Source organism: Burkholderia sp. BCC1047 (genome assembly GCF_902833155.1).
Taxonomy (GTDB): domain Bacteria; phylum Pseudomonadota; class Gammaproteobacteria; order Burkholderiales; family Burkholderiaceae; genus Burkholderia; species Burkholderia sola.
In genome coordinates this window covers 1-56,968 of sequence record NZ_CADFEH010000040.1, presented here as the reverse complement: position 1 = coordinate 56,968, position 56,968 = coordinate 1, and the positions used below count along the sequence as shown (strand labels likewise).

Below are 56,968 nucleotides of genomic sequence, written 5' to 3'. Positions count from 1 at the left end.
CGAGGATGCTTTCGTCGACGCCGGCCGTCTTCACCACGCAGCCGTCGAGCGCGATGTTGCCCGTCAGCACCGCGAGGCCGCCTTCCTTCGAGAACGCATGCTCGTACGAGCGGATGCAGCCTTCGGCGCGGTCGAGGTCGAGGCTCGGCCAGCGCGTGTTCTGGCTGAACGCGACTTGCGTCGGAATCCCGGCCGGGCCGGCCTGGTAGAACGTGCGGACCGCTTCGTCCTGCGTGCGGACGATGTCCCACTGGTCGAGCGCATCCTTCAGCGTCGGCGCGTGCACGGTCGGCACGTCGGTGTGCAGCTTGCCGGCACGGTCGAGCTCACCGAGGATCGCCATGATGCCGCCCGCGCGGTGCACGTCCTCGATGTGGTACTTGTTCGTGTTCGGCGCGACCTTGCACAGCTGCGGCACGATGCGCGACAGGCGGTCGATGTCCTTCATCGTGAAGTCGATGCCGGCTTCACGCGCGATCGCGAGCAGGTGCAGGATCGTGTTGGTCGAGCCGCCCATCGCGATGTCGAGCGTCATCGCGTTCTCGAATGCCTTGAAGCCGACCGAGCGCGGCAGCACGCGTTCGTCGTCCTGCTCGTAGTGCTGGCGCGTCAGTTCGACGATGCGGCGGCCGGCGCGCTTGAACAGTTGTTCGCGGTCGGCGTGCGTGGCGACCACCGTGCCGTTGCCGGGCAGCGACAGGCCGAGCGCTTCGGTCAGGCAGTTCATCGAGTTCGCGGTGAACATGCCCGAGCACGAACCGCAGGTCGGGCACGCCGAGCGTTCGACTTCGGCGACGTCCGCATCCGAATACGACTGGTCGGCCGCGATCACCATCGCGTCGACGAGGTCGAGCTTCTTCAGTTCGATGGCCTTGGTGACCGGGTTCGCGAGGCGCGTCTTGCCGGCTTCCATCGGGCCGCCCGACACGAAGATCACCGGAATGTTCAGGCGCATCGCGGCCATCAGCATCCCCGGCGTGATCTTGTCGCAGTTCGAGATGCACACCATCGCGTCCGCGCAGTGCGCGTTCACCATGTATTCGACCGAGTCGGCGATGATGTCGCGGCTCGGCAGCGAATAGAGCATGCCGTCGTGGCCCATCGCGATGCCGTCGTCGACCGCGATCGTGTTGAATTCCTTCGCGACGCCGCCCGCGGCTTCGATCTCGCGCGCGACGAGTTGGCCGAGATCCTTCAGATGCACGTGCCCGGGCACGAATTGCGTGAACGAGTTGACGACCGCGACGATCGGTTTCGAGAAATCGTCGTCTTTCATGCCGGTGGCGCGCCACAGCGAGCGCGCACCTGCCATGTTGCGGCCGGCGGTGGAGGTTTTGGAACGGTAAGTGGGCATGGTGATGGCTGAAGAAATATCGCGGGAAAAGGGTGGAGGCTCGGGGAATAATGGCCTCTCTCGCGCCCGTGCGAACAACCTCTTGAGCTGCGCCCTGGGCAAACTCCGCGATTATCCCACAGCCGCCGGGCGGGCGGCGCCGGCGGGCAAGGCCAGCCGGCGCGGGTGGGGCGCGGCGGGCAGCGCGTAGGCAAACGAAGCGCGGCGCGAAGGCGCGAAGACGGATTGGCGGGAACGCGCGAAGTCGGAAGCCGGCCATCGCCAGCGGAGCCCGGCAGCGGCTTCATCGCCCGTCTTGCCGACGATGAAGCCGTGCCATGCCGTCCGCAATCGCGCATCAATCGAGCAACGTCAGGATCTCGTCGTACAGCGCCTTCGGAATCCGCACCCCATTCGCGATGCTGCGCGCGCGGGCGTCGAAGCGCCGTTGCGACGGCAGCCGCGCGCCCTGCGCGACGATCGATTCGAACATCCGCTCGCCGCGCGCGAGCCCCGCGTCGAGATCGTCGCCGAGAAACACCTTCGGATCGAACGCGATCACGAGTTCGCCGTGGCACGGCGTCGCGCCGACGCCTTCGTCGAAGTCCATCGATTCCCGGCTCGTCATGTCGCCGATCAGCGCGCCGCCGAGCAGCTCGACCATCGCCGCGAGCGCCGACCCCTTGTGGCCGCCGAACGTGCGCATCGCACCTTGCAGCGCGGCCTTCGGATCGGTGGTCGGCTGGCCGTCCGCGTCGATCGCCCAGTGCGGCGGAATCGCCTTGCCCTGTTTTGCGTGCAGCTCGATGTCGCCGCGCGCGATCGCGCTCGTCGCGAAATCGAACACGAACGGCTCGCCGCCCGGGCGCGGCCACGCGAACGCGATCGGGTTGGTGCCGAACACGGGCTCGCGGCCGCCTTCCGGCGCGACCCAGCTATGGCTCGGGTTCATCGCGATGCCGACCAGCCCTTCGGCCGCGATCGCCTCGACCTCGGGCCACAGCGCGGAGAAGTGATAGCAGTGGTTGATCGCCATCGCGGCGATGCCGTGCTGCTTCGCCATCTCGACCAGCACGGGCAGCCCGGTTTCGAAGCTCAGCAGCGAGAAGCCGCGATGCGCGTCGACCGCGACGATCGACGACGACAGCCGGCGCAACGTCGGCACGGCCTGCGGATCGACCTTGCCTTTCTTCAGCGAGCGCACGCAGACGAGCAGCCGGTACACGCCGTGCGAATGGCATTCGTCGCGCTGGCCCTGCGTGATCACGTTGGCGATGGCGCGCGCATGCGCGTCGGACATCCCGTGGTGCGTCAGCACGCGCAGCGCGAGCGCGCGGACTTCGTCGAGCGACAGCACGACTTCGGCGGTGCGCTCAGACATGGCTCACCTCGCGCGGAGCCGGCACGCCGTCGATGCGTTGCGGTACGTGCAGCGGATTGCTGCTGCGGAGCGCGTCCGGCAGCAGCGCGTCCGGCACGTCCTGGTACGACACGGGGCGCAGGAAGCGCTCGATCGCGCGCGCACCGACCGACGTCGTACGCGTGTCGGACGTCGCCGGGAACGGGCCGCCGTGCACCATCGCGTGGCCGACTTCGACGCCCGTGCCGAAGCCGTTGACGAGAATGCGGCCGGCCTTGCGTTCGAGCGTCGGGCGCAGCGCGGCGAACAGTGCCGCGTCGCCGTCGGCGAGATGCGCGGCGATCGTCAACTGGCCTTCGAGCGATTTCAGCACGCGATGCAGCGTGTCGGCGTCCGCGCAGCGCACGATCAGCGACGCGGGGCCGAACACTTCGTCGCGCAGTTCGGGGTGCGCGATGAACGCGTCGGCGGAGGTCGCGAACAGCGCCGCGCGAGCCTGATGGCGACCGCCGTCGACGCCTTCGGCCAGCCGTTCGACGGCCGAGTGATCGCGCAGCGCCGCGACGCCTTGCGCATAGCTCGCGTGGATGGCCGGTGTCAGCATCGTCTGCGCGGCCACGGCGCGCACGGCATCGGCCGCCGCGGCTTCGAACGCGCGCAGCGCGGGGCCGTCGACCGCGAGCACGAGGCCCGGATTCGTGCAGAACTGGCCGGCGCCGAGCGTGAGCGACGCGACGAACTGCGATGCGATGGCGTCGTGACGCGCATCGAGCGCGGCGGGGCACAGCAGCACAGGATTGATCGAGCTCATTTCCGCATAGACCGGAATCGGTTCGGGGCGTGCGGCCGCGATATGCATCAGCGCCACGCCGCCGCGACGCGAGCCGGTGAAACCGACGGCCTTGATGCGTGGATCGGCGACGAGCGCCTGGCCGATCTCGCGCGATGCGTCGAACAGCAGCGAGAACACGCCGGCCGGCATCTCGCATTCGCGCGCGGCCTGCTGGATCGCGCGGCCGACGAGCTCCGACGTGCCCGGATGAGCGGAATGCGCCTTGACGATCACCGGGCAGCCAGCCGCCAGCGCCGACGCCGTGTCGCCGCCGGCCACCGAGAACGCGAGCGGGAAGTTCGACGCGCCGAACACGGCGACGGGCCCGAGCGCGACGTTGCGCAGCCGCAGGTCGACGCGCGGCAGCGGCTTGCGCTCGGGGCGTGCCGGGTCGATCCGCGCGTCGAGAAAGCCGCCGTCCCGCACGAGCGACGCGAACAGCGCGAGCTGGCCGACCGTGCGGCCGCGTTCGCCTTCGATGCGTGCACGCGGCAGCCCCGTTTCGACGACGCAGCGCTCGATCAGCTCGTCGCCGAGCGCGATGATGTGGCGGCCGACCGCGTCGAGGAACGCGGCGCGCGCTTCGAGCGACGTTTCGCGATAGGTATCGAACGCGTCGTCGGCGAGCGCGCACGCCGTTTCGAGGTCGTGCAGGCTCGCGCCGCCGAACGCCGGTTCGAGCGGTTCGCCGGTTGTGGCGGCGAGCGCATGGAGGGTGCCGTTCTGTCCGGCGACGGCCGACTGGCCGATCAGGAGCTGACCTGTGAGTTGCATGTTTTTCCTCGAAAAAAGCAGGGCCGGGCGTGGGGCGCCCGGCCGATGGAAGGGGAAAGGGTGCGGGCGCGTCAGTCCTCGTCGTCGTCGAGTCGCAGCTTGTCGGCGCGCACGCCGGTGTTCGCGCCCCAGTAGTAGATGACGAGCGCGACGGCCGCGACGACGACCGTGTCGTACGGATGCGCGAGCCGGCCCGTGCCGCCGAAGCCGCCGAGATACGACAGCACGATCATCGCCGCATAGAACGCGATCAGCCACGCGGACGAACGCACCTGCTCGGCGAGGCTCAGGTGCGCGGTCGGCACCCAGCGGCGGCACGCGAGATAGACGACGAACATCGCGATTTGCAGCCCGAGCAGCCAGGACACCGTGCTCCAGCCCGACCAGTAGACGATCAGCGCGGCGATCACGAACGACGCGGGGCCGGTGAGGCCGAACGCGCTGGCGCGGAACGGCCGCGGCAGGTCGGGCGCGGTGCGGCGCAGCGCGGCGACCGACACGGGCGCGACCGCATAGCTCAACACCAGCGCGGCCGACACGATGTTGATCAGCGCTTCCCACGACGGGAACGGCAGCGTCCAGAAGATCGCGAGGCCGAACGTGAGCCACAGGCCCGCGCGCGGGATGCCCGACGCTTCGTCGACGCGCGTGAACACCTTGAAGAACGTGCCCGTTTTCGCCCAGCCGTAGACCACGCGCGGCGTCGCGTTCATGTAGATGTTGCCGCAGCCGCTCGGCGAGATCATCGCGTCGGCGACGACCATCACCGCGAGCCAGCCGACGCCGAGCGCGAGCGCGAGCGCGATGTCGCGGTACGGCAGCGAGAACGCCTTGCTCACGTCGTGCCAGCCGGCGGCGAGCATGTCGGTGGGAATGCTGCCGATGAACGCGAGCTGCAGCAGCACGTAGATCAGCGTCGACAGCAGGATCGACAGGATCAGCGCGATCGGGATCGTGCGCTGCGGATTGCGCACCTCGCTCGCGACCGACACGATCGGCGTGAGCCCCAGATACGCGAAGATGATGCCGCCCGCGGACACGGCCATCTCGATGCCCGGCATGCCGAACGGCGCGAAGCCGTGCACGGTCAGGTTCGCAGGCTTGAAGAACGTGAACAGCACGCCGATCACTGCGAGCGGCACGATGAACTTGAAGATGCTGATGATGTTGTTCGCCTTCGCGAACGTCTTCACGCTCGAATAGTTCAGGTAAAAGAAGAAGCAGAGCAGGGCGGCCTGCACGAGCCAGCCGAGCGTGGTCGGGTCGCTCGATCCTTCGACCGTCAGGCCTGGAAACCACGCGGCCGCGTACTGGCGCGCGGCGACGACTTCGATTGCGATCAGGCTCGAGAACGCGATCAGCGTGATGAAGCCCATCAGGTAGCCGAGCAGCGGGCCGTGCGAGAACACCGGGTAGCGCACCACGCCGCCCGCGCGCGGCAGCGCGGCGCCGAGTTCGCAGTAGACGATGCCGAGCAGCAGCACGGCGAAGCCGCCGAGCAGCCACGAAAAGATGCCGGCCGGGCCCGCGATCGTCGACACGTGACTCGCGGCGAACAGCCACCCCGAACCGAAAATGGCGCCGAGACCGATGAACGTGAGATCGGTCAGCGACAGCTGTTTCTTGAACTTGCCGTGACCCGCGCCGGGGTGCGCGGAACGGGAAAGCGGGACAGACGGGTGTGCATTGCCTTGGCCTGGCATGGGCGTGTCTCCTGGGGGGAATATCGGCACAGGCTCGAGGTGCGCCGCGCTCCGACGGAGCAGCGGCGCCTGCCTGTCGGCCGGCAACGCCCGGTTCGAGCGACCGGGGCGGGCTGCGGGACATTCACGCGCGGCGCGGGCTGGCGCCGGGGGCGAACGGGCCCGCAGGCCATGCCGGACCGGAGACGGCGGCGCGCAGGCGAAATGCCCGCGCACCGCCGCCGCAGAGGCGTCGATCAGAGACCGACGTCGGGCAGCGCCGGGCGCGTGTCGAGCGCCTTCGCGACGATGGCCTTTACTTCCGCGAGCGTATCGCCTTGCAGCGCGAGGCGCGGCGGACGCGTGACCGCGCTACCGCGGCCGACGAGTTCTTCGCACAGCTTGATGCACTGCACGAGGTCCGGGCGTGCGTCGAGGTGCAGCAGCGGCATGAACCAGCGATACAGCGCGAGCGCTTCGTCGAAGCGTTTCTGCTTCGCGAGGCGGAACAGCGTCTCGCCTTCCTTCGGGAATGCGTTCGACATGCCCGATACCCAGCCTTCGGCGCCGACCGCGATGCTCTCGACCACGACGTCGTCGAGGCCCGCGAACAGCACGAAGCGATCGCCGACCGCATTGCGCAGGTCGATGAAGCGGCGCGTATCGCCCGACGAATCCTTGAAGCAGACGATGTTCTCGCAATCCTGCAGCGCGATCAGCACGTCGGGCGTCACGTCGTTCTTGTAGATCGGCGGGTTGTTGTAGACCATCACCGGCAGGTCGGTGCTCGTCGCGACCGCGCGAAAGTGCGCGGCGGTTTCGTGCGGCTTCGCCGAGTAGACGAGCGCGGGCATCACCATCACGCCGTCGACGCCGACGCGCTGCGCTTCGCGCACCGTGTTGCGCGCGAATTCGGTCGTGAATTCGGCGATGCCGGCGATCACCGGAATCTTGCCGCCGGCCGCGTCGCGTGCGGCTTCGATCACCTGGAGTTTCTCGCTCGTCGACAGCGACGTGTTTTCGCCGACCGTGCCGCAGACCACGAGGCCCGACACGCCGTCGTTCACCAGGTTCTTGACCACGCGGTGCGTGGCGTCGATGTCGAGGGAAAAGTCCGGCTTGAACTGGGTGCTGACGGCCGGGAAAACCCCGGTCCACTGAATGGCTTTGCGGCTCACTGAAATCTCCTACGTTCGTATCGGTCGGCCGACGGGTGTGTCGGTGTGGCAACCAGTATCGCCGCGCAAACGCCCATCACGCTTGAGTCGTATCGCGGAGCAAAATGACGAAATCGGCACAGCGGCCGGCAGGGGCGCGAAGGGCGCGTCGCACTATGCCGATTTCGTCGTCGTCCTCATCGAAAAGCCACAAGCGGACGGACGCGCGACGGAGGAAGCTATGCTCCTTTCCCCACTTCGGACAGCTCATGATGAAGCGCATCCAGATCATCGATTCGCACACGGGCGGCGAACCCACTCGGCTCGTCGTGTCCGGCTTTCCGTCGCTCGGCAACGGCACGATGGCCGAGCGCCGCGACGTGCTCGCGCGCGAGCACGACCGTTATCGCACCGCGTGCATCCTCGAGCCGCGCGGCAGCGACGTGCTGGTCGGCGCGCTGTTGTGCGACCCGGTGTCGGCGGACGCGGCGGCCGGCGTGATTTTCTTCAACAATAGCGGCTATCTCGGGATGTGCGGGCACGGCACGATCGGCGTCGTGCGCACGCTGCATCACATGGGACGCATCGCACCCGGCGTGCACCGGATCGAGACGCCGGTCGGCACCGTCGAGGCGACGCTGCACGACGACCTGTCGGTCAGCGTGCGCAACGTGCCCGCGTATCGCCATGCGCAGGGCGTCGCGCTCGACGTGCCGGGATACGGCCCCGTGAAGGGCGACGTCGCGTGGGGCGGCAACTGGTTCTTCCTGATCAGCGACCACGGGCAGCGCGTCGCCGGCGACAACGTCGCGGCGCTCACCGCGTATGCGTCGGCCGTGCGCGAAGGGCTCGAACGCGCGGGCATCACCGGCGCGAACGGCGGCGAGATCGATCACATCGAGCTGTTCGCCGACGATCCCGCGCACGACAGCCGCAGCTTCGTGCTGTGCCCGGGCCTGGCCTACGACCGTTCGCCGTGCGGCACCGGCACGAGCGCGAAGCTCGCGTGCCTCGCGGCCGACGGCAAGCTCGCGCCCGGCGTCGTGTGGCGGCAGGCGAGCGTGATCGGCAGTGTGTTCCACGCGAGCTACGAGCTGGCCGACGGCGGCATCGTGCCGACGATTCGCGGCAGCGCGCACCTGAGCGCGGAAGCGACGCTGCTGATCGACGAAGACGATCCGTTCGGCTGGGGCATCGGGTCGTGAGCGAAACGAAGACCGACGTCGTCGTGATCGGCGCCGGCATCGTCGGCGCGGCGTGCGCGCACGAACTCGCGCAGCGCGGGCTGCGCGTGCTAGTCGTCGACGACGCGAGCGGCGGCGCGACCGGCGCGGGCATGGGGCACCTCGTCGCGATGGACGACAACGCGGCCGAACTTGCGCTGAGCCATTACTCGATCGGACTGTGGCGCGCGTTGAGCGGCGAGATGCCCGACGGCTGCGCATACCGCAACTGCGGCACGCTGTGGCTCGCGGCCGATGCGCACGAAATGGATCTGGCGCGCGCGAAGCAGGCGACGCTCGCTGCCCACGGCGTGGCCGGCGAGCTGATCGACGCGGCGGCGCTCGCGCGACTGGAGCCGATGCTGCGCGCGGACCTCGGCGGCGCGCTGAAGATTCCGGGCGACGCGATCCTCTATGCGCCCGTCACCGCGAACTGGCTGCTGCAGCGCGCGCCGCGCATCACGTTGCGCCGCGAGCGGGCCGTCGCGATCGACGGCCCGAGCGTGACGCTCGCGAGCGGTGACGTGCTGCGCGCGGAGCGTGTGGTCGTCGCGAATGGCGTCGCGGCGCGTACGCTGCTGCCCGAACTGCCGCTGCGCCCGAAAAAGGGCCATCTGCTGATTACCGACCGTTATCCGGGCCACGTGTCGCACCAGCTCGTCGAGCTCGGCTATGCGGCGAGCGCGCACGCAAGCGACGGCACGTCCGTCGCGTTCAACGTGCAGCCGCGGCCGACCGGCCAGTTGCTGATCGGCTCGTCGCGCCAGTTCGACACCGAGGACGCGCAGGTGGAGCCGCCGGTGCTCGCGCGGATGCTGCGCCGCGCGGTCGGCTATCTGCCGGATCTGGCCGACCTGAACGGCATCCGCGCATGGACCGGCTTCCGCTCCGCGAGCCCCGACGGCCTGCCGCTGCTCGGCGAGCACCCGGCGCGGCCGGGCGTGTGGCTCGCGGTCGGGCATGAAGGCCTCGGCGTGACGACCGCGCCGGGCAGCGCGCGGCTCGTCGCCGCGCTGATGGCCGGCGAGCGGCCGCCCATCGATATCGAACCGTATTTGCCGGGACGCTTCCTGAGCGCGTCCCTCGTCACCGGAGCGCTGACATGAAACGACCCCTACGCTCACTTTGTTCGCTGTCGACCGGAGTTGGCGCTTCAGCACGTACTCCGGTCCCATGCAACGCTCCCCCCGAGGGGGCGGTCAGCCGCCCACGGCCGGCTTTGCAAAGCCGGCCGGCTACGCAGGCGCAGAGCGATGTTCTGCGAATTCCCTGCTACGCCCTTGGCGCGGCCCGGCGGCGGAGGCTGACATGATCATTCATCTGGACGGCCGCGCGCTGACGGTGGCCGACGGCGCGACCGTCGCGGCCGTCGTCGCGGCGAGCGGCGACGACACGACGCGCGTGTCGTGCACGGGCACGGCGCGCGCGCCGTTTTGCGGGATGGGCATCTGCCAGGAATGCCGGATGACGATCGACGGCCGCCGCCGGCTCGCGTGCCAGACGCTGTGCCGCGACGGCATGCAGGTGGAGCGCACGCGATGAAACAGGAACGACTGAGCGTCGACGTCGCGATCGTCGGCGCGGGTCCGGCCGGGCTGTCGGCCGCGCGGGCCGCCGCGCGAAGCGGCGCGACCGTTGCGATCGTCGACGACAACCCGCGTGCGGGCGGGCAGATCTGGCGGCAGCCGGCAGCGGCTGTACCGACGCCGGCCGCCGCCGAACGGCTCGCGGTGCTGCGACAGCCGAACGTCACGCACCTCGCGGCGACCCGAATCGTCGCCGAAACGCAGCCCGGCACGCTGCTGCTCGAAGACGACGAACGCGGGCTGCTGCTCGATTTCCGGACGCTGATTCTCTGCTGCGGCGCCCGCGAGCTGCTGCTGCCGTTTCCGGGCTGGACCCTGCCGGGCGTGACCGGCGCGGGCGGTTTGCAGGCGCTGATCAAATACGGGCTCGACGTGCGCGGGCAGCGCACCGTGATCGCGGGCAGCGGGCCCCTGTTGTTGGCCAGCGCGACGACGGCCCGGCAGGCCGGCGCGCGCGTGTCGCACGTGCTCGAACAGGCTGCATGGGGCGACGTGGCCGGCTTCGGCGCGGGGCTGTGGCGCTGGCCGTCGAAGCTCGCGCAGGCCGCGAAGCTCGTTACGACCGCGTATCGGCCCGCTGCGCACGTCGTCGAGGCATTCGGCGATAAGCGGCTCGAACGCGTGCGGATCCGTCACGGCGATCGCGAATTCGACGTCGACTGCGACCGGCTCGCGTGCGGCTTCGGCCTCGTGCCGAACACCGTGCTGCCGCGTCATCTCGGCTGCCGGATCGACAACGGCGCGGTGGCGGTCGATGCGCACCAGCGCACGAGCCGCGAAGGGTATTTCGCGGCGGGCGAGTGCACGGGCGTCGGCGGCAGCGAGCTGGCGATGGTCGAAGGCGAGATTGCCGGCTATGCGGCGACCGGGCAGACCGAACGACTGGCCGCGCTGGTTGCACGCCGCGCGCACTGGCAGGCGTTCGCGGACGCCGTACGCGAGCGCTTCGCGATCCGCGAACCGATTCGCCGGCTTGCCCGGCCCGACACGCTGCTGTGTCGTTGCGAAGACGTGCGGTTCGATGCGGTCGCACAGGAACCGGGCTGGACGGCCGCCAAGCTGCAGTCGCGTTGCGGGATGGGCGCGTGCCAGGGCCGCGTGTGCGGCGCGGCCGCGCAGGCGTTGTTCGGCTGGACGCCGCCGGCGCCGCGCATGCCGCTCGTGCCCGCGCGGGTCGGCACGCTGATGCTCGACGGCACGGAATCCTGCGACCGCGCGTGACGCGTGCAGCGTCGCGGTGAAGCGGCCCGGTTCAGGCCGGGCCGCGTCTTTTACTCTTCCTCCACTTCGGATCGGCGACGCGATGCTGTCGACCGCGTTCGCCGTTGTTACCGCACGATGCGTGATCGCGGCGGTCGCGATGCTGGCGCTCGGCGTGGTTCACGCCGGTGCGGTACGCGCGGCAGCCGGCGATAGGTTGGCGGGCAAGCGGGCCTGACAGAAGGAAGGGGCGGCCGGATTGCCGATCCGGCAAGTCAGCGGGATACAACAATATATAAAATTATATAATATTAGTTCTTTAATCGTATCCCGCCCCGATGAACGACGATCTTCCCGCCGGGTTGCCCGGCCTCGATCAGATGCGCGCCGCCGCCGAATCGGCGTGCGCGCTCCTCAAGGTGATGTCGAATCCCGACCGGCTGCTGCTGCTGTGCGAACTGTCGCAGGGCGAGCGCAGCGTGAGCGATCTCGAGGCGCGACTCGACATCCGTCAACCGACGCTGTCGCAGCAGCTCGGCGTGTTGCGGGACAACGCGCTGGTCCGTACGCGCCGCGAAGGCAAGTCCATCCGCTATTCGCTCGACAGTCCGGCCGTGATCGCGGTGATGGGCGTGCTGTACGAACAGTTTTGCGGGGCGACCGCGAAGGAGGCGCGCGATGCAGGTTGATGCGCTTCATTTCACGCCCTGGCTGTCGCTGGCCGGCGGCGTGCTGATCGGGCTCGCGGCAGCGTGGCTCGTCGCGTTCAACGGCCGGATTGCCGGTATCAGCGGGATCGTGGGCGGCTTGCCGACGGCGGGCGGCGCGGAGCGCGGCTGGCGCGCCGCGTTCGTCGCCGGGTTGATCGCAGCGCCCATCGCGATGCGTTTCGTCGCGAGCGATCTGACGCCGCAGGTCGACGCCAATTGGCCAGAATTGCTGGCGGCCGGGCTGCTGGTGGGAATCGGCACGCGGTACGCGGGCGGCTGCACGAGCGGTCACGGCGTATGCGGGATATCGCGCGGGGCGTTGCGTTCGGTGGTCGCCACGGCAACCTTCATGGTCGCGGGCTTCGCGATCGTCTTCGTGCGGCTGCACGTGCCGGGAGGCTGACATGCAGGCAGGATTCGCGTTTCTGGCGGGGCTGCTGTTCGGCGTCGGCCTCATCGTGTCGGGCATGGCCAATCCGCAGAAGGTGCTCGGTTTTCTCGACTTGGCGGGCCGCTGGGATCCGTCGCTCGCGTTCGTGATGGCGGGCGCGATCGGCGTCGCCGTGTTCGCGTTTGCGTGGGCGAAGCGCCGGACACGGTCGTGGCTCGGCCTGCCGATGCAGTTGCCGGCATCGCGGGCGATTACCGTGCGCCTCGTTGCAGGAAGTGCGGTATTCGGCATCGGCTGGGGAATTGCCGGGTTCTGCCCGGGGCCCGCGATCGTGTCGATCGGCTTCGGGTCGGCCAAGGGGATCGGGTTCGTCGTCGCGATGCTGGCCGGGATGGCGTTGTTCGAGTGGATCGAGCGTCGGCGAACCGGGCGGTGATGCAGGGGCGCGCGTGCTGGGGGCGCATTCGATCGACACCTGCACCGGTTTCGCGAATAGTTGCGCGTGCAGCGCGACGTGACGATCGACGCGATTGCGCGGCATTTCCCGGCCGGCACGCGGATGAATCAGCCGCCGGGCGGGATGTTGCTGTGGATCGCGTTGCCGGCAGGCGTGCGCTCCGATGCGCTGTTCGACGCCGCGCTGGCGCATGGCGTCAAGATCGCGCCCGGTTCGATCTTCTCCAATTCGGACCGTTTCGACGGCTATATCCGGCTTGCCTGTACGCGCGTATTCGATGCGGCGCACGAGGCGGCGTTCGACACACTCGGCTGCCTCGTACGGGAAGCCATGGCGGCCGCGTAAGCGCGACGGCGGCAGCGGGCCGGATTTCCGAATACGCGAGTGCTCCGGCCGGACGCGGTACCGAAGCGGCAAGCCGCCGCCACTTCATCGGCCGACCGAATGCGTGGCGAGGTGCTGGCGGATCAGCGACAGATAACGATCGCCGACCGAGAAATCGCGTGCCGCGCGCGGCCGGGCGGGGGCCGGGCGCAGCGTGGCCGGCGCGCTCATGCCCAGATACCGGCACACGGCGGACGGAAAGGGCTTGCGCGTATGCCCGAGCTGACGCGCCGCGCGCTCGACGCGGGCATCGCCGACCTGGGCACGCAGCCACGCCAGCACTTGACGATCGGTTTCGTTGACGATACGGACCAGATGTTCCATCGCGCACCTCACTGTTCATAAATACAGTACTGGAAATATAACCAGTGTTTGAGTGAACCGCAAGCGCGGGCGCGTCGGCTGGCCGTTCGGCCAGGGTCAGCGCACCGGCGCGGCGGTGCGCGCGACCCGGGCGGCGGGAAGCGCAGAGGCGGCAGGCGCGGCCCGGCCGGTATAGCGCGCGTCGGTCAGCGTGCCGAGGAACGCGACGATGTCGTCGATTTCCGCGTCGGTCAGCGCGGGCGGCGTGCCGGGCCGGCGGTTCATCGGCGTCGAATTCACGTTGATGTTGCCGCGATAGGCGGCCGGCACGTCGTCGAACGTCTGGGCGCCGTGATACCAGAAGCCGGGATCGGTCGAACGCGTGTTGTAGAACGCGACCGCGTCGCGCAGCGTCGTGAACACGCCGTTGTGCATGAACGTCTGCTTGAGCGCGACGTTGCGCAGCCCCGGCGTGCGCAGGTAGCCGCACCATTGCGTCGGCTCGGGCCAGCGCAGCCGGCGCGCGGTGTCGCACAGCCCATTGTCGAAATGGCGCGGATCGCGGTTGGCCGGCAGCGCGCGGTTGCGCGGCACGGCGATCGCGTCGTAGCCGAAATCGGTGAACAGCGAGCGTTCCGGACGGCTCGACGTGTCCGACAGCGTATGGCAGGTCATGCAATTGCCCTTGTCCGGATTCCGGAACAGCGCGAGGCCGCGCATCTCGGCCGGCGCGAGCGGCTTGCGCGTGCGCAGGAATGCGTCGAAGCGCGACGTGAACGGCGCCATCTCGTCGCTCTGCAGATAGGCTTCGACGGCCGCGCCCAGCGCGCGCACCAGTTGCTCGGGATCGCGCCGCACCGGCGCGCCGAAGCGCGCGGCGAGATCGGGCGCGAGTTCGGTCGCATCGACCTTGCGCAGCAGCGCGGCCGGCGACCGGTTGTTCATCTCGTTCGGATCGAACAGCGGTCCGCGGATCTGTTCGGCGAGCGTATCCGCGCGACCGTCGCTGAACAGGCCGCCGAACGGCGACGGCGCGGGCGCATCGTCGTCCTGGTAGAAGTGGCGGCGCGGCACGTAGCGCACATACAGCAGCGACGGCGCATTGCGCTGGCTGAAGCGTCCGGGCCGGCTGCCTTCCGGCACGCCGGGCCCCACGAGCGATGCGGCCGACAGTGTCGGCGCGAACGCGCGGCCCGGATCGTGGCAGCCCGCGCACGACATGCCGCGCGGCTCGGACAGCCGCGGGTCGAAGAAGATCCGGCGGCCGAGCGCGACGAGCGTCGGGTCCGGCGCGAAGCGCGCGGTGGCCGCATCGATCTTGCCCGTCACCTGCGGCGTGCCGTTGCCGATCGTGTCGACGACGCGCGACGGCGGCGCGCCGGGGAGCAGCACCGTTTCGGCCGGCGCGGCGTGAACCGCGAGCGTCAGGCCGGCGAGCACGGTGGCGGCAAGCGTGTGCAGCGTCTGCCGGCCACGCTTGCCGCGGCCGTCGCATCGAACTTCTTCCGTCACGGCGCGATGAACCCCGTCTTGTCGCAGGCGAGCGTCCGGCCCGACTGATTGCACGACGCCAGCCGCTTGCCGGCCGCCGAATACGCATGGAACGTCCAGCCCGTCGCCGGCGCGGCGTTGCGCTCCATGATCAGGAAGCCGAAGCTGTTGTTGTGCGACAGCCGTTCGATCACCGCGCCCGGCGCGGGCGTCAGGCCGGCCGGGAACGGGTCGGGCAGCGCGACGTCGAGGTTGTCGCCGCCGTTGCCGGACACGATCGTCGCCGGGTGCCCGGACGAGAAGTTGATCGCCTGGAAATCGTGCACGTGGCCGTGCAGCGCGACGTGCACGCCCGGCGGGTAGTACGCCTGTGCGTTGAGGCTCGACATCACCGACTGCAGCGCGAGGTTGCCCGGCGCGGGCGTACTGCCGGCGATCGGCGCGAACGCGAGGATCGGATGATGGTTCGTGAAGATCGTCGTCGTGATGCCGGCCTTCGACGCGAGCGCCGCGACCGTCTGGAACTGCTTCTGGTAGATGCCGAACTGCGCGTCGGTGGTCTTCAGCGGCGTGCGGCCGACCTTCGCGGTGTCGAACACGATCACCTGCGAGCCACTGCCGAGCGACACCGCATAGGGTTCCGAATAGTTCGCGTTGTTGTCGTTGGCCGGATCGTCGCACGAGCGTGCGGCCGAATACGGGCGCGGGTCGAGGAAGCGGAACCAGCCCTGGCCCGCACGTGCGCATTCCTCGTGATTGCCGCGCACGACGACCCATGGCGCCTTCGCGAGCAAGGGCGCGGCCGGGCGGAATAGGTCGGCCTGCCACGTATCCCAGCCGTAGCCCCACGGGCTGTCCTTGCAGCCGGCGATATCGGGCGGGCACGCGTTCTCGCGATAGTGGTAGTCGCCGACGTGCAGCACGAGATCGGGCGACAGCTTCGCGACGCTGGCCGCGATCGTGTCGAGCGGCCAAACCGCGGCATCGTTGCATGCCTGCCATGCGTTGTCGGCCTTCTTCATTCGGCAGCCGGTGTCGGCGATGATCGCGATGCGCTGCGGCTGCGCTTTGGGCAGCGGCAGCGTGCGGCCCGCGACGCTCGCCGCCTGCGCGCCGGCCGGCAGCGTGGTTTCGCAGACGGACACCGGGAAGCTCGACGGTTTCGAATCGGCGGGGTCGCTGGCGGTCGGCCGCTGGGCGACGGTCGCGGCGCCCACGCGCAGCGCCATGCGCGAGACCTTGCCGTCGACGGTCAGTTGCGGGCACAACGGATCGCCGGCCGACGCGGGCGTGTAGTTGGTGATCACGCGCGCGATCGCCTGGTTCGCATCGCCGATCTCGACCCAGGCGGCCCGGACGTTGGCCGACGCGCTGGCCGGATCGTCCGGCGTATCGATGTGATTCGAGCACGCGGACAGCGCGGCGAGGGCAGCAAGGGGAGCGCAGCGCACGAGCAGGCCGCGCGTGAGGAATCGTCGCATGGGAGGGGCAGGCACCGTAGGAAAGTCGTCAACGATACGCAGCGCGAATGTAAGAAATGTGAAAACGGGGCGTGACGGGGCGCATACCGGCAGTCCTTGACTTCAAGCCGGCTTGAAGCAGCACAGTCCGGTTCGTGATCAATGAAACGGAAGGGGATCGACGATGGAAGCCAACCGGCCCAATGAAGCGCAATCCGCGCTATGGAACGGTCCGTCGGGGCGCGCATGGGTCGATGCGCAGGCGCTGCTGGACCGGATGTTCGAGCCGTTCGAAACGCTGTTGGCGGATGGCGCGGCAGCGTCGTCTGCCAGCAGCGTGCTCGACGTCGGCTGCGGCACGGGTGCGGTCACGCTCGCGATCGCGCGGCGGCTCGGCGCGAACGCGCAGTGCACGGGCATCGACATTTCGGCTCGAATGATCGACGCCGCCCGGGCGCGTGCCGAACGCACCGGCCTGCGCGCCCGGTTCGTGTGCGCAGACGGGCAGACGCACGTGTTCGAGCCGGCGAGCGTCGACCTGATCGTGTCGCGCCTCGGCGTGATGTTCTTCGACGACCCGGTACGCGCGTTCGCGAACCTGCGGCAGGCGGCGCGGCCGGGCGCGCCGATGCGGTTCGTCGCGTGGCGCGGCGCGGCCGACAACCCGTTCATGACGACGGCCGAGCGGGCAGCCGCGCCGTTGCTGCCGAGCCTGCCCGCGCGGCAGTCGGGCGTGCCCGGACAGTTCGCGTTCGGCGACCGGCAGCGGATCGCGTCGGTGCTGTCGGACAGCGGCTGGGCCGACGTTGCGATCGAGCCGGTCGACCGGGCGTGCATGCTACCGACGTCCGAACTGGACGACTACCTCGCGCGGCTGGGCCCGGTGGGCCTTGCGTTGCTGGAGACGGACGAGGCGACGCGGCGGCGCTTGATCGACACGATGCGCGCGGCGTTCGAGCGGTACGTGCACGGCGCCGAGGTGCGCTTCGATGCGGCGTGCTGGCTGGTGACGGCGCGCGCGCCGTCCGCATGACATATAGCGTGGAAGCAGCGGATGAGGAACGGCATGGCCGCCCGTTCGCCCCGCACGCGACCGTGCCCGCGTGACGAAGCTGGGGCTGCGCGACCTGCGTGCGTCAGCGTTTGCGCGCGCGCAGCATCAACCACGCGCAGCCACCGGCGACCAGCGCCAGCCCGAGCAGAACGGCCTCGGCGCCGAGTGCGAAACCCGGCGGCATTTCGCCGCTGTTCGGCACCGGCGACAGGTTGCCGCCCATCGCGACCGCGCCGCCGGCAAGCAGTGCCGCGCAGACGATCCAGTAGACCTTGCCGAGCGGCGCCGCGGTGCGGATTCGCCACAGCGCGATGCCGGCGCCGCCGAGGTACAGCATGGCGAGCGTGCCGAGCGCGATGACGTCGACCGCGCGGCTTTGCAGCAGTCCGCTCATTCGGCCTCCGTCGCGTGCCCCGGCGCGCGGCTCAGCAGATGCGTGCGGGTGTCTGCCGCGAGCGATACGTAGCGTTCGTACTGGCGCAGCACGTCGGCGATCACTTCGTCGCCGCGCAGGTATTCGACGTCGTAGCCGAGCCGGCCATCCTCGAAGAACGTGACGATGCCATACACGTGCGCACGCGCCTCGTCCGGCTCGGCCGTCTCGCGCACCAGGAACGCGGCTGCGGATTTCGCGGTGACGCGCACGCCGTACACGAAATCGCGATGTTCGGCTGTCGGCACGGTCAACCGCACCGCATCGTCGCTGTCGTGCTGTACGTGCGCATCGACGCCGCTCGCGCGCAACTCGTCGGCGACCTTGCGCAGCGCCGGTTCGACCGTTTCCGCGATGAACTGGCGCGCTTCGGCCTCGGTCGTCTGCCGCAGGATGTGCGTCAGGCGATGGCGCCAGTGCTGACCGGTCCAGAAGCTCGTTGCAGGCGCAACGTCCTGCGAATAGTGCGCGCGATCGGCCGCGAGCCCGCGCCACAGCCCATAGCAGAGCGCGAGCATGATGATGGCGACCGGCAGTGCGGCGATCAGCGTCATCGCCTGCAGCGCGCCCAGCCCGCCCGCGACGAGCAGCACCGCGGCCGTCACGCCGAGCAGCGCAGCCCAGAACAGCCGCTGCCAGACCGGCGAATGCGCGCTGCCGCGCGTCGCGATCTGATCGATCACGAACGCGCCCGAATCGGCGGACGTGACGAAGAACACCGCGATCAGCACGATCGCGACGATCGACAGCAGTTGCGGCAACGGCAGGAAATCGAAGAAGCGGAACAGCAGCGCATCGACGTTGGTCGCCGTCTGCGCGAGCGCGCCGGCCGCGGCGTGCGTATCGAGCCAGATCGCGCTGTTGCCGAACACGGTCATCCAGACGAGATTGAATGCGGTCGGCACGAGCAGCACACCGATCACGAACTGGCGGATCGTGCGGCCGCGCGAGATGCGCGCGATGAACATGCCGACGAACGGCGACCACGACACCCACCACGCCCAGTAGAGGATCGTCCAGCCCCCGAACCAGCCTTCCTCGCGCGGCGGTGCGTACGCATAGGTGCGGAACGACAGGTCGACGAGGCTCGACAGGTACTGGCCGATGTTGTCGCCGAGCGCGCGCAACAGGAACGCGGTCGGGCCCGCGACCACGACGAAGGCGAGCAGCAGGAACGCGAGCAGCAGGTTCAGCTCGGACAACCGGCGCACGCCCTTGTCGAGACCGGTCGCGGCCGACACGCCCGCGAGGATCACGACCACCGCGACGAGCCCGACGCGGAACACGTTGCTGCCCGTGTCCCAGCCGGCGACCGTATGCAGGCCGGCGCTCAACTGCATCACGCCGTAGCCGAGCGTCGTCGCGATCCCGGCGACCGTGCCGACCAGCGCGAACGCATCGACGGTGTGGCCGATCCAGCCGTTGATGCGCTCGCGCAGCACCGGATACAGCCCCGAGCGCAGCGTCAGCGGCAGGTTGTAGCGAAAGCCGAAGTACGCGAGCACGAGCCCCATCAGCCCGTAGATTGCCCACGCATGGAAACCCCAGTGGAAGAAGGTCATCAGCATCGCCTCGCGCGCGGCGGCGGACGTGCCGGGGTCGACGGTCGGCGGCTTCAGGAAATGCTGCATCGGCTCGCCGACGCCGAAGTACATCAGGCCGATGCCCATGCCGGCCGCGAACAGCATCGCCGTCCACGACACGAAGCTGAATTCGGGTTCGGCATCGTCGGGGCCGAGCCGGATGTTGCCGAAATCGCTGGCGGCGATCAGCACGAGAAACACGAGGAAGCCGGTGACGGCGAGCACGTAGAACCAGTCGAACCGTGCGATGACCCATTGCTGGCCGGCGGAGAACAGCGCGCCGGCTTCGCTCGGGCGCAGTGCGCACACGACGAGCAGCGCGCCGATCACGACGAGCGCGGGCAGAACGACCTGCGGCTTGAATGTCGTGCGGGGCGAGGGACGGGAATCCGGCATGGCGGGTATCCAGTTGTGGGTGCAACGAGGCGCGACGCCGCCCGGCGCGTGGTGCGCGTCGGACCCTGATACGGCGTGCGTCGAGTGTACCGCGGTGTCAGGACTGCAAGAAGAGAGCATGCAGAAGGGTAAACCTGACGAATTGTAAGGTATCGGGGCGAGCGAGAAAACCCGCGCGGTGCGTGCGGCGGGCCGGCGAGGCCGGGAAAAACGCCGCGGCGAACGCATATCGGACACCCGGACGGCGCGCACGGCATGCGCAGCGTCCTGGCGTCCAGGTAGAAGACGGCGCGCGGAAGGCGCCGTCGGGCGGGTTCAAAACGTGACCGCGATCCCGGCCATGCCGACGAACTGGCCGTGCGTCGTCGACGGCGTGAGCTGCTGCGAATCGCCGACGATCGGCGCCGCGTCGACGATGTGGCCGGCGCCTTGCGCGCCGAGCGTCCGCCCGCTCGAATGCGTGTACGCCTGCAGCGCGTAGAGCGTCGTGCGTTTCGACAGGCTGTACGACTCCTTCAGCGAGTACTGCTGATAGCGGGCCGCGTTCGCGACGCCGTTCGCCTTCGATGCGAGCGTGTACGCGAATGCGCCGGCCACCGAGAACGTCGGCGTGAAGCGGTACGCGGCGAGTGCGCCGTAGGTATTGAACACGGCCGTATCGGTGAAGGCCGAGCCGTTGCCGGGCAGATACTTCACGTTCGAATAGTTGAGCCCCATCGTCAGGTCGCCGAGCGTGTAGTTGCCGGCCGCCGCGATCTGCTCGACGGCCTTCGCGGTCAGGTAGCCCTGGTTCAGCACGGACACCGCGAAGCTGCCCGACGACGCGGTGGCCGGATTCAGGAAGCCCACGGAAGAGCCCGAGCTGTTGATCCGCAGATAGCCGGCCGCGATCCCGATCGGCCCGTTCGCGTAGCGCAGCGCGGCGCTGAACGTGTTGCCCTTGCCGGTCGCACCGGCAATGCCGCCGAATGCGTACATCGCGCTCGCGGTCAGCCCGGCGAAGGTCGGCGACGTATAGGTAACCGAATTGTTCACGCGAATCGTCGTGTCGAGGCCGTCGATGTCGCCGGGATGCGCGCCGGTCGCGCCGGTCAGCCAGCTGCTCGATGCGTACGGGCCGACGAACAGGAAGTAGGGCGTGTACTGGCGGCCGGCCGTCACCGTGCCGTAGCTCGCGTTGCGCAGGCCGACGAAGGCCTGGCGATTGAACATCGTGCCGGCGGCGGCCTGCGCGCCCGTATTCAGGTTGAAGCCGGCCTGCAGGTCGAAGATCGCATGCGTGCCGCCGCCGAGATCCTCGTCGCCGCGCAACCCGAACTTCGACGCATACAGGTTGCCGTCGCGCAGGTAGATGTTCGAGTGCCCTTGCTGGTTGTTCACGTACGCGAGCGAATCGTCGACGACGCCGTACAGCGTGACGCTGCTCTGCGCATGGGCGGCGGTCACGCCGAGCGACGCGCCCGATAAAATCAGGATTGCATAACGGTTGACGGGTGCTTTCATTGTCGATCTCCGGGGTGCTTCATCTTTTCAACGGGGCGGGAGGTTGAATGCCTCCTCTGTGGCAGGCGGCGGGCCGCGCGAACGGCCCGCCTGATCGCGTTGGCTTCAGTGGTTCAGTGGTCGAACGCGACGACGAGGCGGCGCCACGCGCCGTCCCGTGCATCCTGCTCGACGCGCGCGCCGCGCACGGCGACCGGGCCTTGCAGCGACGCGGACAGCAGGATCTCGACGCGGTCGGCCGGGCGCGCCGGGCGGCCGTCCCAGCGGACCGACACGCCGAGCACGCCCGACGCCTCGCGGCCGGTCTCGATGCGCCATAGTCCGTATTCGCCGTCGCGCCACGCTTCCGTCTCGCCGTCGTCCTCCACGCATTCGCCGTACGCGACGCCGTCTTCGATGCGCGGTGCGACGAGGAAGCCGCGCGTGTCGGCACGCGCACCGAAATGCTGGTCGGCGACGTTCAACGGCAGCACGCGACCTTCGCGCAGCAGCATCACCGGCGTGTCGAGCGGCGCGGGCAGCGTCACGCTCGCGCCGCCGTCGAACGACTGCGCGCTCGCACAGCATGTCCAGCGGGCGCCCGACGGCAGGTACACCGTGCGTTCGGTCTGGCCGGGATCGACGACCGGCGCGACCAGCAGCGCGTCGCCGAGCATCATGTCGTCGCACGCGTCGTAGCAGCGGGCATCGCCGGGGAAATCGGCGAGGGTCGGCCGCAGCACGGGCTCGTAGCGCGTCGTCGATAGCCACAGCAGGTGATAGAGGTAGGGCAGCAGCCGGTAGCGCTGCTTGATCAGCGACGCGATCTGCGCGGTGATCTCCGGGTACATCCACGGTTCGTTGACGGTGCCGTCGTCGTTCCACGAATGAATGCTGAAGCGCGGCATGAAGATGCCGAACTGCACCCAGCGCAGCAGCAATTCGGGCGACGGCGCGGGGCCGGAGAAGCCGCCGATGTCGTGGCCGATGTTCGACACGCCCGACAGCGCGAGCCCGAGGCCCATCTTCAGGTTGTAGCGCAGCGTCTCCCACGACGTGTAGTTGTCGCCCGACCAGGTCTGCACGTAGCGCTGCATGCCGGCGCCGCCGGAGCGCGACACGAGGAACGGCCGCCGCGCCGGCGCATGCGTGCGCTGCGCGTCGCGCGACGCGCGCATCATCAGCATTGTCTGCAGCACCTTCGCTTCGCGCGCCGGAAACGGCTGGCCGAAGCCGTGCGCGATCGCGTCGGGCGACCAGATCTCGTATTCGTTGTTGTCGTTCCAGGTCGAATCGATTCCGTATTCCAGCAGCGCCGACGTGACCTGCTCCTGCCACCAGCGATACGCGTCCGGCTGCGTGAAGTCGATGTACGCGCCGACCTCGTCCCAGAACTGCACCCATGCGGGCTCGCCCGACGCGGAACGGATCAGCAGCCCGCGCTGCGCGGCGTCGTCGAAGGCGGGATGGTCGCGCAGCAGGCACGGCTTGATGTTCGCGCACAGGCGGATGCCGTGGTCGCGATAGTGCTGCACGAAGCCTTTCGCATCCGGAAACTTGTCGCGGTTCCAGTTGAACACGTAACGCTTCGCGCCGATCGACGTATAGCCCGACGACAGGTGGAACGAATCGCACAGGATGTCGTGCGCGTCGCACTGCTCGACGAACTGGTTCATCTGCTGCTGCGCGTCCGGCGCGTCGGTATAGCTCATCGTCGAGCCCGAATAGCCGAGCCCCCATTTCGGCGTGCGCGCGGGGCGCCCGGTCAGCCACGTGAAGCGTCGCGCGGCCGCGAGCGGCGTAGCGGGCGATGCGATGAAGTAGTAGTCGAGATCGCCGTGCTCGGCGACGAAATAGCGATAGAGCCCGTGGTAGTTGTCGAGCTCGCGGCCCATGTCGAACGAGCAGTCGGACAGCGTGTCGTAGAACAGCCCGAAGCCCTGGCACGCATCGGGCGACCACGTGATGTAGAACGGGATGTGCTTGTACAGCGGGTCCGTGCTTTTCGCGCTGTAGCCCATCGCGTCGATGTTGCGCATCTCGAAGCGGGCGCCCGTGCGGTCGAGTTCGCCCGCGCGTTCGCCGAGGCCGAACACCTTGTCGCCGCGCTCGCGGGCGACGTAGTGATACGCGCGATCGTCCCACCAGCCGAAGTTGTATGCCTGCGTCGCGCGGTCGGCGAGCGCGACGCGCCATGCGCTGTTCGCGTCGCGCATCGACCACGTGCAATGGCCGCCTTGTCGGCGCACCGTGAGCCGGACCTGCGCGGTTTCGATCCGCACGCCGTCGTCGTCTTCGACGAAGTCGTAGTGGGGCAGCGCGAAGCCGCTCAGGTCGAGGCGGTCGCGCCCGTCGAGCGGCACGTCGTCGAGACCGGGTGCGATCGTCCACGTGCGCGGGGTGCGCGCCGTCGCGTCGGGCAGCACGCGCACGCGCACGACGTCGTCCTCGAGCACGAAGATTTCGACGGTGGCGCCGGTATCGGACGCGAGCAGCACGCGGTTCGCATGGTGGCTGGCGACGCGGAACACGGGCGGATGAAGGAGCGAAGTCATAAATGCGATTCCTGGTGAAAACGGAGGTCAGGCGTGCTGCGCGAGCAGGCGTTCCTGCTTCGACTGCCCGCGGATCAGCAGCGCGAGCAGCGTGACGCCGATGATGTCGAACAGCCCGAGGCACGCGAACAGCGGCGCATAGCCGATCTTGTCGGCGAGCGCACCGACCAGCAGCGAGAAGCCGAGGCCGCCGATCCACGCGGCCATCCCGGCGAAGCCGCTCGCGGTGCCGACTTCCTCGGGATCGAACACGTCGGCCGACAGCGTGTTGACGAGCGCGGAGATCATCTGGTGCGCGAAGCCGCCGACGCAGAACAGCGCAATCGCCGTGTACGGCGACGACACGAGCCCGATCATCGCCGGCCCGAGCATCAGCACCGCGCCGAGCGCGACGCCGGCGACGCGCGACCACACGAGCGGCAGCTTGAAGCGATTCGCGAGGTACGGCGACAGGTAGCCGCCCGCGATGCCGCCCAGGTCGGCCGCGAGAAACGGCATCCACGCGAATACCGCGATCTGCGTGAGTGGCATGTGGCGCTCGGTCGCGAGGTACAGCGGAATCCAGAAGCTGAAGGTCTGCCATGCGGGTTCCGCGAAGAAGCGCGGCAGCGCGATCGCCCAGAAGCGCCGCGCGGTGACGACGTCGCGGATGCGGCGCTTCGACACCGGCGGCATCGTCGCCTGGCCGTCGCGGATCAGCGTGCGTTCCTGCGACGTGAGGCGCGGATGGTCGGCCGGGGACCGGTACTGCGTGTACCAGAGCGCGGCCCACAGGAAGCCGAGCGCGCCGGTGACCATGAACGCGGCCTGCCAGCCGAAGCGCATCGAGATGAATACGACGAGCGGCGGCGCGATCGCGGCACCGAGCGACGTGCCCGCGTTGAAGTAGCCGACCGCGACGGATTTCTCGCGATCGGGAAACCATTCGGCGACGGCCTTCATCCCCGACGGAATCGCGGCGGCCTCGAACAGGCCCAGAAAGCCGCGCAGGATGCCGAGCGACAGCCAGCCCGATGCGAAGCCGTGCGCGACGCCGACCACCGACCACAGCATCGCGAACAGCGCGAAGCCGAGCCGCAGCCCGATCAGGTCGACGATGAAGCCGCACACCGGCTGCATGATCGTGTAGCCGATCTGGAACGCGCCGACGATGTACGAGTACTGCTGCGTCGAGATCGCGAACACCTGCTTGAGTTCGGGCGCGAGCACCGCGAGGGAATTCCGTGCGAGGTAGTTGAGGATCGTGCCGAGACACACGAGCACGATGATCCACCAGCGCAACGCCTTGACTGTCTTCACTGCTGTCTCCTGTCAGGGAGGGCGGCGCGCGGCGCCTGCCCGGTCCATGAGGGCCATCCGTCGGAATGGCTCGTTTCGTTTTGGCTCGTACGATGTCCGATCTTGATGTGCGCCGGTTTTACCGATTCATATCGAAATCACGGTGTTCGAGCGAACATTTCGTCGTCACAGAGCTGCAATGTTATCTGACGACTGATCATTTTCGAACATCCTATGTTCGAATGCGAATCCGGTCAACGTGAATCTGCATTCGAACGAACGTACTCGGGGTTTTCCCGATGACCGGATGGCGACCGTGAGCGGCGACGCAGGGCGATCGCCCGTCAAAGGCCCGTGGGGCGGGGCCGAACGATCGTCCGCACGGTCGACGGACGCCGGTTGAGGCGCAACAAACCCTGATGAAAATTTATTTCTTTTCAGTCGGGAGATTGTGTAAATTCATTTTCATCGAACCTTGCAACAACCCTTCGCATGACGCCTCTCGTTCCGCCCGATGTCAGTCACGACGAACCCGCGATCGCCGAGCGGATCGCGTCGGCGATGCCGTTGATGACGCCGATTCACCGGCGCATGGGCGAATTCGTGCTCGCGAACCCGTTTCGCGCGGCGACGATGCGGATCGACGAGCTCGCGCAGGCCGTGAATGCGTCGATCGCGACCGCGAACCGCTTCGCGAAGGCGCTCGGTTTCGACGGCTATCCGGCGATGCGCGCGGCGCTCGTGCGCGGCTTCGAGGCCACGCTCGGGCCGGTCGAGCGGTTGCGTTCCGCGCAGGAGCAGGAATCCGGCGTACGCGGCGCAGTCTGGATCGATGCGGTATTCGACCAGGCTGTCGCCAACATCGAGAACACGCGCGCGCAACTGGACGCGGCCGATGTCGAGGCGGCGGTCGAGGCGATCGTCGGCGCGCGGCGCGTGTTGATTCTCGGCGCCGGGTCGAGCGCGTTCCTCGCCGGGCTGATCGAGCATGGCCTGTCCGTCTGCCATGACAGCGTGCAGTCGCTCGCGCTGCTCGGCGGGCCTTCGCATGCGGCGCGACGCCTGTACACGGCCGATTCGCGCGATCTCGTGATCGCGCTCGCGTTTCCGCGCTACGTGAAGGACACGATCGAGCTGGCGCGTCGTGCGGCGGCGCGCGGCGCGCGCGTGCTCGGCATCTCCGACGGCCCGCAATCGCCGCTCGCGCCGATCGCGTCGCTGAACCTGTACGTGAAGGCCGAGCGGCGTTTCGCGGCCACGTCGGAAGCGGCCGTGCTCACGATGATCGAGGCGCTGATCGATGCGGTCGCGCTGCGCACGCACCGGTCCGCGAAATCCGCCGCCGAGATGACTGAATTCCTGCTGCCGTGGCTCGTGCAGCCGCAAGCGGCGCTGCCGGCCGCCAACCCTTCTTCCCCACGTCCGAAAAAATCATGACTTCACCCGCGATCGTCGCGATTCACGGCGGCGCAGGCACGATCCTGCGCGAAGCAATGGATACCGACACCGAACGTCGGTACCGCGCCGAACTCACCGCGATCCTGCAGGCCGCGCAGCAAGTGCTGGCCGACGGCGGCAGCGCGCTCGACGCGGTGACCGTCGCGGTGCGCATGCTCGAAGACTGTCCGCTGTTCAACGCCGGGCGCGGCGCCGTTTATACGGCCGAAGGCAAGCACGAACTCGACGCGGCGGTCATGGACGGCGCGACGCTCGGCGCCGGCGCGATCTGCTGCGCGACGCGCGTACGCAATCCGGTGCTCGCCGCGCGGCGCGTGATGGAGGCGAGCGAGCACGTGCTGTTCGCCGGCGCGGGCGCCGATGCGTTCGCGGCCGCGCAAGGGCTCGAACTCGCGGAACCCGGCTACTTCGACACCGAGGCGCGGCATGCGCAGTGGGTCAAGGCGCGCGCGGCGGCCGGCATGATGCTCGACCACGATGCGGCCAGCTTCGCGTTCGGCGGCGCCGCGCAACCCGCCGAGCCGCTCGATCCGGACCGCAAGCACGGCACGGTCGGCGCGGTCGCGTGCGACGTGCACGGCCATATCGCGGCGGCGACGTCGACGGGCGGCATCACGAACAAGCAGCCGGGGCGCGTCGGCGATTCGCCGATCATCGGCGCCGGCTGCTATGCGGACGACGCGACCTGCGCCGTCTCCGCGACGGGCACCGGCGAGATGTTCATCCGGCTCGCGACCGCGCATGACGTGGCCGCGCAGATCGCGTATCGCGGCGCGTCGCTCGCGGACGCCGCGCACGACGTCGTGATGAACAAGCTGCCGCGCCTCGCGGGCCGCGGCGGGATCATCGCGGTCGACGCCCAGGGCAACGTCGCGATGCCGTTCAACACCGAAGGGATGTACCGCGGCTACGCGCGCGTCGGTGAAGCGCCGGTCGTCGGCATCTACCGCGACGATGCGGCCTGATTGCGGATCGCACGAGGAGAGAGCCATGACTTCGAGCCGTAACCCGTCGCCCCTGACGTTGCCCGAGCAGCGCGTGGTGGCCGTCGACGACCTGTCGGTCACGTTCCGCCGCGAGAACGCGACGTTCGACGCGGTGCGCAACGTGTCGTTTCACGTCGATCGCGGCGAGACGCTCGCGATCGTCGGTGAATCGGGCTCGGGCAAGTCGGTCACGTCGCTCGCGCTGATGCGGCTCGTCGAGCACGGCGGCGGCGAGATCACCAGCGGCCGGATCGCGTTCCGGCGCCGTGGCGGCGCGCTGGTCGATCTCGCGCGGGCGAGCGCCGCGACGATGCGCGGTATCCGTGGTGCGGACATCGCGATGATCTTCCAGGAGCCGATGACGTCGCTGAACCCGGTGTTTACGGTCGGCGACCAGATCAGCGAGGCGATCGCGCTGCACCAGTCGAAGAGCGCGGCCGAAGCCCGCGCGGAAGCGCTGCGGCTGCTCGATCTCGTGCGCATCCCGGAAGCGCGCCGCGTGTTCGCACGTTATCCGCACCAGTTGTCGGGCGGGATGCGACAGCGCGTGATGATCGCGATGGCGCTGTCGTGCCGGCCCGCGCTGCTGATCGCCGACGAGCCGACGACCGCGCTCGACGTGACGATCCAGGCGCAGATCCTGCAACTGGTGCGCGGGCTGCAGGACGAAATGAACATGGGCGTGATCTTCATCACGCACGACATGGGCGTGGTGGCCGAAGTGGCCGATCGCGTGCTCGTGATGTATCGCGGCGAGAAGGTCGAGGAGGGCGAGTCGGACCGCATCTTCGCGACGCCCGCGCATCGCTACACGCGCGCGCTGCTCGCGGCCGTGCCGCGGCTCGGCTCGATGCAGGGCACCGACGCACCGGAGAAATTCCCGCTGTTGAAGGTGGACGGCACGAACGCGACGGCCACGGCCGCGACGACGGCGTCCGCGGCGAACGACGCGCAGCCGCCCGTCGATCATGCCGCGCCGCCGATCCTGCGCGTGCGCGATCTCGTCACGCGCTTTCCGGTGAAGAGCGGCGTGTTCGGCCGCGTGTCGCAATACGTGCATGCGGTCGAGCGCGTGAGCTTCGAGCTGCGCGCGGGCGAGACGCTCGCGCTCGTCGGCGAATCGGGCTGCGGCAAGTCGACCACCGGCCGTTCGCTGCTGCGTCTCGTCGAATCGCAAAGCGGCTCGATCGAATTCGACGGCCGCGACATCAGCGCGCTGAAGGGCCCGGACCTCCAGGCGCTGCGTCGGAACATCCAGTTCATCTTCCAGGACCCGTTCGCGTCGCTGAACCCGCGCCTGACCGTCGGCTTCTCGATCATGGAGCCGCTGCTCGTGCACGGCGTCGCGAGCGGCAGCGAAGCGCAGGCGCGCGTCGACTGGCTGCTCGACAAGGTCGGCCTGCCGCCGGAAGCCGCGCGCCGCTATCCGCACGAATTCTCGGGCGGCCAGCGCCAGCGGATCGCGATCGCGCGGGCGCTCGCGCTGAATCCGAAGGTCGTGATCGCCGACGAGTCGGTGTCGGCGCTCGACGTGTCGGTGCAGGCGCAGATCGTCAACCTGATGCTCGACCTGCAGCGCGAGCTCGGCGTCGCGTACCTGTTCATCTCGCACGACATGGCGGTCGTCGAGCGCGTCAGCCATCGCGTCGCGGTGATGTATCTGGGCCAGATCGTCGAGATCGGCCCGCGCCGCGCGGTGTTCGAGGCGCCGCAGCATCCGTACACGAAGAAGCTGATGAGCGCGGTGCCGGTGGCCGACCCCGCGCGCCGGCATGCGCCGCGCCAGCTCGCGGCGGACGAGATTCCGAGCCCGATCCGCGCGGTCGGCGACGAGCCGGTCGTCGCGCCGCTCGTCGCGGTCGGCCCCGATCATTACGTCGCGACGCATCGCGTCGGCGGCGCGTATTGAGTAGTGGCGTCGTGCGCCGCGATGACGGTGCACGAACCAGCAGGCAGTCGAAACCGAAACGCCCGAGAGGCGTCACCGATTCACCGATAGGAGCCCAGCAAAATGAGCAAGCAGCATCCGTTTCCGATGTTTCGTCCGCGCGCATGCTTCGTCGCGCTCGCCGGCGCGTTCGCGCTGTCGGCCGCGCTGCCCGCGTTCGCGCAGCAGACCGCGGTGATGGCGGTGGATTCGACCTTCACGACGATGGACCCGTACGACGCGAACGACACGGTGTCGCAGGCGGTCGTCAAGTCGTTCTACCAGGGGCTGTTCGGCTTCGACAAGGACATGAAGCTCGTCAACGTGCTCGCGACCGGCTATGAAGCCAGCCCCGACGCGAAGACGTACACGATCAAGCTGCGCTCGGGCGTGAAGTTCCACGACGGCACCGATTTCAACGCGGCGGCCGTGAAGGCGAACTTCGACCGCGTGACCGATCCCGCGAACCACCTGAAGCGCTACAACATGTTCCGCGTGATCGAGAAGACCGAAGTGGTCGATCCGACCACCGTGAAGGTCACGCTGCACGAGCCGTTCTCGGCGTTCATCAACACGCTCGCGCACCCGTCGGCCGTGATGATCTCGCCGGCCGCGCTGAAGAAGTGGGGCCGCGACATCGCGCTGCATCCGGTCGGCACCGGGCCGTTCGAGTTCGTCGAATGGAAGCAGACCGACGACCTGAAGGTGAAGAAGTTCGCCGGCTACTGGAAGAAGGGCTATCCGAAGATCGACGCGATCGACTGGAAGCCGGTGGTCGACAACAACACGCGCGCGGCGCTGATGAAGACGGGCGAAGCCGATTTCGCGTTCCGCATTCCGTTCGAACAGGCGGCCGACCTGAAGAGCAACCCGAAGGTCGACGTGGTCGAGCGGCCGTCGATCGTGCAGCGCTACGTGTCGCTGAACATGCTGCAAAAGCCGTTCGACAACCCGAAGGTGCGCCAGGCGCTGAACTACGCGGTGAACAAGGAAGCGCTCGCGAAGGTCGCGTTCTCCGGTTTCGCGACGCCGTCGACCGGCGTGGTGCCGCAGGGCGTCGATTACGCGACGAAGCTCGGGCCCTGGCCGTACGACCCGGCGAAGGCGCGTGCGCTGTTGAAGGAAGCCGGCTATCCGAACGGTTTCGAGACGACGCTGTGGTCCGCGTATAACAATTCGACGTCGCAAAAGGCGATCCAGTTCGTGCAGCAGCAGCTCGCGCAGGTCGGCGTGAAGGTGCAGGTGCAGGCGCTGGAGGCCGGCGAACGCGTCGCGAAGGTCGAGAGCGCGCCGGATCCGGCGAAGGCGCCGGTGCGGATGTACTACATCGGCTGGTCGTCGTCGACCGGCGAAGCGAACTGGGCGATCACGCCGCTGCTGGCCGGCGCGTCGGCGCCGCCGAAGCTGGTCAACACCGCGTACTACAAGAACGACACGGTGGACGGCGACCTGACGAAGGCGCTTGAGACGGTCGACCGCGCGAAGAAGGCCGAGCTGTACGCCGATGCGCAGAAGCAGATCTGGGCCGATGCGCCGTGGATCTTCCTCGTGCAGGAGAAGATCGTGTATGCGCGCAGCAAGCGGCTGCAGGGCGCGTACGTGATGCCGGACGGCTCGTTCAACTTCGACGAGATCTCGGTGAAATGACGGCGGTTTGCCCGCCACGCAGTGCCGGCGGCGCCAGCCGCCGGTGCGCTGATTCGATCGGTGTCCCATGCTGAATTTCCTCGTCAAACGCCTGTTCGGCCTGCTGCCCACGCTTGCGATCGTCGCGGTGCTGGTGTTCCTGTTCGTGCATCTGCTGCCGGGCGACCCGGCGCGGCTCGCGGCCGGCCCCGAAGCCGACGAGGCGACCGTCGCGCTCGTGCGCGCCGATCTCGGGCTCGATCGGCCGCTGCCCGCGCAGTTCGCGCGCTTCTTCGCGAAGATCGCGCACGGCGATTTCGGGATGTCGACGCGCAGCAAGCGGCCGGTGTCGACCGAGATCGGCGAGCGCTTCATGCCGACGCTGCTGTTGACGCTCGTCAGCATGGGGTGGGCGACGGCGTTTGGCATGGCGATCGGCATTGCGTCGGCGGTCTGGCGCAATCGCTGGCCTGATCGGCTCGGCATGACGCTCGCGGTGTCGGGCATCTCGTTTCCTGCGTTCGCGCTCGGCATGCTGCTGATGGAGATCTTCTCGGTGAAGCTCGGCTGGCTGCCGGTCGTGCCGGACGGCACGTGGAAGAGCTACGTGCTGCCGTCGCTGACGCTCGGCGCCGCGGTCGCGGCGGTGATGGCGCGCTTCACGCGCGCGTCGTTCGTCGAAGTGCTGAACGAGGATTTCGTGCGCACCGCGCGCGCGAAGGGCGTGCATGAACCGATGGTCGTGCTCAAGCACTGCCTGCGCAACGCGATGATCCCGGTCGTCACGATGATGGGGCTGCAGTTCGGCTTCCTGCTCGGCGGCTCGATCGTCGTCGAGGCCGTGTTCAACTGGCCGGGGCTCGGGCGCCTGCTGGTCGACGCGGTGACGATGCGCGACTACCCGGTGATCCAGGCGATCGTGCTGCTGTTCTCGCTGGAATTCATCCTGATCAACCTGACCGTCGACGTGCTGTACGCGGTCATCAACCCGACCATTCGGTTCAAGTGAGGCCCGCATGAACGCGACTGTCCAGCCCGCGGCGCCGGCCGCAACGACCGCGATCCGCACGCCGTGGCGCGAATTCTGGCGCAAGTTCCGCAAGCAGACCATTGCGCTCATCGCGGGCGGCTTCGTGCTGGCGCTCGTCGTGCTCGCGTTCGTCGGCCCGCACATCGTGCCGTTCGATCCGGAAAACTATTTCGACTACGACGCGCTGAACGCGGGGCCGTCCGCCGTGCACTGGTTCGGCGTCGATTCGCTCGGCCGCGACATCTTCAGCCGGATCGTCGCGGGCACGCGCATCTCGCTCGCAGCCGGCTTCTTCTCGGTGGCGCTCGGCGCGGTGATCGGCACGTTCTTCGGGCTGCTCGCCGGCTATTACGAAGGCTGGTGGGACCGCATCACGATGCGCGTCGCCGACGTGCTGTTCGCGTTCCCGGGCATCCTGCTCGCGATCGGCGTGGTCGCGATCCTCGGCAACGGGATGGTCAACGTGATCTGCGCGGTCGCGATCTTCAGCATCCCGGCGTTCGCGCGGCTCGTGCGCGGCAACACGCTGATGCTCAAGCACATGACCTACGTCGAGGCCGCGCGCAGCATCGGCGCGTCCGACTGGACCATCATCATGCGGCACATCCTGCCGGGCACCGTGTCGTCGGTCGTCGTCTACTTCACGATGCGGATCGGCACGTCGATCATCACCGCCGCGAGCCTGTCGTTCCTCGGGCTCGGCGCGCAGCCGCCGACGCCGGAGTGGGGCGCGATGCTCAACGAGGCGCGCGCGGACATGGTGACGGCGCCGCACATCGCGGTGTTCCCGAGCCTCGCGATCTTCCTGACCGTGCTCGCGTTCAACCTGCTCGGCGACGGGCTGCGCGACGCGCTCGACCCGAAGCTGGAGCGCCGTTGATGGAGGCTGCGCCGATGTGGGCCGCGACGCTGCCGGTCGGGCCGCGCGGCACGATCGCCGACGTGCCGGGCGTGACGGTCGGCCATTGCACGCTCGACACCGGCGACGTGCAGACGGGCGTGACCGTCGTGAAGCCGCACCCGGGCGACGTGTACCGCAGCAAGGTGCCGGCGGGGGCGGCCGTGATCAACGGTTTCGGCAAGAGCGTCGGGCTCGTGCAGGTCGACGAACTCGGCACGCTGGAGACGCCGATCGCGCTGACCAATACGTTCGGCGTCGGCGCGGTCGCAGAGGCGCAGATCCGCGCGACGATCGCCGCGAATCCGCGGATCGGCCGCGACTGGCCGACCGTCAATCCGCTCGTGTTCGAGTGCAACGACGGTTACCTGAACGACATCCAGGCGTTCGCGGTCACCGCCGCGCATTACGACGACGCGTGCCGCGCGGCGTCGCGCGACGTCGCACGCGGCGCGGTGGGCGCCGGGCGCGGGATGTCGTGCTTCGACCTGAAAGGCGGGATCGGTTCCGCGTCGCGTGTGGCCGTCGCGGCCGGCCGCCCCTATACGGTCGGCGCGCTCGTGCTCGCGAATTTCGGCCGGCTGCCGATGCTGACGCTCGGCGGCGTACCGCTCGGCCGTGTCGTCGCGCAACGGCGCGCGGCCGACGCCGCGCACGCGGCGCCGCCCGAGCAGGGCTCGATCATCCTGTTGCTGGCGACCGACGCGCCGCTCGACGCGCGGCAGTTGTCGCGGCTCGCGCGCCGCGCGGCGGCGGGGCTGGCCCGCACCGGTTCCGTGTACGGGCATGGCAGCGGCGACATCGCGCTCGCGTTCTCGACCGCTTACACGATCGCACACGATGCATCGACGATCGCGCTGCCGGCCCTCGTGGCCGATGCGGCGCTCGATCCGCTGTTCATGGCCGCGGCCGAAAGCGTCGAGCACGCGATCGCCGACGCGTTGCTGCAAGCGGTAACGGTCGCCGGGCGCGACGGCCACGTGCGGCAATCGCTGCGCGACGCGGTGCCCGATCTCGACCGGTGGTTCAACGAATACAACGAAGGACGTTCGACCCTGTCATGAAGATCCTGATCTCGACCGACATCGAGGGCGTCGCCGGCGTATTCGCGACCGAGCAGACGCGCGCCGGCAATCCGGAATACGAGCGCGCGCGTCGCTGGATGACCGCCGAGGCGAACGCGGCGATCGAAGGCGCGTTCGCGGGCGGCGCGCAGGCCGTCTGGGTCAACGATTCGCATGGCGGCTTCCGCAACCTGCTGCCCGACGGGCTCGATGCGCGGGCGCGCGTCGTGCTCGGCAAGCCGCGTACGCTCGGGATGATGACGGGCGTCGAACAGCAGCCCGATCTCGTGTTCATGATCGGCTATCACGCGAAATCGCAGACGCGCGGCGTGCTCGCGCACACGATCAACAGCTTTGCGTTCACGCAGGTGTGGCTGAACGGCGTCGAGCTCGGCGAAGCCGGGCTGTACGGCGCGCTGGCGCGCGAATACGGCGCGCATGTCGCGCTCGCGACCGGCGACGACGTATTCGCCGAGGAAACGCAGCCGCTGTTTCCGGACGCGCGTTTCGAGACGGTCAAGACGGCCGGCGGCGCATCGAGCGGCGAGACGCTGACGCCGTCGGCGTCGTGCGCGCGGATCGCGACCGCCGCACGGGAAACGGTCGCGCGTGCGCTATCGTCCGGCGTGCGCGCAGGCGCGCATCGGCCCGCGCCGGCCGCTTGCACGCTGCGCGTGCAGACGGTCGCGCTCGCCGACCTGTTCTGCGTGCTGCCGTCGCTCGAGCGCGTCGATGCGGTGACGCTGCGCTTCGACGGGCCGTCGGTCGAGCACGCGGTGCGCACGCTGAACAGCCTGTCGGCGATGTCGTTCATGCTCCGGTGATGCGTGCCGCGACGATGCCGCCGGCGCGCGGCCGGGCAGCCGATCGCGACGGCGCGGGCCGTCGTGGCGGGCAGGCATGCATGCGTCCATGGCCGCAACCAGCGCGAGCGGCGTCTCGTTCATCGGATGGAGGGTGCGGCCGCGAGGTCGCGCAACGGTGGAGCGGATCGTGGATCGTTCGAAGGCGACCGGCCTTCGATGTCGGGTCATTGATGATGGAATTCGGGCCGTGAGAAATACGCTGCTAGATCCCTACGAACACATTCCTCGGAGCGTGGTCGTGACCGCCAACGACTATGCGGCGGGCACGACGTTTCCGGATCACGCGCACGTGCGCGGACAATTCGCGTTCGCGTCGCGCGGCACGATCAGCGTGTCGACGCCGCACGGCCGCTGGCTGGTGCCGCCGCAGCGCGCGTGCTGGGTGCCGGCCGGCGTGCGGCACGAAATGACGATGACCGGGCCGGTCACGATGCTCAACGCGTTCGTGGCCGCGGACGCCGCGCAGGCGGCCGGGCTGCCCGCGCAGTGCGGCGTGTATGGCGTGTCGCCGCTGCTGCGGCAACTGCTCGACGATGCGGTCGACCTGCCCGCGATGTACGACGTCGACGGCCGCGCGGGCAAGCTGATGGATCTGCTGGTCGCCGAAATCGCGACGATGCCGCGCCTGTCGCTGCATGCGCCGCTGCCGGCCGACGCGCGGCTGGCGAAGGTGTGCCGGCACCTGTTCGCGGCGCCGTCGATCGCGGCCGATCTCGACCGGGTCGCGGCCGACGCGGGCGTGAGCCGGCGCACGTTCACGCGGCAGTTCCGCGCGCAGACGGGCGTCAGTTTTGCCGCGTGGCGCCAGCAGGTGTGCATGCTCGCGGCGATTGCCCGCCTGACCGACGGGCAGCCGGTGACGCGCGTCGCGCTCGATCTCGGCTATGCGAGCGCGAGTGCGTTCACGTCGGCGTTTCGCCGCATTCTGGGCGACACGCCGAGCCGGTATCTGGAGAGTCGCCGCTAGGCGGTGCCTGCCGCCAAAAAATACGCGTCCGCCAACTTCGGCCAGACGCGTTCAAAGGCACTCTGTGTGAAAAAATGCGCGACCGGCCTGTCGGGCAGCGTCGCGCATCGTTCATATCATTGTTGCTTCGTCCGATTCAATTCTGCCGGCTCGTTGCGGATAACGAAGCATACGCTGCATAACGCGCAAACGATATCGTGTCGATCCCGCGATTCATGTGCTGTCGCAGCATGCGTTCCGATTGCGCATTCGATATCGGAGCGGAAAGCCGATGAGGACGGGCATCCGCGGCTCCGCCGGTCACGATGCGCCGCACCATCGAATGCGGGCGACGGAGTCCCCCAAACGCCGCGTGGCGCGATGCCCATCGGTATCGCGCCACGCGGCGGTGCGGTTGCAGGCGAAGCCGACGCGCGCCGGCGCACGCGTCAAACGTCGAAGAACACGGTTTCGTCCGGCCCCTGCATGCGGATGTCGAAGCGGTAGACGACCGGCCGGCCCGGCTGCGCGTCGCGTTTCGCGACGAGCGTCGCGCGGCGCTCGGCCGGCACCGCGTTCAGCACGGGGTCGGTCGCGTTCGCGGCGGCCTCGTCGTCGAAGTACACACGCGTGAACGCATGGGTGAGGATCCCGCGCATCATCACGGTCACGTTGATGTGCGGCGCGTCGTCGGCGGCGACGCGGCCCGGCTTCACCGTCTCGACGACGAAGCGCTGCTGCGGATCGGTGCCCGTGCCGACCCGCGCGAAGCCCGTGAAGCCGGATTTCGCGATGTCGTCGCGCGACGCGGGATAGCGGCCCGCGCCGTCCACCTGCGTGAATTCCAGCACCGCGTCGCCGACGACGTTGCCGTCGCCGTCGAACACCTGCCCGACCAGCAGCACATGCTCGCCTTCGGCGTGCGCGGCGGCAATCGTCGGCGTGAACAGGCTTTTCAGGTCGTAGTCGTATTGCTGCGGGCACAGGCCGTACGCGAAGTACGGGCCGACCGTCTGCGAAGGGGTTTGCTTCAGCGTCGTCATGGTTCAGCGCTCCATCGGGGTGGCGTCGCGGCCGCGCAGCACGATGTCGAATTCGTAGCCGAGCGCATAGCCTTCTTCGGTGATGTCCATCGAGAAGCGCGAGATCAGGCGATCGCGCGCGGCCTCGGGCGTGCCCTGGAAGATCGGGTCGTACGCGAGCAGCGGATCGCCGGGGAAGTACATCTGCGTGACGAGACGCGAGCCGAAGTAATCGCCGAACAGCGAGAAGTGGATGTGATTCGGGCGCCACGCGTTCGGATGGTTGCCCCACGGATACGCGCCGGGCTTGATCGTCAGGAAGCGGTAGCGGCCTTCGTCGTCGGTCTGGCAGCGGCCGGCACCGAGGAAGTTCGGGTCGAGCGGCGCGTCGTGCTGGTCGACCTTGTGCACGTAGCGGCCGGCCGCGTTGGCCTGCCACACCTCGACGAGCGTGTTGCGCACGGGCTTGCCGCCTTCGTCGAGCACGCGGCCGGTGACGACCATCCGCTCGCCGAGCGGCTCGCCGTTCTTCACGGCGTTCTTCGTCAGGTCGTGGTCGAGCGCGCCGAGATCTTCCGCGCCGTAGACGGGCGCGTACTGGTCGCGCAGCTTCTCCTTCAGCGGGATCAGCGGGCGGGTCGGGCCGCGCTTGACGGACGAACGGTACTCGGGATGAACATAGGCCGGATGCGACGGCCAGTCGCGCGGCGTGAGGATCGTGGGGGAATCCATCGGGCGTCTCCTGTCAGTTTTTCGCGAAGTGGATGGCACGACTTTAGCCAATCCGGAAAGTTATGCAAAATGACCTTTTTTCGCGAATCGCATAACCGTTCGTTATGTTCGTCCTGACAATGAAAATGCCGCCGGACAGGCAACCTGTCCGGCGGAAAAAGCGATCGGGCTTCGCGTCGTCGGTGACGACCCCGTGCACGGCCCTCCAGCCAGCCCGTCGCTGTTTTTTGTCTTTCGTTCTCGTTGTTATTCGGTCTCCCCGAGCGTGCCCGTCGTCATGGATGACGAGGATCGAACACGATCCCGTCGAATTCGAGCGCCAGCGTGCCGCTGCGCAGCAGGGCCGACGGCGTCGACGCGTGGCCGGCGCCGAGCACGTCGGTCACGTACTGCGCGCAGAAGCCGCGCCGCGCCCGCAGGTTCAAGCGACTGCCGAGCAGCGCATCGATTCGCTGTTCGGCCAGCGCATGGACGTGGCGCTGCGCGTCGGCCGACGCTGCCGCGACGCGGCGCGCCAGTGCGATGCGTCCGCCGTCGGTGCGGGCGACGAAGCGCGACAGCGGCGTGAGCTTCGTCCACGCGAATGCGGTGGACTCGGCGATCAGCGGTTCGTCGCCCGACGTATCGACGACGATGCCGAAGCGATTGGCCCAGGTATCGGCCGCGCCAGCCGCGGCATCCGGTGCGCCGGCCGGTACGCGGATGAACACCAGATCGCCGACATGTGCGCCGGCGGCCAGCGTGCGCACGGTCGCGAGCGGCATCGTGCGATCGGTGTCGCGTGCATCGCGCGGGGCGGCGTGGTGCGGTTCGCAGAAGGCTGTGTCGATTCGGGTGGTCATTTCGGCTCCGTCGTTGCGTGACAGGACGGAGCGGATTATGCAGACAAGTAACCCAAAGTGCTGATGTAGATACGCAAGTAGCCTAATATCCGACCTCGAGCATCATTTTTCGATACCGCCATGACCGAGACCGCCCAACTCATCGAAACGCTGAAGCGCCAACTGAAGGCACAGGGAATGACTTACCGGGACGTCGCGCGTGCGCTGGACGTGTCCGAGACGAGCGTGAAGCGACTGTTCGCGAGCGGCCGCTTCACGCTGGAGCGCGTCGCGGAGATCGCCCAGCTGCTCGGCTATACGCTCGCCGAGCTCGTGCAGGAAGCATCGGCGTCCGCGCCGCGCTTGCGCGTGCTGACCGAGCAGCAGGAGGCGTTGCTGGTGTCGGACGAGAAACTGCTGCTCGTCGCCGTCTGCGCGATCAACTACTGGACCGTGCAGGACATCGTGTCGGCCTATCGGCTCACGCAGGCCGAGTGCGTGAAATATCTGCTGATGCTCGACCGGATGAACGTGATCGCGCTGCTGCCCGGCGACCGGATTCGCGTGCGCGTCGCGCGCGATTTCGACTGGCTGCCGGGCGGGCCGATTCGCCGCTACTTCCATGCGCACGTGCTCGACGACTTTCTCGGCAGCCGCTTCGACGGCCCGGGCGAGACGATGACGTTCCTGCAGGGGATGCTGACGGACGCGGCTGCCGCGGAGCTCGAACAGGAACTGCGGCGGCTCGCCAGCAAGGCGGCGGCGCTGCATGCGGAGTCGTCGTCCGCGCCGCTGGGGCAGAAGCACGGCACGGCCCTGCTGATCGCGAAGCGGATCTGGGAGCCGACGGGATTCCACGCGCTGCGGCGCCATGCGTGATGCCGCGCCGGATGCTTGGGCCTTTCCGGAAAGTTATGCAAAATGGCGATTCATCGTCATTCGCATAACGACTCGTTATGAATAACCGTATCGCCGACGGCCGCGTCAAATTCCGGCACCTGCAGTGTTTTCTCGCGGTCGCGCAGTTGGGCGGCGTGCAGAAGGCGGCCGAAAGCCTGTCGATCACGCAACCGGCCGTGTCGAAGACGATCGCCGAGCTGGAGGCGATCCTCGGCGTGAAGCTGTTCGAGCGCGGCCGGCACGGCGCGCAGCCGACCCGCGAAGCGCAGCTGTTCATGCCGCACGCGAACGCGTGCGTGCTGGCGCTGCGGCAGGGCGTCGGGCTGCTGGCGCGCGAGGGCGGGGCCGCCGCCGCGACGCTGGAAATCGGCATGCTGCCGACCGTCGCGGCGTCGCTCGCGCCGGCCTTGATGAAGGCGCTGACCGCACGCTGGCCGCGCATCGTCGTACGGATCGCGACGGCCGCGAACGCCGAGTTGCTCGAGCGTCTGAAATCCGGCGCGATCGAGTGCGCGATCGGCCGGCTGTCGGAGCCCGAGCGGATGATCGGGCTCGCGTTCGAGCAGTTGTACAACGAGCCGCTCGTCGCGGTCGTGCGTGCCGGGCACCCGCTGCTCGCGAGCGCGGCGCCGGCCGCCGAGCTGGCGCGCTATCCGGTCGTGCTGCCGCCGTTCGGCACGTTGATCCGCCAGTCCGCCGAGCAACTGCTCGGCGCATGCGGCGCGCCGCCGCTGGATTCGTTCATCGAGGTGCTGTCGGTATCGGTCGCGCGCGCGCTGGCGCTCGAGAACGACGCGGTCTGGTTCGTGCCGCTCTATGCGGCCGAATACGATCTGTCGGCCGGCGCGCTGGCGCGCCTGCCGCTGCCGTCGGCGGGCACCGACGAGCCGGTCGGGCTCGTGCTGCGTACCGATGCGCAACCGTCGCCGGTCGCGCGGACGCTGATCGACGCGGTGCGCGACATCGCGCGATCGCGGTTCGGCGATGCGCACCCGCACCGGGCGCCGCGTGCGGCGCGCAAGCCCGGTCGCGGCAAGCGTTGATTCATCGGGCCGGGCGACGCGCCGGGCCCGATCTCCTTTCTTGCTGCAGGGATCGGCCATTCGGCCAGTAGCCGTCATCGGGGTGCTTGGCATATCGTACCGTTTTTGATACGATGGGCGACAAGACGATGGCGAGACAGCAGATTCAGGTCACGCTCGGCGTGCGGTTCTTTCGGACGGCCCGCGGCAACGAGCCGGTGCGCGAATGGCTCAACGCGCTCGGGCAAGTGGAGCGACGGGCGATCGGCGAAGAGATCAAGACCGTTCAACTCGGCTGGCCGCTCGGCATGCCGCTGGTCCGCAAGATGGCGAAGGATCTGTGGGAGATCCGCGTGGCGGTGCCGGGGCGCAGCGCACGCGTGCTGTTCACGGTCGTTGGCGACACGATGGTGCTGCTGCACGGCTTCTTCAAGCAGTCGCGCGCCACGCCGTCGGACGATCTCGACGTCACCGTCGCGCGCCTGAAAGCGCTGACGCACGCCATCTGAATTCCCCGGTTGCGCCGGAACGCACCGTCTCCGACGGTCGGGCAGCCGGCAACGCCATGCACCTGGAGTACGACATGACGACCACGAACAATCCGCACATCGGCAGCGATTTCGACGCCTTCCTCGAAGCGGACGGTAATCTCGAAGCGGCCACCGCCACCGCGATCAAGCGCGTGATCGCGTGGCAGATCGGGCAGGAAATGAAGGCGCAGCAGATCACGAAAACGGCGATGGCCGCGCGGATGAAAACCAGCCGCGCCGCACTCAACCGTCTGCTCGACGAAACCGATACGAGCCTCACGCTGGCGACGCTCGCGAGCGCGGCTGCCGCGCTCGGCAAACGGCTCAGCTTCGAGCTGGTGCCGGCCTGACCAGCGCGAACGAACGGCGCACGGGCGGCTCGACGTGATGGTTCGCGCGCCGGGCGCGGCGAGCGGGCCGGCGTCGGCCCGCGGGCGCATGCCGGGTCATTTGCGCGGGCCGGCGATCTGCAGATAAAGCAGCGCACCGCCCGCAAGCAGCAGCGGGAACAGGAAATACCACCCGGTCGTCATGAACAGTCCGGCCACCGCAATCAGCGAAATCCACGCGCAGCGATACGCGATGCCGCCACGCGGCAACAGTTTCAGCGCGGCCGCCGCGCCGAGCCCGTACACCATCACGAAACATCCGGACGTCACGAGCACGAGCGGCTTCGGCCCGACGTCCGACAGCGCCGTGGCGGCCAGTGCGACGGCCGCGAGCACGGCGATCACGCCGAGGCTGCGGCGCGGCACGCCGCCCACCTGGCTGCCGTGCGCGAGCCACGCAGGCAACGCGCCGTCGCGTCCGAGCGCCGCGCCGAGCTTGGCCGCGCCCGCGAAATACGCGTTCATCGTGCCGAGCGTGAGCAGCAGCGCGGCGGCCGCCGCCAGCACTTGCGCATGGCCGCCGATGCCGCCCGCGATCAGTTCGGCGAGCGGCGCGCCCGATGCGCCTGCGGAAGGCCCGAGCACCGTCACGCTCGCGGCGGCGACCGACAGATACAGGAACCCGACGACCACGACCGCGATGCCGGCCGAACGCGGCATGTCGTGCGCGGGCCGGCGGAATTCGGCGGCGAGATGGGTGATCGCTTCCCAGCCGGCGAAGCTCCACACGAGCAGCGCGGCGGCCTGGCCGACCGCGAGCCAGCCATGCGGGGCGAACGGATGCAGGTTCGCGGTGCGCGCATGCGGCGCGGACGCAAGCACCGCGGCGAGCAGCAGCGCGACGAGCAGCGCCGACAACACCAGTTGCATGCGGCCCGACACGGTGACGCCGAATGCATTTGCGGCCGACACGGTCGCGATCAGCGCGGCGGCGGTGACGATGACCGTCGCGTGTCCGCCGCCCGTGACGGCCGCGACGTATGCACCGCCAAACATCGCGGCCGCCGGTGCGCCGGCAGGCACCGCGAAATAGAAGCACCAGCCGACGATGGCGGCAGCCTTCGGGCCGAATGCGCGCCGCGCGTAGGTCGACACACCGCCCGCATCGGGATAGCGGGCGCCGAGTGCGGCGAAGGTGGCCGCGAGCGGCCCGGACAGTACGACGAGCGCCGCCCATGCGAGCAGCGAGGCCGGCCCCGCGACTTCGGCGGCGAGCGCGGGCAGCGCGATCACGCCGGTGCCGAGCACCGCGCCGATATAGAGCGCGGCGCCCTGGAAAATGGTCAGCGAACCCGCGTGATGAGTAGCGGGCGAATCGGCATGCGAAGGCATGAGCGGCAGTCTCCGGGAGCTTGTTTTGTGTGCACGACGCGCGAAAGCCCGCGCGGTCGATCATCGATGCTACCCGAACGATGGCGTCCGCGCGGCCCGGCGATTAGTAGTGGGGCGCCGCGTGCGTGTCAGCCGATGTCAGCAGGAACGCGCGAGCCGCAGGCGTGCCTCCTCGCGCGCGGCGGGCGACAGGTCGGGCGCGTAGTGGAACGTACCTGATACCAGCGAGGCGACGGGCACGCCGTCGCGGAACAGCACGCGATTGCCGGCCAGCGCCGGCACCTTGTCGCCGGGCAACAGCGTGCCGGCGAGGTTCAATGGGTCGGCGCCCGTCACGCACACGTATTGCCCGTCGCCCGGTTGTCGCCGCAGTTCGCGCAGGATCGGGATGGCCTCCGGCAGCGCGAACTGCTCGCCCGCGAGCCCGGCGACGAAGCGACCGCCGCGAATCTCGCCGCGTGCTTCGAGGCGCTGCAGCACGCGCACGAGTTCGCGCCAGCTCGGCAGCCAGTCGGCTTCGCGTTCGAGCAGCCGCCAGAACACGACGCCGTAGCGGCGCAGCAGCGTCCACACGATATGTTCGAGCGCGTCGGGATCGGTCGTGGCGAGGTTGCGTTTCGGCGCGGGCGCGTCGTCGTCCGGCGGTGGCTGACGCTGCACGAGCGCCCAGCGGCCGGCATCGTCCATCCCGCCGATCAGCGCGCCGCCGCGGCGCGTGCGTGGCGCATACGTCGCGCTGCGCTTGACGGCCGGCTTCAGCAGTGCGCGCAGGCCCGCGTAGCTGTCCGCATTCACGAGGCCGGCCGACACGAGTTCGCCGAGCGCCTGTTCGAGTTCGACGGGCAGCATGTGCAGGTCGTCGAGCAGCGCATCGAAGAACATCGCGCCGTGCGCGGCGAGCGCGTCGCGCACTTGCGTGGCGCGCGCGGACAGCGCCGGTTGCGCATCGGGGTCCCGCAGCGCCTGCCACGCGGAAAGATGACGGCGCGGCAGCAGCACGATTGGCGTCGTCTTCACGGGCGTGCCGGTCGCGCGCGCCGGCGCGCCGATGCGGGTCCACACGAGCTTGCCCGAGCGGCACAGCTCGTCGAGGCCACCCGTTGTGTAGTCGGTGAGCCGCGCGGGCAGCAGCGCGTCTTCCCACGCGCTCGCCGCGGCCTCGTAGCCTTCGAGCTGTTCGACGACGGCTGCCAGCGCGTCGCGGCCGGTGCCGCGCGTGTCGGGCGTCAGGTGCTGCCAGTGGAACAGGAAGCGCATGAAGTCGGCGCGTTCGACCGGTTCGATCTCGCGACGCAGCCGCTTCACCGTATAGCGATGAATGCGCGCGAGCAGGTGGCGTTCGCACCATTCGTCGGTCGTCGCGCCCGGCGTGAAGCGGCCGCGCATCACGTAGCCTTCGCGCTCCAGCGCCGCGAGCGCCGTCGCCACCGACGCGGGCGGCAGCCCGAGCGGCGCGGCGATCGCATCGAGCGTCAACGGCCCGAAGCCGGTGAGCCGCGCGCGGATCACGTCGACGAGCGCCGCATCGGCTTCCCACGGCTGCGCGCATGCGGCCGGCACCTTGAGCGCTGGTGTCGCGCGGGCGTCCGCATGCAGCGCGCGCAGGCAGACGAGCCGCTCGACCGGCACCCACAGCGCGGCGCCGCCCGGCGTGGCGAGTTTCGTCGCGCGGCGGCGTTCCGCGAGTTCCGCCAATCGCTCGGGCCAGCCTGCGTGCGCGTGCGCCTCGCTGTCGGCGACGCACGCGAGCGTGAGCAGCGCATCATGCATTTCGTCCGCGTCGCGCACGAGCGGCCACGCTTCGTCACGCACCGCGTCGATTGCGTCGGCGTCGAGCGCACCGAGATCGTCGGCCGATTCGGGATCGCTCCAGCGGCGCGACTGCACGGCCTGCGTGCGGCGTTCCTCGAGCGGCGCATCGTCGAGGAATGCGTAGGGCTTCGCGTTCAGGATCTCGGCCGCGAGCGGCGACGGCGCGGGCAAGTCGCGCGCGACGAGCTCGATTGCGCCGCTTTCGATCCGGCGCAGCAGCGCGAGCCAGCCGTCGGTGTCCATCGCATCGTGCAGGCAGTCGTCGAGCGTCTGGTCGACGAGCGGATGATGCGGAATCTCGCGTTCGCCGACGATGTTCTCGAGGCACGCGGCCTGATCGGGGAACACCGTCGCGAGCAGATCGTCGCTCTTCATCCGCTGCAGTTGCGGCGCGGTGCGCCGGCCACCGGTGAAACGCGGCAGCGCGAGCGCGGTGGTCGCGTTCCAGCGCCAGCGCACGCCGAACATCGGCGCGTCGAGCAGCGCCTGGGTCAGCACGTGCTCGGCGCTGGCCGAACGCAGGTAGCGCCACACTTCGTCGAGCGCGAAGCTGTGCGCGAGCGACAGCGACAGGATGATCGCGTCGTCGGTCGCGGCGGCCTGCAGTTCAAAGTTGAAGTTGCGGCAGAAGCGCTTGCGCAGCGCGAGCCCCCAGGCGCGGTTGATTCGGCTGCCGAACGGCGAATGGATCACGAGCTGCGTGCCGCCCGATTCGTCGAAGAAACGCTCCATCACGAGCGTGTCCTGCGTCGGCAACGCGCCGAGCGCGGCGCGGGTGCGCGCGAGGTAGTCGGCGATCTGGCGGGCTGCATCGGGTGACAGGTGCAGATCGTCGACGAGCCAGCGCAACGCGGGCGCGAGGCGGCTTTCGGTGGGGGCGAGCGCGGTGCCGCCGGGCGCGTTGTCGGGCGAGGCGGCGGGCAGCGCGTCAGTGTCAGCGGCCGCTTTTCGGGGTTTGCCGCGGGCGGTCGTCTTGCCGGCCTCGGTGACGTTCGCGTGCTTCGCCGTGTCGGCCCGCGGATGCCGGTCGCCTTCCGCGAACAACGCATCGAGCCGCGCACGCAACCGGCCGACCGCCATCGACAGTTCGTCGCTGCGCCCGAGCCCCTCGCCGAGCCAGAACGGAATGCTCGGCGATTGCCCCTGCGCGTCCTCCACGCGCACGCGGCCCGTTTCCACGCGAATGATCCGGTACGACTGGTTGCCGAGCTGGAACACGTCGCCGGCGAGGCTCTCGATCGCGAAATCCTCGTTGACGGTGCCGACCTGGATGCCCTGCGGCTCGAGCAGCACTGCGTAGTCGGCCATGTCGGGGATCGTGCCGCCGGAAGTCGTCGCGGTCATCATCGCGTTGCGGCGCCCGCGCACGGTGCCGCCGACCACGTCGCGGTGCAGGTACGCGCCGCGCACGCCGAGACGGCTCGTGAACCCTTCGGCGAGCATCTTCATCACTTCGTCGAAGCGTTCGCGCGTCAGCCGCGCGTACGGCGCGGCGAGCGTGAAGCTTGCATACAGCGCGTCTTCCTGCCATTCCGTGCACGCGACTTCGGCGACGATCTGCTGCGCGAGCACGTCGAGCGGCGCTTCGGGAATCCGCAGCGCGTCGAGTTCGCCGCGCTGCACGCAGTCGAGCAGCGCCGCGCATTCGACCAGTTCGTCGCGCGACAGCGGAAAGAGCCGCCCCTTCGGTACGCCGCCGACGTGGTGCCCCGAGCGGCCGACGCGTTGCAGGAACGGCGCGATGCCGCGCGGTGAACCGACCTGGCAGACGAGATCCACGTCGCCGATGTCGATGCCGAGTTCGAGCGACGCGGTCGCGACGAGCAGCTTCAGTTCGCCGCGCTTCAGGCGCTGCTCGGCGTCGAAGCGGTGCTCCTTCGCGAGACTGCCGTGATGCGCGGCGATTGCGTCCTTGCCGAGCCGGTCGGCGAGATGGCGCGCCATGCGCTCGGCGGTGCGGCGCGTGTTGACGAACACCAGCGTCGTGCGGTGCGCGGCCGCGAGCCCCGCGATGCGGTCGTACACCTGTTCCCACACGTCGGTCGCCATCACCGGTTCGAGCGGCACGTTCGGCAGTTCGAGCGCGAGATCGCGCTCGCGCGTGTGGCCCGTGTCGACGATCGCGCAGTCGCGCGGCGCGTCCGCCGGGCCGCCGACCAGGAAGCGCGCGACAGCGCCGATCGGCTTTTGCGTGGCCGACAGCCCGATGCGCGGCAGCGCGCGGCCGACCAGCGCGTCGAGGCGTTCGAGCGACAGCGCGAGATGGCTGCCGCGCTTGGACGACGCCAGCGCATGGATTTCGTCGACGATGACCGAGCGCACGTTCGACAGCATTTGCCGCCCCGACGTGGACGACAGCAGCACGTACAGCGATTCGGGTGTGGTGACGAGGATGTGCGGCGCGCGCTTGCGCAGCGCGGCGCGTTCGGCCTGCGTCGTGTCGCCGGTGCGCACCGCGGTGCGGATCGCGGGCACCGGCAGGCCGAGTTGTGCGAGCGATTCCGCGATGCCGGCGAGCGGCGCATCGAGGTTCACGTGGATGTCGTTCGACAGCGCCTTCAGCGGCGACACGTAGACGACCAGCGTCGCGTCGGGCAGCGTGCCGTCGTGCGCGAGCGCATCGCGCACCAGATCGTCGAGCGCGCACAGGAACGCGGTGAGGGTCTTGCCCGAGCCGGTCGGCGCGGCGACGAGCGTCGAGCGGCCGGCCTTGATGTGCGGCCACGCGAGCGCCTGCGCGCCGGTCGGCGCGGCGAACGTGCGGCGGAACCACGCGGCGACGGCCGGGTGGAACACGTCGAGCGCGCGAGCGGCAGGGCGGGTAGCTGTGACGTCCATCGGAGCGTTGAAATAGGGTGCGAGCGGGGTGCGAGCGTGCGGACGGATCGCACGCGAATCGAATCGTCAGTGTGCCAGACGCCGCGCGCGCGTGCCGGGCATGCGTGCCGACGATTCCAATTCAGATGGGGGCCCGCGCCGTGCTTTCAATGGACGGAAAGTTGCGTGCCCGCCGGCACGCCGAGCGCGCGCTGAATTGTGTCGAATTGCAACTGGGCCGAGCCCCAAGCCTGAATTTTTCCGAACAGCGGAACGTGCGTGATGAGCGCGAACCGCGTCCTAGACGCGATGCAGCCAGCCGAGCCAGTGTTCGACCAACGGCGCACGCGACCACAGCGACTGTGCGAGCCACAGCGTGCCGCCCCACGCGGCGGCCACGACGATCAGGTCGCAATGCCCGCTGTTCCACAGGTTCAGCGAATGGCGCCGCCAGATCCACGGTACGCCGAGCGGATTGGGCCAGTCGGCGAGCAGGTGCATCACGCCGCCGCAGGCGAAGCCGAACAGCGGCGCCGCCCACAGCGGATGCGGATGATGGGTGAGCCCGTGCCAGCCGAGCGCAAGCAGCGCGACCCAGCCGATACCCCAGTGCGTGAGGGTGCGGTGCGTGATCCACAGGCGGCGCTTGCGGCTCCACCAGGCGACTTCGAGCCAGTCGGGCGCGGTGCCGCCCGCGACGCCCGCCGCGAACGCGGCGAGCATGCCCGAATGCCACGGGCCGGTTGCGCCGGTTTGCGCGACGAGGACGGCGGCGGCGACGCCGGCCGCGAAGCCGGACGCGTGATGCGCATTGTGTGATGCCATAGGGAGCGAGACGAAGAAACGTGAAGCGGCGCGTGCACGAAACGATGATGCGGCGCGCAAGCGGGGCGCTATCTTCGCAGATCGGCGTGAGCCGCGCGGGGCGCGTTTGCAGATTTTTTTTGCGCGCAATGCACGGCATGTCGCGCGGTTCGCAACTTTCGGTTTTGTGCATTGCGCGACGGCGCGCGCCGCAGGCGGTGTCGAACGCTCCACCTGTGTGTCGCGGCGCCGCAACGTGACCGGCCGCACACATGCGGCACGCTTTCGTCGCGCGCCGCGTGTTCGACCCTTTTTGTGCCCCTATACTACGAAGCCGGCATATGGCCGTCGGCGCGCCAGCGGCCATCCACGGATCAGGTGCTTGTCGTGCCTGAAGGAGATCCACATGGGGGACATGCAATGACTACGCTGAATCGCTTCAAATCATCCGCCGCCGTGCTGGCGACGGTGGCCGGCATCGGTTTCCTGCCGAACGCGCCCGCCTACGCGAAGGGGCCGCAGCCCGCGGTCCTGACGAGCTCGGCGGTGGCGGTGGCCGACAAGTACAGCGCGGATGCCGCGGAGCGGATCTTCAAGGAAGGCGGCAACGCGATCGATGCAGCCGTCGCGATCGCGTTCACGCTGGCCGTCACGTACCCGGAAGCCGGCAACATCGGCGGCGGCGGTTTCATGACGATCTACAAGGACGGCAAGCCGTACTTCATCGATTACCGCGAGCGCGCGCCGCTCGCCGCGACGAAGGACATGTACCTCGACAAGGACGGCAACGTCGTCAAGGGCATGAGCCTGTACGGCCCGCGCGCGGTCGGCGTGCCGGGCACCGTCGCGGGCATGTGGGAGGCTCAGAAGCGCTTCGGCAAGCTGAAATGGAAGCAGGTACTCGCGCCGGCGATCCACTACGCGCGCGACGGCTTCGTCGTCGACGAACAGCTCGCGCAGCGCGGCGTCGACGCATCGAAGGAGTTTGGCGGCAAGACCAACTTCGACAAGTATTTTTCCGGGCTGAAGGCCGGCGCGAACTTCAAGCAGCCCGATCTCGCCGACGTGCTGACGCGCATCGCGAACGGCGGCGCGGAGGGCTTCTACAAGGGCAAGACGGCCGAGCTGATCGCCGCGTCGATGAAGACCGGCGACGGCAACGGGCTGATCACGACCGAAGATCTCGCGCAGTACCGCGCGGTGTGGCGTCAGCCGGTGCAGGCGAAGTGGAACGGCTATGACGTGATCACTGCGCCGCCGCCGAGCTCCGGCGGCATCGGCCTCGTGCAGTTGCTGAAGATGAAGGCCGACCTCAAGCAGGACTTCGAGGGCGTGAAGCTCAACTCGCCGCAGTACATCCACCTCGTCGCGGAAATCGAGAAGCGCGTGTTCGCCGATCGCGCGCAGTATCTCGGCGATCCCGACTTCTACAAGGTGCCGATCGCGCAGCTGACCGACGACGCGTACATCGCGAAGCGCGCGGCCGAGGTCAACCCGAAGGAGCCGTCGGACACGAAGAGCGTGCAGCCGGGTCTCGGCACGACGATGCCGGAGAAGGCCGAAACGACGCACTTCTCGGTGGTCGACAAGTGGGGCAACGCGGTATCGAACACGTACACGGTCAACGGCTATTTCGGCTCGGGCGTGATCGCCGACGGCACGGGCATCGTGCTGAACGACGAGATGGACGACTTCTCCGCGAAGCCGGGCGTCGCAAACATGTTCGGGGTGGTCGGCAGCGACGCGAACGCGATCGAACCGAAGAAGCGCCCGCTGTCGTCGATGTCGCCGACGATCATGACGAAGGACGGCAAGGTGTCGCTGGTGATCGGCACGCCGGGCGGCTCGCGCATCTTCACGTCGATCTTCCAGGTGATCAACAACATCTACGACTTCAAGATGCCGCTGAAGGAAGCGGTCGGTGCGATGCGTTTCCATCACCAGCTGCTGCCGCCGAACACGATCTTCTGGGAGCCGTACCACCCAATCGAAGGCGAACTCGCGAAGCAGATCGAGGCGCGCGGCTATACGCTGAAGGGGCAGGATTTCAGCGGCGACATCCAGGTCATCAAGATCGACGGGAAGACGCCGGAAGCGATGGCCGATCCGCGCGGGCGGGGCGTGACGCGGGTCATTCGTTGACGTTGACGTTGACGTTGACGTGAAGCAATGCGTGCGCGGCGACAGCGGCCGCGCGCGCCGTTCGGCAGCCGGTGTTTCGACCCGGCTGCCGAATTCTTTCAGCCGGTCGTTCGGATGAAGCCCGCGATCCGCGCGGCAATGGCTTCGGGCGCATCCTCGAGGCAGCCGTGCCCGACGCCGGCCCGCTCATTTCGCTTCCGACGGGCGTGGCCGCCCGTTTTCATGAATTTGACGCGCGACGCTGGGATAATGGACGAGTTTGGCTGCGTCAATGATGGAAGGAGGCCCCATGGGCGACAACGATACCCGCACCGAGACCGACAACCGAACCGATACGGACCCGATGGAAGCGCGCCAGCGCCGTTTCGAGGAGGATCTCGTCGACGCCTACGACGAAGAGCTCGAGATGGAGCTCGACGACCGCCGCTTCGACGACGGCGAGGACCTGCTGTTCTCGCCCGAGCGTCGCGAGGCGCGCAAGGAATATTTCCGCGAACTGTTCCGGCTGCAGGGCGAGCTCGTGAAGCTGCAGGACTGGGTCGTGAATACCGGACACCGGCTCGTCGTCATTTTCGAGGGGCGCGACGCAGCCGGCAAGGGCGGTGCGATCAAGCGCATCACGCAGCGCCTGAACCCGCGCGTGTGCCGGGTTGCCGCGCTGCCGGCGCCGAACAACCGCGAGCGCACGCAATGGTACTTCCAGCGCTATGTCGCGCATCTGCCGGCCGGCGGCGAGATCGTGCTGTTCGACCGCAGCTGGTACAACCGTGCGGGCGTCGAGCGCGTGATGAATTTCTGTACCGACGACGAGTACGAGGAATTTTTCCGGTCGGTGCCCGAGTTCGAGAAGACGCTCGTGCGCAGCGGGATCCAGATCGTCAAGTACTGGTTCTCGATCACCGACCACGAGCAGGAGCTGCGCTTTCAGAGCCGGATCGCGGATCCGCTGAAGCAGTGGAAGCTGAGCCCGATGGACCTCGAAAGCCGCCGCCGCTGGGAGGCGTATACGGCCGCGAAGGAAGAGATGCTGCAGCGCACGCATATTCCCGAGGCGCCGTGGTGGGTCGTGCAGGCCGTCGACAAGAAGCGCGCGCGGCTGAACTGCATTCACCATTTGCTGGGCCAGGTGCCGTATCACGAGGTGCCGCGCCCGACGATCGACCTGCCGCAGCGCGAGCATCACGAGGATTACATTCGCCGGCCGGTGCCGGACAACATGATCGTGCCGGACGTTTATTGAGCGATTCGCCCGGTCGATCGCAATGCGACGAAGTGCGCCGCGGTATGCGGCGCGTTTTTTTGAGGTCTGGCGGAGGGTGGGCGATTCGAATGCATGCAGTGCATGCGTACGCGTGCGCCGCGCGGGCTGTCGCCGCAACGGCTCAAAGATCAGGAAATCCCGAGCGCCCCTGCGTCAGATCGAACAGTTCGGCTCTTGCCGCGGCTTCGGCGGTTTCGGGCAGCTTGATCACGAGCTTCACCGTCATCCCGTACGCGCTGTCCACCAGTTCATAGCCGGCTTGTTCGATCCAGCGGCGCACGCGCGCCTCTTCCGGGTAGCCGACCTCGACCGCGAGCCGCGTGCGCCGAATGCGCTCGACGCGCTCGGCATCGAGCAGCGCCGATGCGATCGCATCCGTATACGCACGCACCAGCCCGCCCGCGCCGAGCTTCACGCCGCCGTAGTAACGCACGACCGCGCCGAGCACGCCGTCGAGACCGTGATGGCGCAGCACTTCGAGGATCGGCCGGCCCGCGGTGCCCGACGGCTCGCCGTCGTCCGACATACCGGACTGGCCGCCCGCCAGCAACGCCCAGCACACGTGGGTGGCCGCCGGGTGCTCGTCGCGCAGGCGTTGCAGGACCTGCATCGCGGCATCGCGGTCCTCGACCGGAACCGCGTACGCGATGAAACGGCTCTTGCGGATTTCGAGTTCGCGGATGGTGGAGGCGGCGAGCGAGTAACTCATGCGTCGCGACGCGGAAAGTGTAGGGAAATCAAGGCGATGATAGCTGGTCGATGCGTTTGACGGGAGCCCGTGGACGAATGGATATCGTCTGCATGAGCGCGGGGCAAAGACGGAATTTTACCGTGGCGCGTGTCGAAGCATTTCGATGCCGCTGCGCACGGCATCAACGCACACCGACCGACGACCGTAGCGCGGCGCCCAGCGTGCGCAGCGCCTGCCGGGCGCGCGCATCGGTCAGGCTCGAGTAGAGCACCACGTCGCGCGTCGGCAGCGGCGGCAGTCCGTAGCGCATCCCCACGTCGACGGTGCCGGCGGGCGCCACCCGACGCCCGAGCGCCGCGACGGCCAAGCCCGCGGACACCGCCGCACCGATCGTCGCCACGCCGCCGCCGACGAAGACTTCCGTCCACGCGACACCGGCTTCGTCCAGCGCGCCGACCGCCATGCGGCGCACGCTGCACGGCTCGGCCTGCGTGGCGAGCCGCAGCGGTTGCGGCGGATGGTATTCGAAATCGGCCGCAGCCATCCAGCCGAACGACTCCGACAGAATGGTTTCGCCGTCGAGCCGCCGGCTGTCGTGCTGCAGCGCGACGGCCGCATCGAGCTGGCCGCGATCGAATGCGTCCAGCACGTCGCGCGACGCGGCGACGCGGATCTCCAGCACCAGCGCCGGCTCGGCCTCGCTCATCCGCCGCAGCAGCATCGGGAGATCGGCGCCGACGACATGGTGGCTGACGCCGATCACCAGCCGCCGCCGGCTCGTGCCGAACGCGCTGATTGCGCCATGGTGAGCAGCCACCAGTTCGCGCGCCGGCTCCAGGAACGCGGTGCCGTCGGCCGACAGCCGAACCTGCCGCGGCGTGCGTTCCAGCAGGCGGCGGCCGAGCCCGTCTTCCAGCCGCTTGATCTTCAGGCTCACCGCCGACTGCGTGGTGTCCAGCGCCTCCGCCGCCCGCGTGAAGCTCTTGAGATCGGCGGTCAGCACGAATGCCTGCACGGCTTCGATGTCGAGCGTTTTCATCGCACCCTCGGTCATTTCAGAATCGAATCATTGAAATATTCTGACATCGTCTTTTCAAATGATTCAAGGTCTTCTACGCTGCGCTCATGCCGTCCGGAATGCCGTCCGTTTCTTTCGCCAGGAGTCGATCATGCTGACCGCGTACTACGTGCACCGCCTGCCGGCGGACTACGACCTCGACATCATCCGCCAGCGTGTGCGCGAGCGCGGCCGCCCGTGGGACGACACGCCGGACCTGCTGTTCAAGGGATTCCTGCTGCGCGAGGCAGGCCGCCACGGCGCGGCGGAAAACGGCTACGCGTCGTTTTACCTGTGGCGCAACGAACAGGCGTTCGCGCGGTTCGTGACGGACGGCCGCTATCGGGTCGTGACGGACAGCTTCGGCCGCGCGCCGATCGACACGCAGGTGGCGCTGGACGCGCGCAAGGGCAGTGCGTCGACGGGACGTTTCGCGCGTCTGGAAGCGATCGAGATTCCGGCGGATGCCGACCTCGATGCGGCACTGGCGCGGGAGATCGAACGCAATCGCGAAGCGGCGGCACGGCAGGGCGTGGTCGCGGCGGCCGTCAGCCTCGATCCGCTGCGCTGGCGGCTGACGCGTGCGCTCGTGACGGAACACGAACCGGACGACGGCGGTGCGGGCACGGTGTACCAGGTCCTGCATCTGGCGAGGCCGCTGCTCGACACGCTGGAAGCGGGCGGCGCGTGATGGCCGGCATCGTGTCGCGATTGCCGGCCGGTGTGGTGGTAGCCGCGCATCTGGCGGGTGTGGTGGCGGGCATCGCCGCGATTGCGGCGCTTGCGACGATGCTGGCGCTGCTGTTCAGATAAGGCGCTTCAGCGCAGTGGTGGTTCAGAAGGGGCGCCGCGCATGCGATGCACGGCGCCCCGGGTCGCTTCATTCTCGCTTGCTCAGTGGCCCTGCAAGCGGATATCGCGTGACGACGCGCCGACATACACGGTCCCGCCCGGCACGACCTTCCAGCCGTTGCGCGACGTATCCCACACGCTCTGCATCCGTGGCGACACGGTCACGCGCACACGCCGCGCCTCGCCCGGATTCAGCCGGATCTTTTCCCAGCCGACCAGCCGCTTCGGCGGCTCGTCCTTGTACGGTACGCCGAGATAAACCTGCGGTACTTCCGCGCCGGCCACGCGCCCGTCGTTGCGCACGGTGAACGCGACGCTCAGCGAGCCGTCCCATTGCTTCGACACCGACAGGCCTGAATACGCGAAGTGCGTATACGACAGGCCGTAGCCGAACTCGAACATCGGCTTGATGTTGCGCGCGTCATACCAGCGGTAACCCATGTTCAGCTTTTCCGCGTACACCGGGTCGGGGTCGAACGTGCCGTTTTGCCCCCACGTCGGCGAGTCCTGATCGCGCGCCGGGAACGTCACGGGCAGCTTGCCCGACGGATTGACCGCGCCGAACAGCACGTTCGCGATCGCCTTGCCGCCGGCTTCGCCCGGATACCACGCCTCGACGATGGCCGACACGTTGTCCTTCCACGGCATCAGCACCGGGTTGCCGCTCTGGACGACGACGATCGTATGCGGATTCGCGCGCGCGACGGCTTCGACGAGCGCATCCTGGTTCGACGGGTTCGCGAGGCTCAGGCTCTGCAGATCGCCGAAATCCTCGCCGGCCGGCTGCGCGACCACGACGATCGCGACATCCGAGCGGCCCGCGAGCGCCGCGGCCTGATCGATTTCCTGCTGCGTGTATGCGCGGAACGGCGACTGCTGGTCGCTGTTGCCTGCATACGTGACCTGGGCGGCCGGCGCCAGCGCGCGGATCGCCGCGACGATCGGCACGTCGACCTTGAGCCACGGATTGCGCCACCAGCTGCACCCGGTCGACGACCCGAACGTCAGGCCGCCGCAGCCGGCGAACGAACCCGATACCGGGTCGCGCGTGTTGCCCGAGCCGCCGCCGGACAGCACGGCCGCATCCGCATGGCCGCCGATCACGGCGATACGCGACAGCGCCGACGCGACCAGTGGCAACTGGTTGCCGTCGTTCTTCAGCAGAACGATCGACTGCTCGGCGGCCGCCTGCGCGAACCGGTTGCCGGCCGCGAAATCGATCGTGCCGCCGCCCTGGGCCGGATCGTCCATCACGCCGACACGGATCATCACCGCGAGCTTGCGGCGCACCATGTCGTCGAGGCGCGCGGTCGACACCGAGCCGTTTGCGATCGCCTGCTTGACGGCCGCCGGCGTCAGGTACACGCTCGGCCCGACGTCTTCTTCCTCGTCCAGGCCGGCGTTGATCGCGGCGGCGGTGCTGTGCGTGGCGCCCCAGTCGGACTGCACCTGGCCCTGGAAGCCCCATTCGTTCTTCAGCACATCGTTCAGCAGGTGAGGGTTCTCGCACGCATAGGTGCCGTTCAGGCGGTTGTAGCTGCACATCACGCTGCCGGGTCGGCCGCGCTTCGCGGCGATCTCGAACGGCAGCAGGTACAGCTCGCGCAGCGTGCGCTCGTCGATCTGCGTATTGCCGCCCATCCGGCCGTGCTCCTGCTCGTTGCCCGCGTAGTGCTTGATCGTGGCGATGACTTTTTGCCGCTGCGTGGCGAGCGTGCGTTCGGCGAGCAGGTCCCCGGCGAGCAGCGGATCCTCGCCGAGATACTCGAACAGGCGGCCGCCGCGCGGCTCGCGCGCGAGGTTGGTGCCGCCGGCGAGGCCCATGCCGAATCCTTGCGCGCGCAACTGGATCGCGACCTGCTTGCCGAAGTCGTACGACAGCCGCCGATCCCAGCTCGCGGCGACCGCGATCGTGGCCGGGAACGTCGTGCTGGCCTGCGACGTGCTGCCGGAGCCGGTCGCCGAATCGACCATGTTGAGATCGGGAATGCCGAGCCGCGGCACGCCCTGGATGTAGCCGGCGCCGCCGCCCGGCACCTTAGACATTTCGTATTGCGAATGAATGAATTGTAGTTTTTCGTCGAGCGTCATCTTGCGCACGAGCAGGTCGGCGCGCCGTTGCGCGGCGGCTGACGCGAACGTGTCGGTCGCGTCAGCCTGCGCATTGAAATCGGCGTCGCCGGCGTAGGCGGTGGTGCAGAGGGTCGCTGCCAGCACGACGGCCGGCCAGAGTGTGTCCCGCATGTTGCTCTCCTGATCGTATTGCCGGTTGTTGGAATGATGTCCGGAGCTGCGTACGTCCGGCGGATTCGCACCGGACGCATTCGGCTGGCGATGCAGGGTGGTTGCGCGTCGGCATGCCAGCCAGGCGGGGAATCGTTACGGCCGGTTGGGCTCGATCGAGCAACGCGGACGGCGACGCGGACCGTCCGACACTGCCGAATCGGATGTAGCGATTCTCTGCAGCGACTAATCGTACGAATGTAGTTTGACTACAGCATCGGTGTTTCTACCGATACGTGTGATCTTTATTTCGTAGGGGCGCGCGGCGGGGCGGAAAGGCGGTCATCGTTCCCGATCGGGCCTGCGCGGCAGAGTAAGAATTGCCTGCGCATGGGGCGCTCGGAGGGGCGGAAGGTCGGGGCGTGTATGCCCGTGCGATATGGTTCGTTGCGCGCGCATCTAACGGAACAGCATCGGATGCCGGTCGCCCCGTGCGGAAACCGGCGCAGCACCGACAGTGGGCTAGCTGTGAAGCGTCAAGAGGTTGTTTCTCGACGCAGGAAGTCTCGCCATCGGCGCAATGCCGCCGATGGCGCTATGAGCTCGATGCCAGTTGTAGTGATGCTGCCAACTCGC

Annotated in this window: 48 protein-coding genes and 2 pseudogenes (1 of these 50 cut by a window edge); 27 read left to right on the top strand and 23 right to left on the bottom strand. The window is 68.7% G+C overall.

All coding sequences use genetic code 11. From position 1 onward, the window contains the following. From ilvD to HWX55_RS30610, 5 genes are all read right to left on the bottom strand, one after another. Positions 1–1,354: the 5' portion of a dihydroxy-acid dehydratase gene (gene ilvD, locus HWX55_RS30630; protein ID WP_175978426.1), read on the bottom strand. The gene continues 506 nt to the left of window position 1, outside the view; only the first 1,354 of its 1,860 coding nucleotides appear in the window; it begins with the start codon at positions 1,352–1,354; its stop codon lies off the left edge, out of view. A 337-nt stretch (positions 1,355–1,691) separates the two neighbouring features. Beyond that, complete coding sequence (locus HWX55_RS30625; protein ID WP_175978425.1) at positions 1,692–2,714, bottom strand: Ldh family oxidoreductase; 1,023 nt, start codon at positions 2,712–2,714, stop codon at positions 1,692–1,694. Beyond that, on the bottom strand, positions 2,707–4,299 hold the full coding sequence (locus tag HWX55_RS30620) for an aldehyde dehydrogenase (NADP(+)) (RefSeq protein ID WP_175978424.1): 1,593 nt from the start codon (positions 4,297–4,299) through the stop codon (positions 2,707–2,709). The genes HWX55_RS30625 and HWX55_RS30620 overlap by 8 nt, the downstream gene beginning before the upstream one ends. Positions 4,300–4,370: 71 nt before the next feature. Further along, complete coding sequence (locus HWX55_RS30615) at positions 4,371–6,002, bottom strand: APC family permease (protein ID WP_175978423.1); 1,632 nt, start codon at positions 6,000–6,002, stop codon at positions 4,371–4,373. Between the two features lie 236 nt (positions 6,003–6,238). Then, a complete protein-coding gene (locus HWX55_RS30610) occupies positions 6,239–7,159 on the bottom strand; it encodes a dihydrodipicolinate synthase family protein (protein ID WP_034205027.1) in 921 nt (306 codons plus the stop codon). Positions 7,160–7,410: 251 nt separating this feature from the next. On the opposite strand from HWX55_RS30610, the gene HWX55_RS30605 reads away from it, so the two are divergent. From HWX55_RS30605 to HWX55_RS30570, 9 genes and pseudogenes are all read left to right on the top strand, one after another. Next, entirely contained in the window at positions 7,411–8,343 is a 933-nt protein-coding gene (locus HWX55_RS30605; RefSeq protein WP_050011078.1) for a 4-hydroxyproline epimerase, read from the top strand. After that, positions 8,340–9,467 carry an FAD-dependent oxidoreductase gene (locus HWX55_RS30600; protein ID WP_175978422.1) on the top strand — a complete coding sequence of 376 codons (1,128 nt, stop codon included), beginning with the start codon at positions 8,340–8,342 and terminating at the stop codon, positions 9,465–9,467. Before HWX55_RS30605 ends, HWX55_RS30600 begins: the two co-directional genes overlap by 4 nt. A gap of 202 nt (positions 9,468–9,669) precedes the next feature. Beyond that, the gene (locus tag HWX55_RS30595; protein WP_175978421.1) at positions 9,670–9,903 is read left to right on the top strand and encodes a 2Fe-2S iron-sulfur cluster-binding protein; all 234 of its coding nucleotides are present in this window, start codon (positions 9,670–9,672) and stop codon (positions 9,901–9,903) included. After that, the gene (locus HWX55_RS30590) at positions 9,900–11,168 is read left to right on the top strand and encodes an FAD/NAD(P)-binding oxidoreductase (protein WP_175978420.1); all 1,269 of its coding nucleotides are present in this window, start codon (positions 9,900–9,902) and stop codon (positions 11,166–11,168) included. The genes HWX55_RS30595 and HWX55_RS30590 overlap by 4 nt, the downstream gene beginning before the upstream one ends. 82 nt (positions 11,169–11,250) lie before the next feature. After that, positions 11,251–11,385: a hypothetical protein gene (locus HWX55_RS36380; RefSeq protein ID WP_279612706.1), complete on the top strand. Its 135-nt coding sequence runs from the start codon at positions 11,251–11,253 to the stop codon at positions 11,383–11,385. Between the two features lie 100 nt (positions 11,386–11,485). Further along, positions 11,486–11,836, top strand: a complete 351-nt coding sequence (locus HWX55_RS30585; protein WP_175978419.1) for a metalloregulator ArsR/SmtB family transcription factor — start codon at positions 11,486–11,488, stop codon at positions 11,834–11,836. Beyond that, on the top strand, positions 11,826–12,260 hold the full coding sequence (locus HWX55_RS30580) for a YeeE/YedE family protein (RefSeq protein WP_175978418.1): 435 nt from the start codon (positions 11,826–11,828) through the stop codon (positions 12,258–12,260). Before HWX55_RS30585 ends, HWX55_RS30580 begins: the two co-directional genes overlap by 11 nt. 1 nt (position 12,261) lies before the next feature. Next, the gene (locus HWX55_RS30575; RefSeq protein ID WP_175978417.1) at positions 12,262–12,684 is read left to right on the top strand and encodes a DUF6691 family protein; all 423 of its coding nucleotides are present in this window, start codon (positions 12,262–12,264) and stop codon (positions 12,682–12,684) included. 21 nt (positions 12,685–12,705) lie between these two features. Then, positions 12,706–13,050 (top strand): annotated as a pseudogene (locus tag HWX55_RS30570) (PLP-dependent aminotransferase family protein); the annotation flags it as partial. Between the two features lie 84 nt (positions 13,051–13,134). Here the strand turns inward: HWX55_RS30570 and HWX55_RS30565 are convergent. The 3 genes from HWX55_RS30565 to HWX55_RS30555 all read right to left on the bottom strand — a co-directional run bounded on the left by HWX55_RS30565 (position 13,135) and on the right by HWX55_RS30555 (position 16,364). Then, a complete protein-coding gene (locus HWX55_RS30565) occupies positions 13,135–13,413 on the bottom strand; it encodes a hypothetical protein (RefSeq protein WP_175978416.1) in 279 nt (92 codons plus the stop codon). Positions 13,414–13,509: 96 nt separating this feature from the next. Continuing rightward, the gene (locus HWX55_RS30560; protein WP_175978415.1) at positions 13,510–14,904 is read right to left on the bottom strand and encodes a cytochrome c peroxidase; all 1,395 of its coding nucleotides are present in this window, start codon (positions 14,902–14,904) and stop codon (positions 13,510–13,512) included. Continuing rightward, entirely contained in the window at positions 14,901–16,364 is a 1,464-nt protein-coding gene (locus HWX55_RS30555) for a metallophosphoesterase (RefSeq protein WP_175978414.1), read from the bottom strand. The genes HWX55_RS30560 and HWX55_RS30555 overlap by 4 nt, the downstream gene beginning before the upstream one ends. Before the next feature lie 163 nt (positions 16,365–16,527). On the opposite strand from HWX55_RS30555, the gene HWX55_RS30550 reads away from it, so the two are divergent. Then, positions 16,528–17,376: a class I SAM-dependent methyltransferase gene (locus HWX55_RS30550; protein WP_175978413.1), complete on the top strand. Its 849-nt coding sequence runs from the start codon at positions 16,528–16,530 to the stop codon at positions 17,374–17,376. Positions 17,377–17,479: 103 nt separating this feature from the next. Here the strand turns inward: HWX55_RS30550 and HWX55_RS30545 are convergent, their stop codons facing one another. The 5 genes from HWX55_RS30545 to HWX55_RS30525 all read right to left on the bottom strand — a co-directional run bounded on the left by HWX55_RS30545 (position 17,480) and on the right by HWX55_RS30525 (position 25,145). Next, positions 17,480–17,791 (bottom strand): hypothetical protein, encoded by a 312-nt coding sequence (locus HWX55_RS30545; RefSeq protein WP_175978412.1) that lies wholly within the window; start codon positions 17,789–17,791, stop codon positions 17,480–17,482. Beyond that, positions 17,788–19,809 (bottom strand): BCCT family transporter, encoded by a 2,022-nt coding sequence (locus tag HWX55_RS30540; RefSeq protein WP_175978411.1) that lies wholly within the window; start codon positions 19,807–19,809, stop codon positions 17,788–17,790. The genes HWX55_RS30545 and HWX55_RS30540 overlap by 4 nt, the downstream gene beginning before the upstream one ends. A 315-nt stretch (positions 19,810–20,124) precedes the next feature. Further along, complete coding sequence (locus tag HWX55_RS30535; protein WP_175978410.1) at positions 20,125–21,312, bottom strand: porin; 1,188 nt, start codon at positions 21,310–21,312, stop codon at positions 20,125–20,127. Between the two features lie 113 nt (positions 21,313–21,425). Beyond that, the gene (locus HWX55_RS30530) at positions 21,426–23,846 is read right to left on the bottom strand and encodes a glycoside hydrolase family 31 protein (protein ID WP_175978409.1); all 2,421 of its coding nucleotides are present in this window, start codon (positions 23,844–23,846) and stop codon (positions 21,426–21,428) included. Between the two features lie 27 nt (positions 23,847–23,873). Continuing rightward, the gene (locus HWX55_RS30525; protein WP_175978408.1) at positions 23,874–25,145 is read right to left on the bottom strand and encodes an MFS transporter; all 1,272 of its coding nucleotides are present in this window, start codon (positions 25,143–25,145) and stop codon (positions 23,874–23,876) included. A 471-nt stretch (positions 25,146–25,616) separates the two neighbouring features. Here HWX55_RS30525 and HWX55_RS30520 point away from each other — a divergent pair, with 471 nt between their 5' ends. From HWX55_RS30520 to HWX55_RS30480, 9 genes are all read left to right on the top strand, one after another. Further along, positions 25,617–26,561, top strand: a complete 945-nt coding sequence (locus HWX55_RS30520) for a MurR/RpiR family transcriptional regulator (RefSeq protein ID WP_089489282.1) — start codon at positions 25,617–25,619, stop codon at positions 26,559–26,561. Then, positions 26,558–27,547: an isoaspartyl peptidase/L-asparaginase gene (locus HWX55_RS30515; RefSeq protein ID WP_175978407.1), complete on the top strand. Its 990-nt coding sequence runs from the start codon at positions 26,558–26,560 to the stop codon at positions 27,545–27,547. The genes HWX55_RS30520 and HWX55_RS30515 overlap by 4 nt, the downstream gene beginning before the upstream one ends. A 25-nt stretch (positions 27,548–27,572) precedes the next feature. Beyond that, positions 27,573–29,477, top strand: a complete 1,905-nt coding sequence (locus HWX55_RS30510; protein ID WP_124554143.1) for a dipeptide ABC transporter ATP-binding protein — start codon at positions 27,573–27,575, stop codon at positions 29,475–29,477. Positions 29,478–29,579: 102 nt separating this feature from the next. After that, positions 29,580–31,142: a glutathione ABC transporter substrate-binding protein GsiB gene (gene gsiB / locus HWX55_RS30505; protein ID WP_175978406.1), complete on the top strand. Its 1,563-nt coding sequence runs from the start codon at positions 29,580–29,582 to the stop codon at positions 31,140–31,142. A gap of 67 nt (positions 31,143–31,209) precedes the next feature. Then, the gene (gene gsiC, locus HWX55_RS30500) at positions 31,210–32,130 is read left to right on the top strand and encodes a glutathione ABC transporter permease GsiC (protein WP_050010825.1); all 921 of its coding nucleotides are present in this window, start codon (positions 31,210–31,212) and stop codon (positions 32,128–32,130) included. Positions 32,131–32,137: 7 nt separating this feature from the next. Next, positions 32,138–33,031 (top strand): glutathione ABC transporter permease GsiD, encoded by an 894-nt coding sequence (gene gsiD / locus HWX55_RS30495; RefSeq protein ID WP_050010827.1) that lies wholly within the window; start codon positions 32,138–32,140, stop codon positions 33,029–33,031. After that, the gene (locus HWX55_RS30490; protein WP_175978405.1) at positions 33,031–34,113 is read left to right on the top strand and encodes a P1 family peptidase; all 1,083 of its coding nucleotides are present in this window, start codon (positions 33,031–33,033) and stop codon (positions 34,111–34,113) included. The genes gsiD and HWX55_RS30490 overlap by 1 nt, the downstream gene beginning before the upstream one ends. Then, the gene (locus tag HWX55_RS30485; RefSeq protein WP_175978404.1) at positions 34,110–34,937 is read left to right on the top strand and encodes a M55 family metallopeptidase; all 828 of its coding nucleotides are present in this window, start codon (positions 34,110–34,112) and stop codon (positions 34,935–34,937) included. Before HWX55_RS30490 ends, HWX55_RS30485 begins: the two co-directional genes overlap by 4 nt. Before the next feature lie 229 nt (positions 34,938–35,166). Beyond that, positions 35,167–35,946 carry a helix-turn-helix transcriptional regulator gene (locus HWX55_RS30480; protein WP_175978403.1) on the top strand — a complete coding sequence of 260 codons (780 nt, stop codon included), beginning with the start codon at positions 35,167–35,169 and terminating at the stop codon, positions 35,944–35,946. A gap of 428 nt (positions 35,947–36,374) precedes the next feature. Here the strand turns inward: HWX55_RS30480 and pcaG are convergent, their stop codons facing one another. From pcaG to HWX55_RS30465, 3 genes are all read right to left on the bottom strand, one after another. After that, positions 36,375–36,968, bottom strand: coding sequence for a protocatechuate 3,4-dioxygenase subunit alpha (gene pcaG / locus HWX55_RS30475; protein WP_050010832.1), 594 nt, complete (start codon positions 36,966–36,968; stop codon positions 36,375–36,377). A 3-nt stretch (positions 36,969–36,971) separates the two neighbouring features. Continuing rightward, on the bottom strand, positions 36,972–37,679 hold the full coding sequence (pcaH, locus tag HWX55_RS30470; RefSeq protein WP_175978402.1) for a protocatechuate 3,4-dioxygenase subunit beta: 708 nt from the start codon (positions 37,677–37,679) through the stop codon (positions 36,972–36,974). A gap of 275 nt (positions 37,680–37,954) precedes the next feature. Beyond that, positions 37,955–38,521 (bottom strand): YiiX/YebB-like N1pC/P60 family cysteine hydrolase, encoded by a 567-nt coding sequence (locus HWX55_RS30465; RefSeq protein WP_175978401.1) that lies wholly within the window; start codon positions 38,519–38,521, stop codon positions 37,955–37,957. Positions 38,522–38,641: 120 nt separating this feature from the next. Here HWX55_RS30465 and HWX55_RS30460 point away from each other — a divergent pair, with 120 nt between their 5' ends. From HWX55_RS30460 to HWX55_RS30445, 4 genes are all read left to right on the top strand, one after another. Then, a complete protein-coding gene (locus HWX55_RS30460) occupies positions 38,642–39,379 on the top strand; it encodes a helix-turn-helix transcriptional regulator (RefSeq protein ID WP_050010837.1) in 738 nt (245 codons plus the stop codon). A gap of 77 nt (positions 39,380–39,456) precedes the next feature. Beyond that, positions 39,457–40,443, top strand: coding sequence for a pca operon transcription factor PcaQ (gene pcaQ, locus HWX55_RS30455; RefSeq protein ID WP_050010839.1), 987 nt, complete (start codon positions 39,457–39,459; stop codon positions 40,441–40,443). A 128-nt stretch (positions 40,444–40,571) separates the two neighbouring features. After that, on the top strand, positions 40,572–40,931 hold the full coding sequence (locus HWX55_RS30450) for a type II toxin-antitoxin system RelE/ParE family toxin (protein ID WP_175978400.1): 360 nt from the start codon (positions 40,572–40,574) through the stop codon (positions 40,929–40,931). Positions 40,932–41,005: 74 nt separating this feature from the next. Then, positions 41,006–41,302: an XRE family transcriptional regulator gene (locus tag HWX55_RS30445; RefSeq protein ID WP_175978399.1), complete on the top strand. Its 297-nt coding sequence runs from the start codon at positions 41,006–41,008 to the stop codon at positions 41,300–41,302. Positions 41,303–41,398: 96 nt separating this feature from the next. Here HWX55_RS30445 and HWX55_RS30440 read toward each other — a convergent pair whose 3' ends face one another. The 3 genes from HWX55_RS30440 to HWX55_RS30430 form a co-directional block, all read right to left on the bottom strand. Next, the gene (locus HWX55_RS30440) at positions 41,399–42,673 is read right to left on the bottom strand and encodes an amino acid permease (protein ID WP_175978398.1); all 1,275 of its coding nucleotides are present in this window, start codon (positions 42,671–42,673) and stop codon (positions 41,399–41,401) included. Between the two features lie 138 nt (positions 42,674–42,811). Then, positions 42,812–47,323: a DEAD/DEAH box helicase gene (locus HWX55_RS30435; protein ID WP_175978397.1), complete on the bottom strand. Its 4,512-nt coding sequence runs from the start codon at positions 47,321–47,323 to the stop codon at positions 42,812–42,814. Between the two features lie 279 nt (positions 47,324–47,602). Beyond that, positions 47,603–48,127, bottom strand: coding sequence for a metal-dependent hydrolase (locus tag HWX55_RS30430; RefSeq protein ID WP_089489288.1), 525 nt, complete (start codon positions 48,125–48,127; stop codon positions 47,603–47,605). 399 nt (positions 48,128–48,526) lie between these two features. Here HWX55_RS30430 and ggt point away from each other — a divergent pair, with 399 nt between their 5' ends. Together ggt and ppk2 are read left to right on the top strand one after the other, a co-directional pair. Beyond that, on the top strand, positions 48,527–50,248 hold the full coding sequence (gene ggt / locus HWX55_RS30425) for a gamma-glutamyltransferase (protein WP_175978396.1): 1,722 nt from the start codon (positions 48,527–48,529) through the stop codon (positions 50,246–50,248). Positions 50,249–50,537: 289 nt separating this feature from the next. Then, complete coding sequence (ppk2, locus tag HWX55_RS30420; RefSeq protein WP_175978395.1) at positions 50,538–51,488, top strand: polyphosphate kinase 2; 951 nt, start codon at positions 50,538–50,540, stop codon at positions 51,486–51,488. A gap of 142 nt (positions 51,489–51,630) precedes the next feature. Here ppk2 and HWX55_RS30415 read toward each other — a convergent pair whose 3' ends face one another. After that, positions 51,631–52,218: a YigZ family protein gene (locus tag HWX55_RS30415; protein WP_175978394.1), complete on the bottom strand. Its 588-nt coding sequence runs from the start codon at positions 52,216–52,218 to the stop codon at positions 51,631–51,633. 163 nt (positions 52,219–52,381) lie between these two features. Next, on the bottom strand, positions 52,382–53,239 hold the full coding sequence (locus HWX55_RS30410; RefSeq protein WP_175978393.1) for a LysR family transcriptional regulator: 858 nt from the start codon (positions 53,237–53,239) through the stop codon (positions 52,382–52,384). Positions 53,240–53,369: 130 nt separating this feature from the next. Here HWX55_RS30410 and HWX55_RS30405 point away from each other — a divergent pair, with 130 nt between their 5' ends. Together HWX55_RS30405 and HWX55_RS36375 are read left to right on the top strand one after the other, a co-directional pair. Further along, the gene (locus HWX55_RS30405) at positions 53,370–53,948 is read left to right on the top strand and encodes a DUF4865 family protein (RefSeq protein ID WP_175978392.1); all 579 of its coding nucleotides are present in this window, start codon (positions 53,370–53,372) and stop codon (positions 53,946–53,948) included. Beyond that, complete coding sequence (locus HWX55_RS36375; RefSeq protein WP_256121801.1) at positions 53,948–54,070, top strand: hypothetical protein; 123 nt, start codon at positions 53,948–53,950, stop codon at positions 54,068–54,070. Before HWX55_RS30405 ends, HWX55_RS36375 begins: the two co-directional genes overlap by 1 nt. Positions 54,071–54,151: 81 nt before the next feature. Here the strand turns inward: HWX55_RS36375 and HWX55_RS30400 are convergent, their stop codons facing one another. Beyond that, a complete protein-coding gene (locus HWX55_RS30400; protein WP_050010853.1) occupies positions 54,152–56,353 on the bottom strand; it encodes a glycoside hydrolase family 3 C-terminal domain-containing protein in 2,202 nt (733 codons plus the stop codon). 501 nt (positions 56,354–56,854) lie between these two features. Further along, a pseudogene (locus tag HWX55_RS30395) lies at positions 56,855–56,968 on the bottom strand (IS481 family transposase); the annotation flags it as partial.

What these genes read in the sequence shown, in the direction of transcription:
- pcaH (WP_175978402.1), bottom strand. Translation starts at nt 37,679, where the DNA reads ATGGATTCCCCCACGATCCTCACGCCGCGCGACTGGCCGTCGCATCCG.
- HWX55_RS30590 (WP_175978420.1), top strand. Translation starts at nt 9,900, where the DNA reads ATGAAACAGGAACGACTGAGCGTCGACGTCGCGATCGTCGGCGCGGGT.
- gsiC (WP_050010825.1), top strand. Translation starts at nt 31,210, where the DNA reads ATGCTGAATTTCCTCGTCAAACGCCTGTTCGGCCTGCTGCCCACGCTT.
- HWX55_RS30485 (WP_175978404.1), top strand. Translation starts at nt 34,110, where the DNA reads ATGAAGATCCTGATCTCGACCGACATCGAGGGCGTCGCCGGCGTATTC.
- HWX55_RS30605 (WP_050011078.1), top strand. Translation starts at nt 7,411, where the DNA reads ATGAAGCGCATCCAGATCATCGATTCGCACACGGGCGGCGAACCCACT.
- HWX55_RS30430 (WP_089489288.1), bottom strand. Translation starts at nt 48,127, where the DNA reads ATGGCATCACACAATGCGCATCACGCGTCCGGCTTCGCGGCCGGCGTC.
- HWX55_RS30555 (WP_175978414.1), bottom strand. Translation starts at nt 16,364, where the DNA reads ATGCGACGATTCCTCACGCGCGGCCTGCTCGTGCGCTGCGCTCCCCTT.
- HWX55_RS30435 (WP_175978397.1), bottom strand. Translation starts at nt 47,323, where the DNA reads ATGGACGTCACAGCTACCCGCCCTGCCGCTCGCGCGCTCGACGTGTTC.
- HWX55_RS30460 (WP_050010837.1), top strand. Translation starts at nt 38,642, where the DNA reads ATGACCGAGACCGCCCAACTCATCGAAACGCTGAAGCGCCAACTGAAG.
- gsiB (WP_175978406.1), top strand. Translation starts at nt 29,580, where the DNA reads ATGAGCAAGCAGCATCCGTTTCCGATGTTTCGTCCGCGCGCATGCTTC.
- HWX55_RS30580 (WP_175978418.1), top strand. Translation starts at nt 11,826, where the DNA reads ATGCAGGTTGATGCGCTTCATTTCACGCCCTGGCTGTCGCTGGCCGGC.
- HWX55_RS36375 (WP_256121801.1), top strand. Translation starts at nt 53,948, where the DNA reads ATGGCCGGCATCGTGTCGCGATTGCCGGCCGGTGTGGTGGTAGCCGCG.
- ppk2 (WP_175978395.1), top strand. Translation starts at nt 50,538, where the DNA reads ATGGGCGACAACGATACCCGCACCGAGACCGACAACCGAACCGATACG.
- HWX55_RS30545 (WP_175978412.1), bottom strand. Translation starts at nt 17,791, where the DNA reads ATGAGCGGACTGCTGCAAAGCCGCGCGGTCGACGTCATCGCGCTCGGC.
- HWX55_RS30535 (WP_175978410.1), bottom strand. Translation starts at nt 21,312, where the DNA reads ATGAAAGCACCCGTCAACCGTTATGCAATCCTGATTTTATCGGGCGCG.
- pcaQ (WP_050010839.1), top strand. Translation starts at nt 39,457, where the DNA reads ATGAATAACCGTATCGCCGACGGCCGCGTCAAATTCCGGCACCTGCAG.
- HWX55_RS30520 (WP_089489282.1), top strand. Translation starts at nt 25,617, where the DNA reads ATGACGCCTCTCGTTCCGCCCGATGTCAGTCACGACGAACCCGCGATC.
- pcaG (WP_050010832.1), bottom strand. Translation starts at nt 36,968, where the DNA reads ATGACGACGCTGAAGCAAACCCCTTCGCAGACGGTCGGCCCGTACTTC.
- HWX55_RS30405 (WP_175978392.1), top strand. Translation starts at nt 53,370, where the DNA reads ATGCTGACCGCGTACTACGTGCACCGCCTGCCGGCGGACTACGACCTC.
- HWX55_RS30400 (WP_050010853.1), bottom strand. Translation starts at nt 56,353, where the DNA reads ATGCGGGACACACTCTGGCCGGCCGTCGTGCTGGCAGCGACCCTCTGC.
- HWX55_RS30540 (WP_175978411.1), bottom strand. Translation starts at nt 19,809, where the DNA reads ATGCCGGATTCCCGTCCCTCGCCCCGCACGACATTCAAGCCGCAGGTC.
- HWX55_RS30620 (WP_175978424.1), bottom strand. Translation starts at nt 4,299, where the DNA reads ATGCAACTCACAGGTCAGCTCCTGATCGGCCAGTCGGCCGTCGCCGGA.
- HWX55_RS30625 (WP_175978425.1), bottom strand. Translation starts at nt 2,714, where the DNA reads ATGTCTGAGCGCACCGCCGAAGTCGTGCTGTCGCTCGACGAAGTCCGC.
- HWX55_RS30575 (WP_175978417.1), top strand. Translation starts at nt 12,262, where the DNA reads ATGCAGGCAGGATTCGCGTTTCTGGCGGGGCTGCTGTTCGGCGTCGGC.
- HWX55_RS30440 (WP_175978398.1), bottom strand. Translation starts at nt 42,673, where the DNA reads ATGCCTTCGCATGCCGATTCGCCCGCTACTCATCACGCGGGTTCGCTG.
- HWX55_RS30510 (WP_124554143.1), top strand. Translation starts at nt 27,573, where the DNA reads ATGACTTCGAGCCGTAACCCGTCGCCCCTGACGTTGCCCGAGCAGCGC.
- HWX55_RS30550 (WP_175978413.1), top strand. Translation starts at nt 16,528, where the DNA reads ATGGAAGCCAACCGGCCCAATGAAGCGCAATCCGCGCTATGGAACGGT.
- gsiD (WP_050010827.1), top strand. Translation starts at nt 32,138, where the DNA reads ATGAACGCGACTGTCCAGCCCGCGGCGCCGGCCGCAACGACCGCGATC.
- HWX55_RS30515 (WP_175978407.1), top strand. Translation starts at nt 26,558, where the DNA reads ATGACTTCACCCGCGATCGTCGCGATTCACGGCGGCGCAGGCACGATC.
- HWX55_RS30530 (WP_175978409.1), bottom strand. Translation starts at nt 23,846, where the DNA reads ATGACTTCGCTCCTTCATCCGCCCGTGTTCCGCGTCGCCAGCCACCAT.
- HWX55_RS30585 (WP_175978419.1), top strand. Translation starts at nt 11,486, where the DNA reads ATGAACGACGATCTTCCCGCCGGGTTGCCCGGCCTCGATCAGATGCGC.
- HWX55_RS30490 (WP_175978405.1), top strand. Translation starts at nt 33,031, where the DNA reads ATGGAGGCTGCGCCGATGTGGGCCGCGACGCTGCCGGTCGGGCCGCGC.
- HWX55_RS30410 (WP_175978393.1), bottom strand. Translation starts at nt 53,239, where the DNA reads ATGAAAACGCTCGACATCGAAGCCGTGCAGGCATTCGTGCTGACCGCC.
- HWX55_RS30565 (WP_175978416.1), bottom strand. Translation starts at nt 13,413, where the DNA reads ATGGAACATCTGGTCCGTATCGTCAACGAAACCGATCGTCAAGTGCTG.
- HWX55_RS36380 (WP_279612706.1), top strand. Translation starts at nt 11,251, where the DNA reads ATGCTGTCGACCGCGTTCGCCGTTGTTACCGCACGATGCGTGATCGCG.
- ggt (WP_175978396.1), top strand. Translation starts at nt 48,527, where the DNA reads ATGACTACGCTGAATCGCTTCAAATCATCCGCCGCCGTGCTGGCGACG.
- HWX55_RS30595 (WP_175978421.1), top strand. Translation starts at nt 9,670, where the DNA reads ATGATCATTCATCTGGACGGCCGCGCGCTGACGGTGGCCGACGGCGCG.
- HWX55_RS30450 (WP_175978400.1), top strand. Translation starts at nt 40,572, where the DNA reads ATGGCGAGACAGCAGATTCAGGTCACGCTCGGCGTGCGGTTCTTTCGG.
- HWX55_RS30465 (WP_175978401.1), bottom strand. Translation starts at nt 38,521, where the DNA reads ATGACCACCCGAATCGACACAGCCTTCTGCGAACCGCACCACGCCGCC.
- HWX55_RS30445 (WP_175978399.1), top strand. Translation starts at nt 41,006, where the DNA reads ATGACGACCACGAACAATCCGCACATCGGCAGCGATTTCGACGCCTTC.
- HWX55_RS30415 (WP_175978394.1), bottom strand. Translation starts at nt 52,218, where the DNA reads ATGAGTTACTCGCTCGCCGCCTCCACCATCCGCGAACTCGAAATCCGC.
- HWX55_RS30615 (WP_175978423.1), bottom strand. Translation starts at nt 6,002, where the DNA reads ATGCCAGGCCAAGGCAATGCACACCCGTCTGTCCCGCTTTCCCGTTCC.